The following is a 57671-nucleotide window of genomic DNA, read 5'->3' on the forward strand; positions in this document are numbered from 1 at the left end:
CTTGAGCAAGCATATGACCCAGGTAGGGGCGGGCTCATGGGAAACCTATCTCCATATCGACGGAAAAGATGAAGTTGGTCTACTATCGAAGGAATTTAACGCGCTCGTCAGTAACGTAAACCATCTGGTCCAGGAGGTTCAAGAAACGAATCGTCAGAAAAGTCTGGTGGAGCAAAGACAAAACGAGATCAAGTTCAAAATGCTGGCAAGCCAGATTAATCCGCATTTTCTCTTCAATTCTTTGGAGTCCATCAGAATGGAAGCCCACATTCGCAAACAGGACGATATCGCCAAAGCAGTATGGCAGTTGAGCGCGTTGTTACGCAGCAGTCTGGAGGCCGGTAACGACAAGATTCCGCTGCGTAAAGAGCTTGAGCGGGTGTGCTGTTATCTTGATCTTCAAAAGTTCCGGTATGAAGAGCGTTTGGAGTATCGCTTAACGGTTGATCCGGATTTGGAGGAAATGTTGGTTCCACCTCTGATTATCCAACCATTGGTGGAAAATTCTATTGTACATGGTCTGGATAATCAAGCAGAAGGAGCTGTCATTGAAGTGAAAGTAAAGGAAATCCCAGAAGGGGTCCGAGTTATGGTATGTGACAACGGCGCCGGTTTCACAGGTGATCGTCTCGCCCTTGTACGAGAAGAGCTTGCTGCATCCGTACATGAGCAGGAGGTCCAGCGAATTGGATTGCGAAATGTAAACGATCGTCTTGTCTTATTGTATGGGACCTCTAGTGCCTTAAGCATTGAGAGCGAGCCGGGGAAAGGCACTTGTATTCAGTTTTTCATACCTGGGGGTGAATCCAAATGATTAAGGTAGTTATCGTTGACGATGAGCCGAAGCTTCGTCAAGGCCTTCAAACTCTGATTCCATGGGAGAGTCTTGGGTTTACCGTTACAGCTACGGCAGCCAATGGAAAAGAAGCATTGGAAGTCATCCAGGAAAAGTCCCCCGATGTCGTAATCGTCGATATCCGCATGCCGGTTATGGATGGCTTACAGTTGATTGAGCACTTGAGATCTGACGGTCATCATTTACATTTTATGATCCTCAGTGGATATGCCGACTTCGAGTATGCCAAACAAGCGATCAAATACGGGGTGTGCGGCTATCTCCTTAAACCGGTGGACATTGTTGAAATGTCGGCCAGTTTAAAGCAGGTACGCGAGCGGATCGAAGAGGAGCGCCTTCAACGGGAGTGGCGTAAGAAGGAGGTTATAAATCGGGATTTATACCTGCACAGCCTGCTCGTCTCTCAAGAGAAGACGGAAGATCCCACCAAGTTGAGAAGTAAGGCAGTAGAAGCAGACTTGTTGTGGACCCACTACGAAGTTGTGGTCGTGTATCCGCGCGTTTCCGAAGTGGACCGTTCCGATGTCGCATACCAGCTTTCGAATGGATTGAAGGCAACGATCGAGGGGCAGATGATGGGGCTTGTCACAGTAATCCCGCCGTATACGGTCCTTTTGCTCAACGAGCCGCTGCGTGGAAGACAACGACGCGAAACTCTGTACAACGAGATTCGTAACGCTGCGGATAAGGTCCGGTTCGCCGCTGCAACCGGAGGGAGAGTAACTGCTCCCGAAGATATTTGCAAATCTTTTTTAAAGGCCCAGGAAGCGGTAAAACGATCCTTTTTCAGCGAGAAGAACCGACTGCTAGATCCGTATCCTTTCTTTTCTCCTTCGCTGGCTTCCCCCGGATTGTCTGTCGATAAAGCTGAAGAAACGATGGAGGAATTCATCTTCCGCCTGTATTACAGTCTGGAAGTAGGAAACCAGAATGTCATACTACCATTGTTGAACGAGGTGGCAGCATTTTTTCTCCAACAGGGGCAAGATGAAAAGTCGATCAAAGAGTCGTTCTTCTTTCTATCCAATGCGATCATTCACAAGCTGACTGCGGGGTTCTGTATCGAGTTGAAAGAGACGGAGGAAGTTTCCCGTTTTTTGAATGGGATATACCAGCATGATCACCTAGATGACCTTTTGGAAGAGACCTACCGTTTCCTGCTAGCTTTGGCGAAAGACTCCGAACCTCGTGGAAAGGAGCAGGAATTCAAAAAAATGATCGACTTTATTCACAAGCATTATGCAGACAACCTGAGGCTGGAAGCGTTAGCCGGACTACTAAACTATAGTACCGCCTATTTGGGCCAGCTCTTTAAGAACAAGACAGGGGAGTACTTTAACACCTATCTGGACAGAGTCCGTATCCACAAGGCAAAGGAGTTGCTGGATCAGGGAATGAAAGTTTACGAAGTCGCTGAAAGCGTTGGCTACACAAGCGTCAACTACTTTTATAGCAAATTCAAAAGGTACGAAGGCTGTTCACCGTCGGAATATAGAAATCCATAATTTGTGGATGATTTTTCCCGAAATCCGTTATCTGGGCTCTGACTCTCCTCTGTTTTATGATGGATTTTAAGAGAGGGGATGAGAAAATGAAAGCGGTAACAGCGAATTCGGAAAACGTATACAAAAAACCGAAGAGGAATGCTTGGAAGGTATTTAAAAGCCAAAGGTATCTTTACTACATGTCTATTCCGTTTGTTATTTGGGTCTTCGTCTTTCAGTATTTGCCGCTATGGGGCTGGACAATGGCATTTCAGAAATACAGACCCGGTTTGAGTTTTTTTGAGCAGAAGTGGGTGGGCTTGGAGCATTTTCGTACTTTGTTCCAAGATGATCATTTCTACCAAGTACTGCGGAACACGTTGGCTATGAGTCTTATGGGACTGGTCGCTGGTTTTATTGTACCGGTTGTCTTTGCTCTATTGCTCAACGAGGTCCGCATACAAGTGATAAAACGATTTGTTCAGACCGTATCTTATCTGCCACACTTTGTTTCATGGGTGGTTGCTGCAGGCATCGTCACCAAAATGCTTTCAGCGGATGGCGGTGTCGTAAACGATATGCTCATGGGTCTAGGCATCATCGATCAGCCAGTCCAGTTTATGGCCCAAGGTAAATTATTTTGGTGGGTTGTAACTTTCGGAGACATCTGGAAGGAAACCGGTTGGAACGCCATTATTTATCTGGCTGCCATCGCCGGTATTGGTCCTGAATTATACGAGGCTGCGCGGGTGGACGGCGCTAGCCGATTCCAGCAAATGTGGCACATTACGCTGCCGGGAATCCGGCCGACCATTATCATTCTCCTGATTATGTCTATTGGCCATCTGCTCGGTACGGGATTCGAGAAACAATTTCTGCTGGGCAATCACCTGGTCATCGATTACTCTGAAGTACTTGATTTGTATGCGCTTAATTATGGTCTGGCGATGGGACGTTACTCTTTCGGAACGGCCATTAATATTTTCAATTCGGTGATCAGCCTAGTCCTATTGTTTGCGGCTAACGGAATCTTTAAGCGCTATACCAACGAGAGCATTATGTAAGGAGGAGAATGGACATGGAGGCTGTCAAAAGCACTACGCCGGTCGGCGGATTAAACAACAAGCTTCAGGCGAAATCACCACAAGACCGAATCCTGGGGGTAGTTGTTTATCTTTTCATGATTGTGGTCACCGTTCTGACGATCTACCCGTTCTTAAATGTGCTGGCTATCTCTTTTAACGATTCGGTAGACACCATTAGAGGGGGAATCACCATCTGGCCAAGGCAATTTACGTTGAAGAATTACGATTTGATTTTCACCTATGAGGGGTTAATCACTGGATTCAAGATCTCCTTTCTGCGGACCATCATTGGCACCGTAGCGGGTTTGGTCAGCGGCTCGATGCTTGCCTATACACTTGCCCGAAGTGATTTTCAAGCTAGAAGGTTCATCTCCATCTTTCTTGCTGTCACTATGTATGTTTCCGGGGGGTTAATTCCAGGTTTTATCCTGATGAAGGAACTGCATCTAATTGATACATTTGCCGTCTATATTTTACCAGGTCTTGTAAGTGCGTTTAACGTCTTCATTATTCGTTCCTTCATTGACGGTCTGCCTTATGCGTTACAGGAATCAGCCAAGCTGGATGGTGCCAACGATTTCACAATCTACTGGCGCGTTATACTTCCTCTTTGCAAACCGGCATTAGCGACCGTAGCACTCTTCTTGGCCGTTGGGCAATGGAACTCTTGGTTCGATACTTATCTGTTTAATGGGTCCAATGAATCGTTGACGACCCTGCAATATGAATTGATGAAAATTTTGCAAAGTACGACAACAAGCGCAACCAATTCCCAGGACGCTGCCAATATGGCGGAGCGTATGGCACAGGTATCCCCGGAATCGGTTAAAATGGCAATTACCATCATTGTTACCGTGCCGATTCTTATCGTCTATCCTTTTTTACAAAAATATTTTGTTAAAGGTATGACGCTTGGAGCGGTAAAAAGCTAAAACGAAGCAGCAAACATTCATTATACAGGGAGGTTTCGCTCCATGAAGTCAAGAAAAAACAGAATGATCGTATCTTTCGTAATGTCACTGACTTTAGTGGCTACCCTAGCAGGGTGCAGCGGTAATAATCCGTCTGAGGCTACCAAGGCCGTAACTACAGGTGACATCACGCTTACTTATTTTTCGGAAGACTCCAGCACGAATTGGAATAATATGAAGGATGAAGTCGGCAAGGTCATCGCGGAAAAAACCGGAGTAACTCTAGATGCTGAATTCGCTGTCGGCGACCCGGTCCAAAAGATTTCATTGATTGCAGCCACAGGAAACTATCCTGATTTAATCGCTGCTAAGGCGGATGTCGGCAAACTTGTCGATGCTGGCGCAATCATTGATTTGACGGATTTGATCGACAAACATGCACCAAACATCAAAAAAATGCTAGGAGACAAGCTTGTTCGGGCGAAGTACAGTTTAGATGACCAATCCATCTATGTTATTCCGACCTGGTCCGCTGTCGAAGAAGAAAAAATCAAACCCGACGTAGGATTTAAACTCCAGCACCGTGTCGTCAAGGAAGCGGGATTCCCGGACATTCGTACAGTACAGGATTTCGAAAAAGTCATTAAGGACTATATAACCAAGCATCCGACGGACGAAAATGGCAACAAAAATATCGGACTGTCCCTAAATGCCGACGATTGGCATATGTACCAGGTAACCAACTCAGGCTTCCAAACGACCGGGGGACCAGACGACGGCGAATACTACATTGATCAAAAAACACACCAAGCGACTTATCATTTCCGCCGACCGGAAGAAAAGGAATATTTCCGTTGGTTAAATCACATGAATGCCATTGGATTGCTTGATTCGGAAAGCTTCGTGCAGAAGACCGATCAGTTTAAGGCAAAAGTGGCTTCTGGCCGCGTACTGGGTCTAGCCGATCCAGAATGGGACTATGGCGATGGACAAAATGCACTGAAGGCGGAAGGCAAATTCGACCAGACTTACGGTCATTACCCAGTCACCATGAGCAAGGAGTACAAGGATACCAACTTCTGGCTGCCTGGTTTTGATGGGGGATACGGAATTTCGATCTCAAGCAAGTGCAAGGACCCGGTACGCGCTATTAAATTCCTCGATTTTCTGGCATCGGAAGAGGGTCAAGTCCTGAATAACTGGGGAATTGAAGGCAAGCATTACACGGTTAAAGACGGCAAACGGACGATTATTCCGGCTGTACTTGAACGGATGAACAATGACAATGCGGCTTTCCAAAAAGAGTCCGGAATCGGTCTATATTGGAACTTGATGGTCCATTATGGTGATGGCATCAAGGACTCAACTGGCAACTATTTTACTCGTAGTTATCCGGAACTGCTGACGGTGACTTATAACAAGTCGGAGAAGGAAGTTCTGAAGGGCTATAAGATTGAGCACTGGAAGGATCTATTCCCGAAGGAAGATGAATTCCAACCGAGAGCATACGGAGCAGCTTACACGATGTCTCTTCCCAATGACGATCCGGCTGTTATTCTCGGAGCCAAGATGAAGGATATTACATGGAAACGAATTCCGGAAGCTGTCATGACCAAGCCGGAAAACTTCGACAAGGTTTGGGATGCCTATATGGCAGAACTGGAGAAAGCCGGAGTACAAGAAATGGAAGAATCTTTTACCAGGCATATCCAAGACCGAATTAAGCTGTGGTCCACTAACTAACTTGATTCACATAAAAGAACGGGACCGTTCCCACTTTCCTGCCGGAAAGGAGACGGTCCTTTTTTCATAATGGTTTGCCATAGACGACTTTTGCTCAAGGCACAAACAAACAGCGGCTACCCCGGTTATTTTTAGAGGTGGCCGCTGTTTGTTTAAAGTAGACTACTTCGTTACTTCATGACGCTGACGGGACGGTATAGTTACGGATACGGTAATTCTCATAAAAGCGCCTTACTCCGCTTTATTTTTGGATAAAGTAAGCAGGTCTTGAGGAAGCTCATCCCTCGTGATCACGTAATCGCTGTTGAACACTTTTATGAGATGATCCAGGGAGTTATATTGTCCATTGCGGATGAAGTCGCCCGTCCACGTAGTGAAAAAGAGCCAATGCGCTGAATATGTTTGAAGCAATTCGGGATCGCTAATCGGGCCGTTTTCAGACAGACCAACCAGCTTCTTACCCTGCACGAGATTTACCAAACTGTCGTACTTGCCAATACTTGGGCTATAATTAGCCGCCTGGTTGTAGATATCCACACTTACAATATCGACGACATCATCCCCTGGATACCAGTCGGGACTCTCGGAGTTCCATACCCAGATCAGGTTGTTCAGGTGATGGTAGTGTGTTAGGCGGTCGTACATGATACGGTACAGCTGCTTGGCGGAGTCTGGACCTTGGGCGCCCCACCAGAACCATTTGCCCTCCGCCTCGTGCAGCGGTCTCCACAGCACCGGAACGTGAGCGTCTTGGAGGCGTTTCAACTGAGCAGCAATGGCATCGATATCCCTTAGGATAAGCTGATACTCTTCCGACTCGGGATGACTAAGTGCATATTGAACGTCGAATGTAGTAGCGTCCGTGTAAAACCCGCGCCACCATTCTTTACCGGGAATATCATACAGTCCCTTAGGAGCATTCCAGTGCCATGCGAATGTGACAAGTCCACCTTCTTGGGCCCATTGAATTGCCTTTTCCACCTCAGTTGAGGTGGCGCCATGCTCGATGCGAGAGGGGGAATAATCCATCATGTCCATTGATAACATGGCAGGATACTTTCCAGTTTGGTCTTTAATCCACTGTGCATCCTCCAAAGTGTGCTGACCGGAAAGAATGTGGCTGCCGTAACTATCCACGAGATAACCCATGAGTGCCGTGGTTTCCGCATTCGCATTCGGGTTTACTGGCTTTTTCTCAATTTGATGCAGTTTCGGGGGGGACACTGCTGATAGCTTGACGTAGTCGATATGATATTGGTCCGAGTCGACATTGAACTGTAAGATATTGTTTCCCGAATTCAGCATCAGTTTACCGCCGGATACCTCTGTGTAGCTTGCTGTTGTCGGCAGTGATATTTCGCTGGTCTGGCCGTTGACCACCAATTGGGTCTTTTTGTCTCCATTGGGGTTACTGTAGCCGATTGCAAGTTTGTAAAGCCCGCTTGAAGGTGCATTATAGGCAAAGGTTAACGAACCTGTGCTTTTGAAGGCTGCGTAACCGCTACCTGAATAGCCTGTATCAGCAGCTTCGATGTTGACCTCACCAGTAATGACTCCGTCTTCGGCTTCAATTTTACTAATTGCAGCAGGCAGATTGGCGAATTCAACCTTCACGTATTCGATCCCGTAATATCCCCAGCCTCTTGCAAAAGTAAGCTCGTTTGTGCCGGCATTCAGCATGATCTTGGTTAATATTTTCTCGTTCACTGCCGCACCTTTCGGAGGAGCAGCCAGCGTTATGTTCTCAGACATTGTGCCATTGACCTCGATGCTGGTATCCTTGGAGCCAGTGCCCGCCGGAATGTAGTAGCCGAGGCTCAGTCTATAAAGACCTGCTGTAGGCACGTTCACTTTAAACGTGGCCGTCCCGTCGGACTTGCCGGAATTTGGGTCGTAGTCATAAAAGAAGGATACATAGCCATCGCCTTTATAAAGCGTATCGCCGGTATAGGGTGTATCCCGTTTTTCTACACCGTAACCTTGAAGAATTGCATCTTTGGAGCTGACGACGATAGAAGAGGAATTGTCGTTAGTGGATGAATCTTGACTTGCATTCATCAACGTTCGGTCTTCAACATCGGTGACCAAGTGAGTTGATTCTGCTTTAGCTAAGCTTGGAATTAAACCGAGAGATACCAACAAAAAGGATAAGAGAACAAAACTGAGAATACTGAAAAACCTTTTTTTCCATGGATCTGGCATATGACTCACTCCTTGAATTAGTAGTTGTTACCGCCTTAATTGACCTGCAAAACATATTTCGGAAAACGCTTTCATTAGTGCGTACATATGAAGTACACTTTGAAGTAATCGATGACAGGTGATTAAGGACTAGCTTGCACTTGTAAGCATTTTTTCTTCATTTGTATACGTTTTCAATATTTGGTATTCGTTTTTTGGCACCTCACCTCTCTTTAATTTCATCATAAATTAGAGGTGAGGCAGGAACCATACAATGAATTTCGGAGAAAATCATCCTTAAATTATGGATTTTTATACTCCGGTGGCAAGCAATCTTCATATATTCTTTGAGATGTATAACACAAGATTATTAAGGCTATATGGGGTAAGCGGGAAGGATAGTTTCAATTTGTGGTATCATGCCAATAAGAAGATTACCCACATGGAAATGAAAGGGACTAATACATGATTTCTCATCGACTGCTTACCTACGAAACTATTTATCAATTAACGGACCAGATTCATAGGGATCAACACTTGTTATTCTATAGCTATTTAACTCAACGTAAGGAGCAGGCTAAATTTGTTGGTCAATATGTAGATGACAAGCTGACAGGGGTCTTAGCATACTTTTGTGGGCTCTCCTTCCCTGCGTTTTCTTTCCACTGCATCAACCGAGAGCAGCTTAACTTCCTAGCTCTTATTGCTTTTACAGAGGAACTCATTCAACTTAAGAAAAATACCGTTTGTGGTACAATCCTGTGTGATTGTGACCTACAACTTTTTCAGTCTCATGGGCTCATAACGGGTAACCCACAACGTTTCTTAACAATGAAGCATAGGGATCAATCGAAACTGCTCGATTCAAACGTGGCTGAGCTAGTTAAGGAAAATGACATTTCAGATATAGTGGATTTATTGCGAAATGGGGGCATGAAATTTTTTACGAGCAGCGAACTTGAACAATATCCTTTCCTTGGGATCAAGGAATGTGGCCATTTTATTGCCGCAGGCGGCTTCCACTTTTATGATTCTAAGCTCGTGGAGATCGGAAACATATATACAAGCCCTGCTCACAGGGGGAAAGGACTAGCAAAGCACTTGACGAGCCAACTTACAAAACTGGGTAGAACACTATCATCAGATGTCTATCTGGGAGTACTGGAGGAGAACCAGGCTGCTGTACAACTTTACAAAGGATTAGGATATGAGGTTACGGCTGAGCAAACGATTGTTGATTTTAAACTATCTATTGATTGACGAACGAGGAGGGAGAAGGCCCTGGAACAGAATGATATTAATGTTCATCGACTGGCTGGCGAGATCCGTCAAATTTTACACAAGAGAATGGATAAACTAGGTATAGCATACGGCATCGTTAGCGAATTTAGTTATAATCCTGAGGAACTACCATCTTGGATTATTAGTATCAAGGATTCTGAAATCGTACTCACCTCGGCCATCTTGTTCCAATATCTGAAACGGCATCAAAATTTGAAGGATGCGTTAACTCATTTTATGCGCGATCACTTTTCATACTTTAATTAAACAGTATCCACTGGATTATATAAAACTTACTTAAAGGTACATATCATATAGTCAACAGGAGGGTACAAAATATGTGGTTTAGGAAGAAAGAAACGCAACTGGATCGAATACAAAACAAACTGAATCAGGCTATGAGCAAAGACAAGGATTTCTTGGTGTTTGGAGCATCCTCACATCAATATAAGGTTAATGAGAAGCTTACAGCAAAAGCGCTGGCGGACTGGCAAGCCCACAATCAGGTCACACTTCCTGAGCCTTACGCGCTGTTTTTAACGAACGTCGGCAACGGAGGCGCCGGACCCTATTATGGAATTTATCCGATTGAAAAGACAACTTCCTATACCGAGCACCAGGCACTCCTTGCAAAATCCGTTCTGCATCCCGGGATGACCAAAGAGGAATGGAACCATCTGATTGAGCCCCTGACCAAGGATGAGGACATCCCCGACGAGGAATACGATGACGCCCGTAATAAGGTGCTGGGCGGCATGTTGTGCATAGGCACCCAAGGCTGCGAATACGACATGTATCTCGTACTTGAAGGGAAATACAGGGGGAGAATTGTGTACACCTCCGATTTTCATCCCGATCATCCCTTTTTCTTTGTCTATGAAGACAGCTTTCTGGACTGGTACGAACGCTGGCTGGATGAAATTATTCTGGATTATGATATTGGGTGGTTTGGCAGTCGAATGCCGGGTGATGAGAATGCGCTGATCCAGATTTATCAGAGCGCTCCAAACGAAGAAATCCAAGCCAAAGCGCTTGATGGAATGTTCAAATTTAAAGTAGTTTCTCAGCCAACCCTTGTTTTTATGAAAAAAATTGCGGAGCAAAGCCCAAAAAATCGAGCTACAGCCATTAGGCTAATTTGCAAAACTTCTTTTGATACGGGGAGAAAATATCTTCTGGAGTTGTTGCGATCGGATGAATATGAGGATTTTCTGCAAGCTTTAATGATTCTGCACGCTTCCAGTAAAACAGTAAATTTAAAGGAATTTATTCCAGTGATTTTGCACAGTCTTGACAGGATTCACGACCCGGAAACGTTGCGTTATGCAGGATATATCCTGGAGGATTACGGTGCGATTACGCTCCAGAACTTTGCGCCTTTCTTGTGTGACGCCGATCCGAAAATGCAAACCACTGCCATCTATGCCGCACGCAGTTGCGAAAACAAGCTGGGAAGCTGGCAGATCATTGAACAGATGTTGGTGGGGGGCGACCCGCATGTTCTGAAAAACTCAATTTTATATTGGGGCGTTATTCCACATGAGAAGTTGCTGCCTTACTATCAGGCGGTATGGCCTGAATATAAAAGGAATCCGAATTTCAAAGAAAAATTTATCGGTTGTTTGCGAGAACTGCATTTGCCAGATGATTATTTTGACAAGGGCGAATCGTGAGAAATGAGATCTGGAAATGACGATGATAACGTGCTAGTCAATCTACAAGGTAAATCAATAAAAAGCGAATTGAAAAAAGGGCAATCCCGCAAAAGGACAGCCCCATAAGCGAGCTATTTTATTGAATTTTTCGTTGCCTTATACATATTTTCTACGTGTTCGTCTACTTCGTCTCGTGACATGCGTAAGCGAGGCACAGAGGTACCAAATCCGATTTCTATTTTCCCCTCTTCTAATCCTTTGAAAATTCCATCTGCGAAGGCATCTAATGGCTCTCCATGCGTATGCAACCCCGCTCCACCTAAATCTGTATTTACTGCTGGCGGGACAACTTCAATTACCTCTACAGACGTATCAGAAAGCTGGTGTCTTAGGCTGATTGTAAAGGAATGAAGTGCCGCTTTCGTTGCTGAATAAATCGGAGCAATCACAAACGGCGTAAAGGCTAACCCAGAAGTGACGTTAATGATAGTCGCCTCTTCTTTTTTTGCAAAATAGGGAGCGAACAACATGGATAGATGGAAAGGTGCTTCAATGTTAGTGGTGATTTCTTTACTGAAATAATCCCAATTGCTTTTTACATCCGTTTTTAGAACGTTAAAGCGTTGTTGGATACCGGCGTTGTTAACTAACACATTTACTTCTGGATAGTTGGCTGTTACCCAATCCGATAAAGCTATACGCTCGGATTCCATATTCAAATCACTTACATGAGTAATAAGGCTAGGCAATTTCTCTTTCGCTTTTTGAAGTACATGTTCACGCCGTCCAGAAACAATGACTTTATTTCCAGCTTTTAAAAATCGTTCTGCAAAGGCTAATCCTATTCCAGTACTTCCACCGGTAATTAGTATTGTATTTCCTGAAAGTTTCATTATATGTTCTCTCCTTTTATTAGTTTTCGTTCTTGTTTCCTGAATGCGTTGTGCCTAAACTGTAACTTTAACTTAGATAAAATTATATATAAAAAAACGGCAGACTAGGATTTTATTCTCACATCCTAGTCTGCCGTTATTTATTTTATTTAGTCTGTCCAAAACTTATTTTCGCAAAAGACAGTTCCATCCGGCTATGTGCGCCTCACATTTATCTGGCCGGGATGTTGCGCGTTCCCTCCGTCATCGGGGAGGAGCAAAGCGGACACACCGGCGGCATGCCTGCACTGGCCCCCGTTGTGCGGCGTCCACCTACTGTGTCGCGCCGCATCCATGCCTTGCAGGCGGCGTCCGTGCATTTCCACACAGGCACATTGACGCGTGGCTCTGTCTGCGACTTAGCCGCCGCCGAAGCCGTACGTGCTGTAGGGGTTGCTGGGGCTGGTCCCGGCCTGCTGCTCACACGGGTTGCCGTGCCAGACATTGGCGAACCACCGCCAGCCCGGCTGCCATACCCCGAAGTACCCTTCGGTTGGCCGAAGCTACTGCGGCGCGTTTCTGGTTTGGAGACTTCAGGGGTGACCCCATAGGCTTCCAGCAGAAAACGCGACACGGCGGCAGGTTTGCCGTGATTGGAGGCAGGGGAGGTGATATACAGCAGCTCCTTCGCCCGGGTAACGGCTACGTAAGCGAGGCGACGCTCTTCCTCCAGCGCAGCATCGTTATCCACGGCTGTTGCGGGGGCGGCGCCTGCCCGACGATCCTCTGGCAGCTCGCTGTGTAGAGCTGAGCTGTGCGGCAGGATGCCTTCGCTGGCCCCGATCCAATATACGCAAGGGAACTCTAGTCCCTTGGCTCGGTGGATCGTCATGAGCCGAACAGCATCGCTGTCTTCCTCTCTGCGCAGAGATTCCATCTGGCGGTGGCGCTCGGAAAGCTCGTCCGCAAAGTTGACGAATGCCTCTACCGTGTCAAAGCGCTTGGCTGCCGTTTCGAGCTCCTCCAGACTTTCTTGCATCGTTTCCTTATAATGTGTCCATGCGCCTGTATCTCCGCTTTCCAAATATTTGTCATAAAAGACGCGCCGCATTTCTTGAATGGCATAGGCAGGCTTCATGGTAGTGAGACTGCGAATCAATCGAATGCGTTCTTTCACCTGTTCACGCTGAAAATCACGTAGTCGATCCCAACGGCTGAGGTGGATTAGCGGGTATTTTTTAGCCTGCTGCTTCTCTTCACGCATAATCCATTCCATTCCGGCCTCACGAGAGACATACAGCGGTCCAAGGGTGCTTGGAATAGATTCCATTCGCCGGGGATTCAGCGACAGACGCAAGTGGTCCATTAAGGGACGAATCAGAGATTGATCGTAAAATACGGCTCCCGCTCCGTACTGAATAAATGGGACATCCCGCATAATCAATTGCTCAAAAATAGATCGGCTTCCGCTGGCTGTCCGGTGCAAAATAGCGATATCCCGGTAGCGAAGCCGACCTTCCTCTACCTGTCCGAGTAGATGAGTAACAATATGTCCCGCCTCTTCCTCAGGCCCGGATGGGGTGGCAAACTGTGGCGGCAAGCCCTCACGCCCAGCAGCCGCAAGACGTTTGGAACGTCGATGAACATTTTTAGCAACGATGTTGGAACCCAGCCCCAAAATGCGCGCATCACTACGGTAATTAATATCAAGGGTGATGACCTTTGCATCTTTATAGACCTTGTCAAATTCCAGAATGGATTCCTGGCGGGCTCCGTTAAAGGTATAGATCGTCTGGTCATCATCTCCGACGACCATCAGATTGCGATGCCTCGCAGCCAATCGCTGCACCATTTCGTATTGTAGGGCATTCGTATCCTGGAATTCATCGACCATGATATAGGAAAAACGCCGTTGAAGCGGCTGAAGCACATCCGGGTCACGCAGGAGAACAGAGGCACGTAGCAGAATATCGTCAAAATCCATCTTATTGCGTTCCTGTTTCCACGCTTCATAGGCGAGCATGGCACGCTTGGCATCCGCTTCCTCGCGCATGGTTTCCGGCAACTCGTCTGCGCTACGGCCTTCCGCTTTCCAGGCGGAGAGTGCGGACAGCAGGCTTTCCGGCTGGAAAGCCTCACTCAGTCCAAGCTGGCGTAGCATCATTTTCATAACGGTATGTTGGGCCTGCGTTTCGCCGAACACTTCGTCTTGCACGCCGCGATGCCGCAGCATCGCCAAAGCGAATGAGTGGAAGGTACGCGCCTGTACTGCGCGTGCAGCGGCAGGTCGCACACCGGGTAATCCCGCGATGCGCAGCTTCATTTCGGCAGCTGCTTTGCTGGTGAAGGTCACCAGCAGGATGGAAGATGCAGGGACATCCCGCATCGCCATAAGGTAGCCTGCACGGGCTGCCAGCACCGTGGTTTTGCCGCAGCCAGCCCCTGCCAGGGTGAGAAGGGGGCCTTTACCATGGCGTACAGCCTGAATCTGCGGGCGGTTCAGATGAATGCCGGCGTTCTCTATAGCACGAAAATAGGCTGCGTCTTGGTCGCTGTCGGGTACCAGCGTTATACTGGTATCCATAGAAGCTCGACGTGCCTGAGGGCTCGTCGTTGAATAAGGAACCCCGATGGGTCGGGGGTAAAATGCAGGATTTGGGTTCATGATCCTGAAACCCCTTTCGTTCTTAAAATCTTCCATTTTCACAAATGGGGGTAGTTTTTGGTATGATAGAGTTCTAGTCAGCTTTAGATGATGATAAGAACAAGGCGATGGACTAAAATGATGCTGAATTCATGCGGATCTAGAGCTGGAGCGTCAGAACGTTAATAGGTTGACGCCAATGCCTATAGCCTTCAAACAGGCAATATGACCGCATTCCATTATACAGGAGTTCGAGGCTTGCCAACAGAAAAAAACTTTGGGATATACGGACGGTACAGTGAAATCCGGCTGGATATGGGGAGGAAATAACGATGAAGCTGATTCAACGTATAAAGGAAGGCGCTAATCGCGCAACAGAAAAGGCGCAGCATGCTGTCGAGATTAGTAAGATCAATTCGCAAATTACAACAATTCAGCAGGAAATGGATGTACACTTTTTACGAATGGGTCAAATTTTTTACGAAGGCTACCGGGCGGCCGATATGTCAATGGCTGAAACCGAGATGACACAGCTATCTACTGCTTGTGATGAGCTTCAGGATGAAATTGATGAGCTGCGTAGTAGAATTGCAGAATTGAAAAATGCCCATTTATGTACCTGTGGTGCAGTTGTGCCGCTGGATGCGAACTTTTGCCCCAAATGCGGGCGCAAGCTGAATGAAGGGCAGGCTGCCTCCAAGCAAGTAGCGGCCGTGCGGGAAGAGGTGCCGACAGACGCCTATTCGTTTGATCTGCGCAAGTCAGAGGCAGTGAAGGATGCTGCGCCTGCTTACACGGAGTATGCAGTAGATGAAGTCATCGATCGGCATGAACAGGATGAGCGGTATGAAACGCATGATCCAACGGAATTAGACCGCAATTACACAGTGTCTGATTTTACTCCGGAAGAAAAAGCTGCATTTGATGAAGAGTGGGAGCGTCGTCGTCAGGAAGAACTGGAGAAAGAACACCAGCGTCTTGAAGAACTGGAACGTGAGCGGGAGCGTCAAGAGGAGCTGGATGAGCGCATTCGATATTGGAAGGCCAACAATTCCGGGACCGAGAAGCCGGCAACACCGTCTACGCAAATACGCGAAAATGTAAAATGTCAAATCTGCACAGCGGAACTACCCAAAGGCTCCAAATGGTGCCCGCGCTGTGGAGCTGAACAGATTTGACGCAGCCGAACAGGCTGCCGCAGGACACAGACATAACGCCGGGCAGCATAGGGGGAACAGAACATATGGAGCGTTTGCTGCAACATCTGCGGAATCTGGGTTTTACGGAGATGGAAGCCAAGGTGATGGTCGAGCTTTCGAGACAAAATGCGGCGTCCGGCTATGAAGTGGCTAAGCGTTTGGGGGCATCGCGCTCCAACGTGTACGCAGCTTTGCAGCGTTTGGCCGGACAGGGATATCTCAGAGCGAGTGCAGGAGAACCTGTACGCTACAGCATGCTGCCGCCGGGTGAGCTGACCCGGATGATTGAAGGGCAGATGCGGGAATCCCTGCTGGCGGTGGAGAAGGAGATGCCACGAACAGAACCAGCCAAGCCGACCTTTTATAATGTGGAAGGTGACCGGAAGGTGCTGGAAAGCCTGACACGCGAGCTGGAACGGGCCAAGCATGAGATTGTGCTGGATTTGTGGCGTGAGGAAGCCGAACTGCTGCGGGAAGAGTTGAAAAAAGCCGAGAGTCGGGGTGTGCGACTCCTATGGTCCTGCGACAACGGAGAAAGCATGTTGGGGCCGTGGCTACCGCGTGCATCTGGTACAAACAGCCAGGAACCGTCAGGGCGCAAGTTTTCCTTTGTTATTGACCGGCGTTGGTGCATGCTGGGAATGCGGGGAGAGAATTGCCCGACACAGGCGCTTATTACCGAGCATCCGGTGATGACAGGTTTGCTGCTTGATCATTTTGCTCAGGATCTTATTTTGTATGAGCTGGAGCATGATATGGGCAGCGAGCTGTCGACCCGATATGGCTGGCGGTATGAAGGCATTGTCGGCAAATATATGTCAGCCGGAGAATAGGTTAAGGACTACTGGGAGGGAAGTTCCATCAGAGCCCGGCATACAGATGTAATATAGCCCGCTTGATGAGGCACAAATTGATCCGGTGTAATCAGGCGGCGAGTTTTTTCCGGGTTCGGCCCCGACGTAATACCTTGGGCTTCGATAAATGGAATATGGCCTTCAAACAGGGCCAGTGCTTGCTCAAGGTCTGCTTCGTACAGTCCGGCTACTTCTTCCTGCTGAAGACGATAGGCTTCCAGGGGCTGGTTGGACAGCAGTCCAAACACCGAGCTGATCTCCCGATCCCAAAAAGAGGTGCCCTGTGCGGTACCTTTACTTTCATACCGAACGGTCATCAGCGGTGTTAAGGAGGTAAAGGGAACATGAATGCCCAGTTCTTCCTCCAGCTCGCGAGCTGCCTGGGACATATCTTCGCCTGAGGTCAAATGCCCTGCTGCTGTAATATCGTAGCATCCGGGGAAGGTGTCCTTTGTATCCTGACGCTGTTGGAATAGCAAGCGGCGGCCTGTCGAAGTGTCTCGTGCCAGCCAGCAGTGAAAGGTATGGTGCCAGTATCCCTTGGCATGTGCTTCCTGTCGAGAGGCTGTGCCAAGGGGGTTGTCTTCATCGTCATAGATATCCAGAAGCTCGCTAGTCATCGTGGTTCCTCCTATAATCAGCAGAAAATCAAAGTCTTACTTTACAGTATAACGTGTTTTCCACCCTGACGATATGATGGTCGATGTGGAATGTGGAGTAGCTTTTGGGGTATGCTGGGAACATGGAGATTTGCGCCATAACATAGGTTTATGATTGAAAGGAGCGATTTTACATGGAATGTATTGTACATTTCCGAGTGATGCATCCAGAGGAGCCCAAAGAACTGCGCGGGCTGATTATGCTGGAAAGCGGAGGCAAGCCGGGGATTGACCAAATAACAGATATGTTCAAAAATATGGGCTATGACGTGCGTCCAGACAACCCGGAGGAATTGATTTTTAAACCAGTCGATGCCAGAGCGAACTATACATATATCCGGGTTATTGAGCTGGATACGGGTGAGGAAGTTTACCAAGAAGACAGAGATTTGCGCGCGATTTTGGAAAATTTGCTCAATAAACATTAATTAAAGATCAGGAGAGCAAACCAATGGAATGAGATTAAGCGATCCTGTCGCCATTCTTAGGAACGGAGAACCAATGATGAGATTGTATATTATCCGACATGCAGACCCTGATTACCCCAACAACACCATCACGCCGGAGGGACATTTGGAAGCCAAGGCACTGGCCAAACGACTGTCCAGTCACGGATTGGACCGTATTTACGTCTCTCCGTTAGGGCGGGCTTTGGACACAATGCGCTACACCACCGACTCTCTCGGTATGACTTATGAAGTGGAGGACTGGACGCAGGAGCTGGCTCTAAAGCTGGAGGATACTCCATACGGTCGTCTTTCCCATTGGGATTTGCCTGGTGAAGTGATTCGTTCCGGGTCGCCTCTGCCGACTCATGACTCTTGGAAGGAAATTTCCTATTATCAGGGGACGCAAAGTCCCGAAACCTTCGAGCGACTGAAGGTTCATTCTGATGAATTCCTGAAGCGGCAAGGCTTTGAGCGGGTGGAGGGCAGGTACCGAATTTTGAAGCATACCGAAGACAGGGTAGCCGTATTTTGTCATGGCGGCTTCGGGCTGACCTGGCTTGCACATCTGTTGGAACTACCTTTGGCTTTGGTCTGGTCCGGTTTTTGGATGCCGCCTAGCTCTGTAACCACCATCTTGTTTGATGAACGCTCCAAGGAATGGGCAGTTCCCCGTTGCATTGGCTTCGGTGATGTCTCCCATTTGTACGCAGAAGGTTTGCCAGTCAGACCTCGGGGTATTATTACCAACTTCAGTTAATGGGATTTCTATACGATGCCAAAACGGCTTAAGACGAACCACCGTCTTAAGCCGTTTGTTGTATTTATAGGAGTATAGGTTGAGTCAGCGTGATTCAACGAATCCCTCTAGCTTGGATGTGCAATGTGCACAGCGGGTAGCAGCTATAGGAATTTCGGACAGGCAATGTGGGCATTCCTTGATCGTTTTTTCCTGAGGAGGTTTTTCTTCCTCTTTGCGCTTCAGCATGTTAATCCCTTTGACCAGCATGAACACACAGAAGGCCACGATGAGAAAGTCCAGTAGGACATTAATAAACTGACCATAGGCGAGGACCGCAATTCCTGCTTCTTTGGCTTGTGCTAGGGTTTTGCGTGTACCGTCAGAATTTAGAGGATCGGCAGCTTGTAAAGCTACATATAAGTCTGGAAAATTCATGCCGCCCAGAAGTTTACCAATCGGAGGCATAATAATATCGTTCACCACAGAAGTGACAATCTTGCCAAACGCTCCACCAATGATAACGCCGACCGCGAGGTCAATCACGTTCCCCCGTACAGCGAATTCTTTAAATTCTTGAATAAAACCTTTTCCGCTCATGTGATGTACACCTTCTTTACATAAAATCATTTATTTATAATACATGCTATGCCTACTGAGGGCAATTCCAAATTGATGTATTGCACTTTGTCACAAAACCACATGTTCATTTGTCTTCTATATGTAAACCAATAATGGAGGCGATATATCGTGAGTTTAAGATTTAATCACAGAGCAGTGAGTCCTAGTACATTCAAGGCAATGATGGAGATGGAAAAATATATTTCCGGCCGTTTTACAGACAAAGTTTTGTACGAACTATTGAAAATTAGAGTATCCCAAATCAATGGCTGTTCCTATTGTCTTGATATGCATGCAAAGGATTTGCTAAAACTAGGCGATTATGCTGACCATATTTTGCAGCTTGCTTTATGGCGGGAGGTTCCTTTGTTCACGGAAAAAGAACGTGCTATGCTTGAATTAGCCGAAGCGGTCACTCATATCTCAGAGCAAGGGGTACCTACAGACTTGTATAATCGGGTCAGAGAACATTTTACAGAGGAAGAGTACGTAGATTTGATTACCGCAATTAATGTGATCAACAGCTGGAACCGGATTGCCATAGCGACCGGAATGTATCCAGGCAGTCTTTAATGAATGGGGGCTATGTTTTGTCTGGCAAAGAATACGGAATTGAACAAGAATCGGTGGATGTAAGTCTGGAGGAGCTGTATCAGAAATATCGCAAATATTCTTTTGCCATTGCTTATCGCATGCTTGGAACGGTGACGGATGCCGAGGATGTCGTTCAAGACTGCTTTGTCGAGCTGGAGCATAAGCCCCTGAATGACATAAAGAACCCCAGAGCCTATGTAGCCAAAATGACGATGAATCGGTGCTTGAATCTGCTGAATTCTGCGCGCAAGCAAAGAGAGACGTATGTAGGACAGTGGCTGCCGGAGCCGCTGGGTGAGAGCGCGGATCTCCCTGCCGATTGGTTAGAACGCAAAGATATGATATCTTACGCATTTCTGGTTCTGCTGGAGCAACTAAAGCCGATAGAGCGGGCTGTTTTCGTGCTGAGAGAAGCTTTTCAATATGATTATAAAGATATTGCGGAATTACTGGGCAAGTCCGAGAGCAACTGTCGTCAGTTGTTCAGTCGCTCCCGTCGTATTCTATCTTCCGGAGACTCTGCTCCTGAAGCTCCAATCAGTCCTAATATAAATAACTCTTCCCGGGTAAAACTGCTGGAACGTTTTACAACTGCTTTTCTCGCCTACGATGTGACTGCTATGCTGGAACTACTGGCTGAACAACCTGTATTCGTGTCAGATGGTGGAGGTAATGTGCATACGGTGATGAGACCGATGGTTGTACGCAAAGGCGTTCTCGCACTGTTGACCTCTCGTCGGGTATTAACTGTTTTACGAGAAAGAGATGTGGTCCACACGGTCATCAATGGTGAGGTTCAGCTGGCATTTCTGAAAGACGGTGAAGTGAGAGAGACCTTGTGTCTCAGACTGGCACCGGACGGGGAGCATATTCAGAATTTTTATTTAATGGTTAATCCAGATAAGCTAGGACACATTCATATAAGGACAGAAGAAGCAAGTGTAAAAGAATGAGCTGCCCAAACGGAAAAACCTTGAATCCTTGTTTAGGATCAAGGTTTTTTGCTGTTTTATAACTGCCGGGCTTGATGAAGAGCTAGATCGCCTATCCAGGGAAGCTTGAGCCACTTTCCTTGTCCCGCACGAATTAACAAGATAATCCACAAGGCAAGGCTTGTCAGCGTTAGCAGGGAAGCGAGCAAAGGACCGAGTAGCGGAATGAATCCGACTAGCACATGCCCGATCATGAGGGCTACAAAAAGAAGTATGGATTGCAGTGCGTGAAATAATACGAACCGGCTTTTCTTTTCCAGCATGACAAAGGCCAGCGCTCCAATAAATGCGAACAAATAGCACAGGACAGCTGCTATATTTTCATCCAGTCCTGTGGAAGACTTATAGACTGACATGTCAGGCATATCCTCCTTTATAAATGATTCAAGCTAAGTCTCCGTACTATACAAGCTATGAGGACAGGATTGAAGGATATGCCCGATCTCGGTAAAAAAGTTAACTCTACATATTGAACCACTTTCACCTTACGAATTGCCTGATAGTCTTTCCCGAGAATCCGTTTCTGTTCCCGCCAAACGTTTTAGAAACGTATTTCTCCAGTTTACGGACAATTCTTCCACTTCGAGAATTTGTTTAATACCCTCGATATGATCCTTCTCTTGATGCATAATTCGATTGGCAAATGAAACCGTAATTGCTTTCGGATGGCGATGAAGGAGGGATAGTCCGTCGGCTTTAGAGGCAACTCCTTCTTCCAGAACGCGGAAGTAGAATCCCGTGTAGCCTGTTTGCTGTACCTTCAGGGGCATGTCCGGTACGCCGTACTTGAGGGACAACTTGTAGCAAGGCTGTCTCGGCTGGCTAACTTGAACGATAGCTTTGCCAAGCTTAAAGACGTCTCCAATGCAAACGTCGGATTCTAGCAAACCCTTTATCGTTAAATTTTCACCGAATGCGCCGTAATCGAGCGGCCTCCGCAATTCATTTTCCCAGAAGGGGTAGTGCTCGTAGGGATAGACGCATACAGCTTTCTCGTGCCCTCCGTGATGAACTAGATCGCCCTGCCCATCCCCCTCGAAGTTTAGATAAGATAAATACAGATATTCATCTGTGGCCGATTTGAATATCCCCGTAGAAACATCCTTCTGATTAAACCGGATCTGCTTGGGCATGCCGACATTAAGAGAAAGGATTTTAATAGATGCCATTCGGATCACCTCTACTCCAAATTTTGGTCAACGAGTTTCGCTAGATGCTTCTATATTCACGTGCCTGCATTCCTGTTCCGCTTTCATCACGTCCATGATGACACCGCCTTTTTACATTTCGGTAATTTCTCTTGTGACTCTGTTCGTCCCCGTTTCCATTTTACACTTCTCCATGCGCTATTTGCGAATTAGAGAATGTGTATAAAAATACGAAAAAGGCTGAACGAAAAAGATTCGTTCAGCCTTTTAAACGGTTATACACATGTTTTGCACATGTTGTACGCACTTTATCCACCGCATAATAGTGTTTATCCACAAAAACAACGTGGTTTATACACAACTTGTGCACAAACTGTAGACAATATTACAATAATTCATAGTTTGCACACAGTTTGTCCACAAACTATCAACATATTGGTAGTAATTGTGGATATACTTCCGTGATTATCGGTCGCCAGTTTTTAAATGACGGCGCGGGTGTGTGATTTTACCCATTTTATTCTTGTCATCCTCTTTGGGGATAAGTCGTTCATCGGTACGTCCTTCGTGATGGTTATCAAAGGCATATTCGGTCATTTTCCACTCGGAAGTACCCAAAACAACATCAGCGGGAAAGTGCTGGCCTCTGTGCAAATGCTGCTCATGTCCATCCTCATCCACATAAATACCATCCACTTCTACCTTTTCACCCGTTAGTGGGAGTAAATCCTTTCCTTTGTGTTCCATTGGTATCCCCTCCGTCTGGCTTATTCTTCGTTAATTTGTCCGGACGGAGGTTCTTTTATCCACAAGCTGCTGTAAAATATCCTCGGCAATCTGGTCTGCGGGATGAGGCTTGCGAAGTAACTCAATCGCCTGCTTCATTTCCTTAGCAAGAGAGGGAGTGGAGATCAGATCCAGACAATGTTGAATCAGTTCCTCCGTTGTGCGAGCAATGCGGGCAGCTCCTTTTTGCTGCAGATACAGAGCATTATTTAGTTCCTGACCGGGTACGGGTTTGAACACCAGGATAGGCAAACCCGATGCGATGCTTTCCGAGAGTGTGATACCGCCGGGCTTTGTAATCACCAGGCTGCTTGCTCGCATAAGTGCTGGAACGTAGTCCACAAATCCATAGGTGTAGATGTCGGGGTGGTCTGCATACAGCGCATCCAGTTCTGCTTTTAGCTGCTGGTTGCGTCCACAGACGATTAGCAGTCGCAGCTGCGGCAGCTGGCTTAAATGATGACAGATATCCAGTATGCCGGATAACACACCATATGCACCTGCCATAATCAGCAGCGTGGTTGTCTCAGCCCGTAACGGTGGGATTACCTGTTGCTGATCAGGGGGTTCGTTGACAGATAGGTTATAAAAAGAAGCGTGAATCGGAATCCCAGTCGCGGCAATACGTTCGATAGGTATTCCCCGCTGTGCGGCCTCCTGCTGCAGATCCTCAGTAGCTACATAGTAGCGGTCAATATCGGGATGTAGCCAGCGCCCATGCAGGTCAAAGTCTGTAACCACGTTGACAATAGGCAAATTCATCCTCATTTTGCGGCGTAACGCTGGAAGAGCGAGCTGCGGGAACGTATGGATCACGAGGTCCGGCAACTCCTTTTTCAGTGTAAGAGCAAGTTGACGCATTCCGAATGAATGCAACACATGGCCAAAGGCTGATTTAGCCTGCATACCGCGCGTGATGTTATAGACCCAGCCGTAAAGCTGTGGAATGGTTTTGAAACTTTGCATATATACAAATTTGGTCAGCCCATTCAACCATGGATGAGATTCAGCCATCAGGTCGAGTAGTTGTACCTCGCAGTGTCCGAGTCTTCGCAGACTATCCATGATTGCCCGAGCGGCCTGCACATGGCCTTCCCCGTAGCTGGCGTATAAAATTAGAATTTTCGGTGCTGAGACTTTCATGATTGTTTAGCCCCCTATATTCAATAAGCACATGTAGCTCATTTTAGGAACGTTCCAAGTTGAGGGAGGATACGGCTGGCAAGACGAAACGCTCTAGCAGTGTTCGTGGGTTTTTCCAACGGCTCACCTTGCTGTCTGCTGTAAATACCACGACTGCATTCGCTTCCGGTAGCAGATAAATTTGCTGTCCTCCATGTCCGTGTGCACACGCATAGTCAATGCCGTGGAGTCGTCCAGTCCACCATTGGAATCCGTAATCTCCGAATTCTGGATAGCCTTCAATTTGTCGCTGCGTCGCCTGATGGAGCCAATCGGCTGGAATCAATTCTCTTCCATTCCAGATGCCTTGATGAAGGCAGCAATCGCCGAATTTAGCCATGTCTCGCGACGTCAGATACAGTCCGATATGGCCCATGGTGTAACCCTCTGGATCTTGTGCCCAACCACTTCTCCCGAAACCTAGCGGTTCGAATAAATGCTGGAGCGCGTACGTATATGCGTCAATCCCACTGCAACGGGTCAGGAGCACGGACAGCAGATGTGAATCAACACTGCGATATTGGAATACCCCGATTTGATCCTCCTGTACAGGTAAGCGTAGGGTAAAGGACGGCCAGCTTTTGCTGCGATGAAGACGGTGGATAAAGGCTTCGCCGAGCTTTTTGCCCGTCTGCCAATACAAGCCGGATGTCATGGTTAACAGATGACGAATCGTAATCCGTTCTAGCAGTGTTTCCTTCCGCCGGGGCAAATACTCAGGCAAAAGCTTATGCACAGCCGTATCTGGTCCGGGCATATCCCCGCGTGCCATAGCCATACCGACGAGTGTGGAAGTGAAGCTTTTGGTCGCAGAACGCAAATCGTTCAGAGCGCTTGCTTCATGACCGTTGTAATAGCGCTCCCAGATCAGCTTGCCGTGGCGAAGCAGGAGAAAGCTGTGCATTTTCGGAAATTTAGCTCGGATTTCATGATCTGCCTGATCAAGTAGGGAGGCATCGATGCCTTCCTCTTCACAAGTTCCGAGGTTCAGCGCAGACAGACGGGCAACAGGTGCAGTGAACAGTGGAGCATAACGGCTCATCCCTTTCCCCCCTTTTTATGTTTATTTATTTTACCCCAAACACATACGCTCCAAAAGCCGATAAATAAGGTATACCTCTATGCAGCAGCTAATTGAGAACTCCAAATGCTATGAAGCGTAAAAGATAGGTAAAATCAATGTAAATTTACTGGAAAGCTGAAAGCTGTATCTGAATATGGTATAATGGGGTAGTGATTCAGCCAATAGAAAATCGGTTAATAATAGTGTCAGGTACATGCCTCGCGTAAGGCATTCCCGACCTAAGCTGCACTAGACATACTACTTCACTGCATAAGGACATCAATACTTTTCGGCATTCTCTTCAACGGAGCACTTATTTTCAACGTTTTGGGAGGGAGTTACATGGCAACGAAAGGTCACAATGAAGTTAAGGAAAGTCTGCGGGAAATGACTCGAATTTTCCGGCCTAAGGATCCCAAAAAATTTGTAAAGGAATATGTGCGAAAATACCGGATAACAGGAGGGTATGAGGAAGAGTTGACCATGGTGGTGGAAAACGAACTCGGCCGCATCAATTCTTCAGTATCTTAAAGGGTTCGCTTACCCGAACAACTAGAAACACGACTTTTATAAACCGTCTTTCCCTAGAGGAGACGGTTTTTTTGTGTCCGTCCTGCATACAATGGGATAGGTTTAGTGAATTTGTATGCTCAAAGGAGGCGGATTCCAATAGAAATAGCGATACGAACACCGGAGGAAATCGGCTACATCAGGGAGGCCGGGCGTATTTTGGCAGATTGCCATCGTGCGCTGGAAAGTCGTATTCTTCCGGGAATCACAACGCTTGAAATCGATGCTTGGGTGGAGCAATTTCTATGCAAGCGTGGAGCTACGCCTGAACAAAAGGGCTACAAGGGGTTCCCTTATGCGACCTGCGCTTCGGTCAATGAGGTGGTATGTCACGGCTTTCCCTCGGAGCGGGTGCTTCATGATGGGGATATTGTAACCATCGACATGGTGGTTAACAAGGACGGATGGCTAGCTGACCGGGGATGGACCTACGCAGTGGGTGACATCAGTCGTCCGGTAGCAAGGCTGTTGCGGCAGACCCATAAGGCGCTGATGCGCGGCATCGAGGTTGCCCGCCCCGGCCGGACATTAGGGGATATTGGGCATGCGGTCGAAAAAGCGGCAGGCTGGCGACGGTACGGTAACGTCAAATCTCTGATCGGGCATGGGATTGGCCGCCAAATACATGAACCGCCGGACGTTCTCCACTACGGTCGTGCTAGAACGGGATTGCCACTGCGCGAAGGGATGGTGATTACCATTGAGCCGGTATTTACCCTCGGACCCGAAGGCGCGGTGCTCTGGGGGGATGATGGTTGGACCATCAGCACAGCAGACGGCAGTTGGGGCGCTCAATATGAGCACACCATTGCGATTACAAAGAACGGTCCTTATATTTTGACCTCATAAAAGAGTATTGTGCCATAGGGAGTCCAATGTGCGGGTTGTGTGCATAAGACTCTCTTGGTAAGTTTTTTTAGGATGGCATATCCGCTTCACCAAACAATGAGCTACTTGTTATAGATCATAGATCGCGATTCGGATCGTCGGTATAATAGGAGGCATAATATTGGAAACTAGGAGTGGAACCCACATGATGATTAGGGAAGCGATGATATCAGATGCCGAAGACATCGCCAAGGTGCACGTAGACTGCTGGAGAACGACATACAAAGATATCATGCCTGCCGAGGTTCTGGAACGGCTCTCCTATGAGCAAAGAACAGAATTGTGGAATGCGAATCTATCTACTGAAGACGGTCATCTCGTATATGTGGCTGAAAATGAGAAGGGGGAAATGATCGGATTTGTGAGTGGAGGTCCAGAAAAGTCAGGGGAATATCCCCCGTACGGGGGAGAGATAACGGCTCTTTATGTTTTGAGTGAATACCATAGTTTAGGGCTCGGCAAGAGACTATTTCTGCGGTTGCTTCAACACTTTAATAGTATGGATATTCACTCTGTCATGGTGTGGGTGCTGGCAGATAATCCAGCGTGTACTTTTTACGAAAAGCTAGGGGCCAAGCCTGTAGTTGAACAGCATATTATTAATATGGGCGGCAAAAACCTGAACATGGTGGCTTATGGCTGGCTGCTATTCTGATAGAATACGCTTTTGTCCTTCCAAGGCGCGAATAGGCGCGATATTTTGCGTGAATTCCAGTGTTCCCAAATAGCGTCCTTCGGAATCACGAACGGCAAAATAACGGATGTAGACAAATTTGTCCTTGATTGGAATCCAAAAATCTTCAACATCCTTGCGTCCGGCCTTAAAATCTTCCAGCAGTTTCTCAACGACATGCACGCTTTGCGGCGGATGGCAATTTTGCACGGTACGACCAATGACGGCCTTAGTACGGGCAAAGATACGTTCTTTACCGTGAGAGAAATAGCGAACAACATCATTTTCATCGATAAAGGTCAGATCCACAGGCAGGTGATTCAACAGTAGCTCCAATTGTTGTACGGATACAATCCCTGTCTCGAATCGTATGAACCCTTGCGGAGTACCAGAAGTGGAAGTGTCTTCCGTTTGCTCAAGGGCTTCTACAGGTTCCTCTGCCCGTTCAGGTATCCATTCACGCTCAGGAGCGGTCAGGCAGAACCCGATTTCCTCGCTTTCCCGGGCTATTTTCAGCCATTCATCCTCGGTCAGCTTACTGAGTGCCATCGGCAGCAAAATATTCTCTTCCTTGAATATCATTTCATTCACTTCACTCATGATATGAGCAAGCGCCTTCCCAATCTGATCACGATCTCCGTTATATTCGGTAAGCAGCTTCTTCGCATCCTTGATTGCGGCGCGAATGCCGTCGTCCACCCCCCACATCACTTTGGTTGGACCAAAGATTCCATAGCGTTCTAGATAAGGAAATACTAGATTTTCTTTGCGGCTATAGTGTTTGTCGACATCCATCAGCAGACTTAAATCTTCAAGCAGCTTGTAAATAACCTTGGGGCTGTCGTCCTTTTGAAACTGCTCTGCATGGAGGGCCAGCTTAAAGTTGACCAGACGTTCGATCTCACGATTTTCCAGCTTGAAGGTGTGAACAGGATGTCCTGGTTGTTCCTCCGGTCCCGAAGGACGATGAATATCCTCAATAGAGCCCTTGAATATCGATGTATGAACGGAACAGAGACGTTGGACTTCCGACACCGGAATTCCCTCTTCGGTCATCAAGGCATGCTCCATCGCTGAAATTTCCGCCACGCTTACCCCACCAACAGCCTCTGCAAAACGCGCTTTAACTTCCTCCACGCTTTTCCCGGCATGTAGTTCTTTAATAATTTCCTTCAATGTTCGCTGACGCTCCGTTAATTCCTGTGCTGTATGTTCACGGTTGTTAATTAGCTCGCTCATGATCGTTAACCCCTTTATTTTTGAATGGTAAAACCATGTTGCATAAATGTCTGCTGCACAGTTTCCATACTTATTTTCTTCAACGCAATTCCTTTGGACAGTGTCATAAAACGTCCTGCGGTTTGGAGCATGCCGGGCTTGGCAATATCGTGAAAACCCAGTTCTACCATAATGTCCTTCACTTCAGGATAACGATTAACAAGGTTAAATATGGACTCATCCCAATGCAGTATTTTATCCATTTGTTCATCCCCTCAATTGAGAACGTTTTTCATTTACAGAGTAGCATAGGTCCAAACGAGCTATTGTGATTGTACGCACAATATTGTTCAGGTAGTTGACAACGGTAAATCTTGGTTTATATACTGTGTATAAAGATATATACAGTAATAACACTGAATACTGTGGTAACACCTTTGAAATGAAGAGCGAACGAAGTTGTTATTACACAAGCAGTGCAGAAGGGATCAGGATAAGAAAATGACAATCATGAAGCAGGCATGGATGATTACCCGTCAGGATTTTCGCAAGAATCCATATGCAGGACTATGGACGTTGCTGTTTATTGCGTATTTGGGATTTACCATGAGTTTTGCGGTAAGTGTGCAATGGGGTGAGCATGCAGCCTTGAGTCCAGTAGCTGATTTCATCATGCTGACGTTGATTCCGTTTTTAGGGTTCATTTATAACCGTCGAGCGTTCAAATATTTACAGGAAGATTCTTATACGCACATGCTAGCCTTTTTCCGCACCTTGCCTATACCGATGAAAGCGGTAATTATGAGTCGAATTCAACAGGCGGTGTTGGCGTTTGTTGCGAATAGTGTGATATTTTTTGCTCTTTTGTTTACATTGTCAGGTACGCTTCGGATATATGCCAGCACAGGATTCTTTGTATCGTTTGCTCTGACCTGGATAGGCTACGGAATGCTCATTCAAGCCATTTATATTCACTTGGAATTTTTGAAAAGAGGAAAAGAGTACTTCTGGCTATCTATTGTGATCATGCTAATGTGTGGGATGGTTACGATTATAGCTCGAGTATGCGGGGCCAACCTGGTATCGATAACGGCTTCTTATAGTAAGGAATGGTTGCTGTTGTCCCCGGTGATGTGGGGAGCATTGTTAGCAGGAGTTCTGGCTATGTCAGTGTCCTATCGGGTGACACAGCGTAAGCTCATGAAACGGAACTTAACTTAGTAGTATGTGTACAAAAATAACTAAAAAGGGGGGGAAAGCAGGTGAATATTCCAGTGCAAATTGATGAGAATAGCGCGGAACCGCTGTATGCGCAGATTGAAAAGCAGCTTCGTTCACTCATTGTAACCGGACAGATTGCAGCGGGAACGCTGCTTCCCTCCATTCGTGAGTTTGCGGGGACGCTTCGTTGCAGTGTAATCACCGTCCGGCGAGTCTATCAGGATTTGGAGAACGAAGGCTTGCTTCGTACCCGGCAAGGAACGGGCACCTTCGTAGCTCTGGTCGAGGATGATATGCGCTCAGGTTACCGTCTTAAAGCGGTGACTGAGGCATTGGAAACGGCGATTGCTACAGGCATCGCTGTACAGATGAAAGAGCGGGAATTATTGGATCTTTTTGCAGAAATGGTGAAAAGAAGGTATGAAGTCCAGGTGAGGGAGTGACAGCCGTGAATAATCATGTGGGAGTTCCTACGGAAATACAGATGAAAGCACCAATTATTGAGATGAGCCAGGTCTATAAAACCCGAGGTGACCGGAAAATTGGACCGATTAATTTAACGGTTGAACCAGGATATGTGGTCGCTTTGGCTGGACATAACGGATCAGGGAAAAGCACATTGATTCATTTGCTGACTCAGCTTGTTCATCCGGATTCCGGTGAGATTCGTTGGTTCGGTCAAGCATACCCCGACGGCATGCCGGCAGATACACGACAATGGGTTGGGTATATACCGGAGCAGCCGGTTCGCGAGGAGGATCGACTAACTGCAGAAGCAGCAGCAGCTTTTCGAGCATTGTGGTATCCCGGCTGGGATGAAACACGTTTTCAGCGTCTAATGGACCGCTTTCAGGTTCCAGCACATACGAAATTATCGAGTATGTCCAAGGGACAGCGCCGGAAATTCGAACTGGCTGCTGCCTTGGCGCCGCACCCCCGTGTGTTGCTACTGGATGAGCCTTCATCGGGTCTAGACCCCTTTGCCTGGAAGATCATGCTGGAGGAACTGCGGGATTGTATGAAGAACGGTAAAACGACGATCATTATTGCTACCCATATCATGGACGAGATCAAGCGTTTGGCGGATTATATTGTCTTGATGCACGATGGCAGGCTGCTTGGCAAGCTGGAAAAAGACCATCTGCTCGAAAATGGCAAGGAAATGTGGTTTGAAGGTACACCAGAGGAGGCATCGGAGCTTCCGGGAGTTGTAGAGACGGAGAGTGATGGGAATTTACAGCGAATTATAACGCTGGCAGCTGGAGAGACCAGTGCCATATTGGAACAAGCGGGTATTCGCCCCATCCGTGTGCGCCGTCTGGAGCTGGATGATATTTTAGTACATTGGTCTGCGGGACAACTATCGACGGATACAGAGACATTCATGAAGAAGGAAGGGGTAAAACAATCATGAGCATGCTGCAATTGGAAAAGGTCGTGAAGCAATATGGGAATCATACGGCGGTAAACGGAATATCCCTGAATGTGAACGGCGGGGAGATTTATGGACTGCTGGGAGGCAATGGAGCAGGCAAAACGACAACGATGCGCATGGTGCTCGGCCTGATTTACCCTGACGGGGGAAGCATTCAATATGAAGGCAAGCCCTACAGCAAGGAGCTTCAGCGGACAATGGGCTATTTGCCCGAGGAGCGTGGACTGTACCCCAAGGTGAAGGTGAGCGAGCAGATTAATTACTTGGGCAGGCTGCGGGGAATGTCGGCCAAGGAGGCAGACAAAAGTCTACGCTACTGGCTAGAGCGCTTTGGAGTGCCGGAATATTACGACAAGCGGATTGAGGAGCTATCCAAGGGAAATCAGCAAAAAATGGGCTTTATTGCGGCTGTTGTGCATCGTCCGACGCTGCTCATTTTGGATGAGGCCTTCAGTGGGCTGGACCCGGTGAACGTCGAATTGCTCAAGGATACGGTGAAGGAACTACGGGATGAGGGTGCTGCGATTTTATTTTCAACCCACCGTATGGAGCATGTAGAGGAACTGTGCCGACATATTACGATTTTGCACCGCTCGAATACCGTAGTGCAGGGAAGTGTGCAAGAGATTAAGGGCCGTTACCCACGTGAAAAAGTTCGCCTCATCACTACAGGTGAAGTGAACGGACTGGAACAGCTGCCGGGCGTACGCCGTGTAGAGCATATGGATCGTGGCTGGATGCTGCATATTGAGCAGCCGGATGCGGCGAAGTTAATTTTGCAAACAGCGTTGGGACAAACGGATGTGGAGCATTTTGAGATCAAGGAACCTACGCTCAACGAAATTTTCATAAGAGAGGTGGGGGATTCCCATGAATAGACTGGGTACGGTGATCGGGTTTACGTTTCGTCAGAAGGCGAGGACCAAATCCTTTATCATTACGACACTGGTATTGGCCTTGCTCATTACGCTGGGCATGAATCTGCCGTATTTGATTTCTTTGTTTAAAGGAGAAGGGGCCGGAGGTTCCGGCACAACTGCAGCCGCACATCAACGCTTGGGTCTGATTGCCGGGAATCAGACAGAAGTGGCAAATCAGCTGGAGCGATTTACTAAGGAGCAGTCCAATCCGGCAGCCATCTGGGTACGTTATGACAGCGTACAAGCGCCGGCAATGCAGCAAGCCTTGAACAACGGAAAGCTGCAAGGTTACGTGCAGTTCACGGAGCCTGCCGCCAAGGGAGACACGTTTCCTAAAGTGGAATACGTCTCTGTAGAAAAAGAGCCATCTCCGGCTGTCATTACATTGGTGCAAACGGGACTTCAGGAAGCAAAGGTCAAGGCTATTATGGGTGACAAGTCGCTGACCAGCGACCAAATACGTGAAATTAGTACACCTGTATTGGTGGATAGCAGGAAAGTAGACAGTCCGTCTGAGGCAGGGGGAGCTGCGGGGAAAGAGGAAAAAGCGACCTCCATGATTAACTATGGTTTGGTCTATGTATTGATGATATTATTCTTCACTTCTTCCATGATGACGGGGAATATGATCGCTGCAGAGGTAACATCGGAAAAAAGCTCACGGATCATGGAGATTCTCATCACAAGCGTGTCGCCGTTGACCCAAATGTTTGGGAAGATTATTGGCATCTTCCTGGTAGGTCTGCTGCAAATTGCCGTTTTCGCAGCTGTTATGTGCGCCAACCTCATGCTGCCGCATAATAATGTCATTCTTAGCTCGGTCGGACTGAATTTGTCTCAACTGAATATTGCGGTGCTCGGCTATGGTCTCATATTTTACATTCTCGGCTACTTTCTGTACGCGGTATTGTTCGCCGCGGTGGGCTCCATTGTTAGCCGTACTGAAGAGTTGGGGCAGGCAATCATGCCGATTACCGTGCTGTCACTCGCAGCCTTTTACATCGGGATCTTCAATATTGCCGCACCTGATACGATTTTCATTAAGGTGGCCGGATACATTCCGTTCTTTTCTCCGACCGTCATGCTGCTACGCATCGGACTGGAACGGGCGAGTCTGCTGGAAATTTGGCTGTCACTAGCCATTCTAGTTGCTTCCATCCTATTATTTGGCTGGCTGGCCGCCAAGATCTACCGTACGGGTGTCTTAATGTATGGCAAACGACCTTCGTTCAAAGAGCTAAGAAAAGCGATGAAGGCTTACAAGATTTAATAAATGTAGGAGAACATTGTGAGTAACCATTATAGTTGAGACAAATGTATTAATAAATGAGATTTTTTCAATATATGTTTGAGACAAAGTGAGAGCCTTGATTCATCAGAAGTACCGATGGATCAAGGCTTTTCTGCTTTATATTGTGATGATTAATAATTGTTGATGTTTTGAGAGGAGAAGTTAGACTTATCATTAAATAAATCAATAAAGCTTATGACTGAGACAAGATTCCTTTAACAAACAATGAGACACTGTGCTTGTAGAACTCTTCCTCGGTGACGAGTTGGGACTGATATTGCCGGTGAATCAGCTCGCTCATCTGAAATCCGTAGCACATCGAGAGGAAAGTCATGGCGGCAAGACGCTCATCCTGTCTGGCTATAACTTTTTTCTTCTGCAGGCGTTCAAAATATTCAACTAGCAAGGAGTGCAGCTTCACCGGCGGATCGGCCAGCACTCTGTCCAATTCGGGAAGCATTCCTTTGTCACGGATGCCAATCAAAATGATGTCCGCATTTTTATGGAAAAACAAGCGGTACTGCTGACTTACATTCAGCAGATCTACTTCCGGATTATCGGTCGCATCCTCTTTTAACAGCTTCTCAAATTGCGGGATATCCGAATGTCTTTCAATAATGGCTTCCAATATGCCTTGCTTGCTTCCAAATTGCCGGAAAATCGTAGATTCATTGACTTTAGCTTCCGTTGCAATGGCTTTGGTGCTTACTCCCCGATAGCCCTTCTTTTTGATGAGCCGTGTCGCGGCTTCAATGATTCTGTCTGAAGTTTGCATTGCATTTCTCCTTTTACATATGTTAAACCTATTCTACTACAAGATTTTGCATATGCAGCAGGGGCGGGGTTCATCATTTTCATAAACGTTTATTTAAGGCAAATCGCTTCTTTTTTCCCAGCGGCTTGGTTCAGTAATTTTGACATGATCAGGCACCAATTGCGTGAGCGAGCCTAATTTATCAAATGTAATCTGGATTCGGTCAGAGGGCAACAGCCATTGTTCGGTCTCGATTGCGCAGCAATCCGGTATCGTCCCCATTCCTATAATCGTGCCCGGGAGCGGCGTGAAAACTTTGAGAATCTCCTCCATCACTTTTGCAGGGTGTACAGAATACTCGGATGTGCTTCCCTTCCAGTGCAGTCTCTCCCCGATCCGTACATCCACATCCAGTGCCAGCGGGTTGCCGATTTCATCCGGCGTAGCCAGAAATGGTCCTATTCCTTTGCTGCGATCAAAATCTTTGCAGCGCGTCGGTCCAGTCAGCGCCAGGAAATCAGGCCACTGCACATCGCGAACAGTACTGTCGTTAAAAATAACATAACCTGCAATGCAGTTCCCCTTCCCTGTAACAAAGGCCAGCTCCGGCTCGATATCCAGGTAGGAAGAGTACGAAGGCCAATGTATCGTATCCCCATCGCCAATTAATGCATTATGGTTACACTTGTAATAACTGAAAATTACTTTATTCGGATCTTGCTGGAATTTTTCAGCGATTTTTCGTTTAAGTTCTACTCTTTCCGGTCCTGTGTATTCTCTTTGCAGCAGATTTACGCCAGCATTTCTCAGATGTCTTGGCGTCAGCCCGAAATCGATAAGCGCAGCCGGATGTGGAACCGGCGGCAGCAATTTTACCGCTGCAATCGGGCAGACTTCATTTTCATTGAATTGATGCGACAGTTCGACAGCATATTGCATCAATTCCTTAGCGGCATCATAACTTGCCGGCAAATAATGAAGATAGCTGTCCATACTTTCAAGACTGTCAACGAATGTTCCCTGCTTTTTCATGATTGCGGCAAAAGACACGACAAATTTCTCGTTAATTACAAGCCCAAATAAAGGTTCCTGAGATGTCTTGGTTTGAAAGGTTACTAGCTTCATGTTGCAGCGCCACCATCCATGTTGTTTGATGTTGTTCTGTTACTATCATATTGCATAACATAAATGCATGCAAGTGCTTGCTTGCATTTATGTTTTCGATTCTCTATATTAAAGACATAATCAGTGTGCTTTACCCCAAAAACATATACGCAAAGGAGAATTTCCATGAAGTATGGACGTATTATCCAAAAACCTCGCGTTAAATTTTTTGAAGTCGCAAATGGCGTCTTTGCCGGTATTTCGCCGTATCGCGGCATCAGTTGGGCCAATGCCGGGTTCATCAACAAGGGCGGAGGGCTGGTGTATGACACGTTCTTCGATTTGTTCCATGCGCGGGAAATGCGGGAGGCTTTTAAGGAAGTAAGCAACGGCGGCTCTCCCGCATATGTGGTGAATTCGCACTATAACAGTGACCATGCCTGGGGAAACAAAGTGTTTGAAGATGCTTGCATTATTATGCACAAGGAAGCGTCCAGAGAGCGTCTCACCGAAAATATCGCCTGGATGGATAGCGTCATCAGAAGAGGAAAGAATTCTCCGGAATCGACTTCGGGCGAGCGGTTTTTTGCAGCGGAATTTGAAGGATTCGACCTAGAAGGCGTAGAATGGGTGCTCCCGAATATTGAGATAAAGGACGATATCAACATCCGTCTTGGCAATATGGAAGTTATGATTTACAACGTAGCTCCGGCCCACTCTGACAGTGACTTGCTGCTGTGGATGCCAAAAGAAAAGGTGCTGTTCGCCGGCGATGTCGTGTTTAACGGTTGTACGGCATACAGCGAAGAGGGAACCCTCAATTGGGTTAAAGTGCTTGATCGCATTATTGATGAAATTAAACCCGAAATCGTTGTTCCAGGACATGGCGCCATCTGCGGCCTGGACTTCGTGAAGGAGCAAAGAGACTACCTCCTGAACCTGATTAGCGAGTTTAACAAGCATTACAATGACGAAATTGATACCTTGTCCCTGACCAAGCAAATTGATATTTCCCGCTTCCTTCATTGGATTCAGCCAGAACGGTTGTATGTTACAGTGGATATCCTATTGAAAAGCAAACGAGGGTTACCACCCCTTCCAATTTGGAACGAGGTGCCTGCTAAGCTGGAAGACATGAAAGCTTTTTTGGCCGGAAAATATGGCGATCAGATCAAGCCATGGGACCCTATGAGTGTTTGGCAAGAATAGCAAGTTGAAGCTAGCGTACGAAAAACAAAAAACGGCCTTGTCGCAAACGATGCGAACAGCGGCCGTTTTTTTTATTGTTCCACGGAATTTAAATCGGCGTTTAGAACCGATTATAAAGAAATGGAGATGGACTTATGACTAACTTAACTTTCGCAGCTCAATCATGGGAGAAAAAACAGAGAGTGGTAAGTCAAGGCAGTGTCTGAGCTTGGAAGTTTTCCACCCATTCGGATACGGGTCCCGGATTCGCCGCAGTACACACCGCAGCAGCCGAAGAGTAAGGAGCAGTTTATAGAAGGACTTCGTGGTGTAGTGGAACGGATGAAACGTACTGAAATCACCTTGCGTCAGGCACCCGGATTTGAATAAAATCCTTCATCCCGGTTTCGATGCATTTAATGTTACAGAGTGGCTTTTACTAGTTAAAATGCAATACAGCATCATCTATTGCAGCTAGGGCGTTTGTAACATTTTTTAGAAAATAACGATGTATAAATTGCCAAGTAGAAGTGATGTAACAATGTTAAATGTAAATAAACAGCACCAAAGTCGCGGCTGGAATGGCGTTGTATCTGCTTTGAATGTTCTATATGTTGGGTTCGCGCAGCTCTGTCATGGCCAAGCCCCGCCCGAAGTGATTCTTCTAAATTCATATTTTTTAAAAGAAAGCAATTCTAAAACCACGATAACATTGTCCCGCTGAAAGTCGCTATTTTAAGTTGAAATTAAACATTGAAAAAGCTTGTCGCTGGCAAGCTTTTTTTGATGTCTTTGAGCTAATAAAGATAATATGAAACCTATACAAGGTAGATGTATACTTATCCATTACAGTAATGAGGATATTCTCATTAATTATGATTTTTATGGCTTACATGAGTTGGATAGCGATAATTTTCTCACCAATTATGACACCGCACATTGTGAGTAACCATTATAGTTGAGACAAAGTAGGGACCTTGATTCGTCAGAAGCACTGATGAATCAAGGTCTTCCTACTTTATATGGTGATGAATAATAAAACAGCAATTTAGTTTAACCCCGGAAACAATTATGGCGAACAAGTGTTCTTTACATATATTATGTATGAGTATATAATCAAAACGAAACGGAAACGGAGATCTGGTGTGCTAGATAAAGCAATGTAGATTTTTCTTTAGTATAAGCACATTATAAATATATCAATTGGAGGAGTCTGTATGCCATATTGTAAAGTCAAGAATGCCAATATATATTACGAGGAAATTGGTACAGGCAAACCGATTATAATGATCCATGGTTTTACACCAGACCATCGGTTAATGAGTGGGTGTATGGAACCGATATTTGAAGATATCCCCGGTTGGCGTCGTATCTATCTTGATTTGCCTGGAATGGGACAAACAATGGATTACGATCAAATATGTAATTCAAATGATATGCTAGAAGCAGTTATAAATTTTATTGAAACTCTTGTCCCAAACCAAGATTATCTCATAGCAGGCGAATCATACGGTGGTTATATTACAAGAGGAATAATTAATAGACATAAAGATCGTATTGGTGGAGCTGCACTGATTTGTCCATTAATTGTTCCTGAACACAAAAGAAGAATACTTCCCGAGCATTTTGTTGTTCATCGTGATCGCGAGTTTATGGGCACCTTAAGTGAAGAGCAAATAAGTGATTTTAGCGCAAATCAAGTCGTTCTCGATGAATATAATTGGAAGAGGTATTCAGAAGAGATCGTGGCAGGTTGTAAGATCGCTGACTACGATTTTCTTAGCAAGATTCAAAGAAACTATGGATTATCCACCAATATAGATGAATTAGTATTCGATAAACCAACAGTATTTACTCTTGGACGACAAGATGCAGTCGTTGGTTACATAGACGCTTTTAAAATTTTAGACAATTACCCTAGAGCAACCTTTGCCGTTCTAGATCGAGCAGGCCATAATCTTCAAATTGAACAGGCTCTATTATTTGAGTCACTTATTCGTGAGTGGCTTGAAAGAGTAACAGAGTTTGGATTTTAGTTGTATATGAATCCATTGAACTAACGGGCAGGGAATTAATCTGTACTTTATTCAGAAAGCTCTGAAGCGTAAGCTACTGATCTTGGAGCTGGAATCGTTCGAATCTCAACTGGACATCTACTGAAGAATAAAGGCTATGCCGTCGTACGTAAATAAATAGTCACTTCAAAAAGATGAGTCGCTTGGCTCATCTTTTTTTGTTTTGAATGATTCAAGTTCTCATCTCAGGTGTGGATAAGAACTTGAATCGATGACTAAATGCTAAACAGGTACCTCTTCAGTGAAATAATCCAGCACCATACAACCAGCTCCTTGAGCTACAATATTGTAGGCTTCAGTGGATTTAATGATTTGAACATGACTATCAGGATAAAATTTTAGTCGATCTTGTGCTGTTTTAGCTGCTACCTCAAAAAAACGCGGTTTTGGTACTAGAGTTCCTCCGAAAATCACGATCTCAGGACGTAACAGAAAAATCAGATTACTGAGACCCACACCAAAATAATAAGCTGCATCCTCAACAACTTCTAAACAGAGTGCATCGTTTTGCTCTAAAGCATATAAAATGTGGTGTAAATTGATCTCTTCGAAATCGTTAACTTCGGTCGTAAGCATTGAAGGCTTGCCACGCTTCATGAGCCTAACCATTTCGTCACGAATAGCAGGCAAACTACTGTATGCTTGGAGACACCCATATGAGCCACAAGAACAACGTCGACCATGAATATCAATGATGATGTGCCCAAAGGTATCATCCATATCTCTTTTTCTGCTAACCAATCTGCCTTGAAAAATAGTACCGCATCGAATTCCAATATCACTGGATACAAAGACTAAATTATCTGTTTCTTTCCAAAAGTTCATACGATATTCAGCTAGCGCAGCCAAGTTGGTCCCATTCTCCAGAAATACAGGAGTGTTGGTTTTATGTTTTAAATATTCAATTATATTTATATCCCATCCACCTGCAGGAAAAAGTTGGGGATGTGAAATGACTCCCATTGCCGGATCAAACGAATCGAGAACCCCAATGCCGATGCCCAACAATTTCTCCTTAGGAACGTTATGTTCAGCCAGTAAATCCTCAACGCACTTTGCTACATAATTTAATGTGTACTCTCCAGTACATTCGGTGGTCATCTTTAATTTTTTGACGCCTATAATATTTAGCTTTAAATCAAGCAGCAAGACAGTTGTGTATAAGCTTGTAATCTCAACCCCAATCAAGTTGTAAGCATCCGGTTTGATGACATAGGCCAGAGGTTTACGTCCACCACTTGATTTTCCAATCCCACTATCATAGATAAGATCTTCTGCAACAAGTTCGTCAAGTAAACGCCCACATGTTACATGCTTAAAACCAGTGTGTTCAGCTAACGTGTTAATGGTTACAGGACCTAATTTACGAACTAAGCTATATAACAGTTTTAAGTTTTTCGCTTTGGGTGATGATAACTCTTCAAATTTATTTAACATATAACTTCCCCTTGATCTTTAATACAAGATGTTGTTTTCAGACATAAATATATAGTTACAATTATTATCGGGCTTTTTTGATGATATATCTACTCTGATTATTAAATCTGTACAATTTTGGATGTTTTAGATACACGTTGAGCTAATGAAGAAAACATGAATTAACTTTTGATAATTAGTATAAAAAGAACTGGAGATAATGACGAATTATTTAACATCTAATTAGTCTTTTTATATAAATGATAAATAGTTATTTACAAAAGGTAGTTAAGCTATTACACTAATCAATGAAAGCTGTTGGAGCAGCAATTTGAAGTGATTGATACAGATAGCTTACAGCAAACTATTTTAGGAGGAATTAAATATGCATAAAATGCAAGATATTTTGGAAACCAGAGACTTTATCATGAGTAAAACATCATATCGTCCGACGATCGGAATGATTTTGGGGTCCGGATTAGGGACACTGGCTGATGAAATTGAAAACCCTTTCACAATACCTTACAGCGAAATTCCTCACTTTGCAAAATCTGAAGCGGTAGGTCATGCCAACGAATTGGTCATTGGCGAATTAAAGGGGAAAACTGTAGTCGCAATGAAAGGACGTTTTCATTACTATGAAGGCTTTTCTTTGGATGAAGTGACTTTTCCGGTGCGTTTGATGAAGGCCCTGGGTGTAGAAAACTTGCTCATCACCAATGCTTGTGGCGCCGTTAATAAAGACTTTAAACCGGGTGAGTTAATGTTGATTACGGATCACCTCAATTTGGTAGGTACAAATCCATTGATTGGACCGAATAATAACGATCTGGGTACTCGTTTTCCTGATCTTTCTCAAGTGTACAATGCTGAATTGCGACAAATTGCTACGGAAGTTGCAAAAGCACAAAATACAACTTTACGCGAAGGCGTATATTCCTGGTGGAGTGGTCCAGCTTATGAAACCCCAGCTGAAATTCGCATGATTCGTACATTAGGCGCAGATGCTGTTGGAATGTCAACCGTACCAGAAGCCATCGTAGCTGTTCACGCGAATATGAAGGTTCTTGGAATCTCCTGTTTAACCAACATGGCTTGTGGAATTCTAGATCAGCCTCTAAGTCATGACGAAGTAATTGAGGTAGCTGCCTTGGTAAGAGAGAATTTCATTGCTTTAGTTAAGGGAATTGTAGAGAAGGTCTAGTAATTATATAAAATCCGATGAAGAAAAAGGCGAGGTTATGAAAGGGTATATATATGTCATATTAGGTGCAATTTGTTATGGTTTATTATCGACTTTTGTGAAATTAGCCTATAAAGATGGTTATATCGTGAATGATGTTGTTGGAATACAGCTCCTCTTAGGATCGATATTATTATGGGGCGGAGTGCTGGTTACTAAAGGCACGAAGAGTACAAAACAGAAGAAGTTTGTAACGCCAGGTAAAAGGGAAATAATATTATTAGTTACCGTAGGGGCTACAACGGGGCTTACAGGAATGTTTTATTATCTTTCACTTCAATATATTTCAGCTTCTTTGGCAATTGTACTCCTTTTTCAGTTTACATGGATCGGTGTGTTGCTAGAGGCAATTTTCAATAGAAGAATTCCTGAAAAAGGAAAGGTACTATCCATCATTCCTTTACTTATCGGAACGATAAGCGCAACTAATATTTATTCAACTGGAATTTCAGCCGTTCATTGGCTTGGCTTTTTGTATGGTCTGCTTGCAGCATTATCTTATTCTATTTTTATGATCGTTAGTGGTAGGGTCGCCGTTCAAGCAAATCCGATGATGAAGACAGCTTTCATGACTACCGGAGGCCTCATCGTTTGTTCGATCATTTTACCTCCAACATTTTTAACAGACGGAAAGCTTTTATTACAACTGGCTGTACAATACGGGTTTGTTTTAGCTTTTGTCGGTCCCTTCCTCTCCACACTGCTTTTCTCTAAAGGTGTTCCGTTAGTGGGATCAGGAATAGCATCAATATTAGGTGCAATGGAGCTTCCAACAGCCTTATTAATGTCTGTCTTTGTCCTGAATGAGCACATTGGTGTTCCGCAATATGTAGGGATCGTTCTTATCTTAATTGGAATATCATTACCAAAATTACTGAAAAAAAGTAAAAAGGACATCTTAACCATTTGAAACGTCCTTAGATGGATAATAATCATAGATTAGGGAGGAATATGGAATGACAAACAAAGATGAACTCTTTATGAAAAAGGCAATTGAGGTTGCTCTACAATCCCGAAATGAAGGAAATGAGCCCTTTGGTGCAATTTTGGTCAAAGGGGAAGAAGTCGTAATGGTTGGGGAAAATAAAATTAATACGTTTTGTGATCCAACACATCATGCAGAAATTGGTTTAATCCGGAAATTTTGTTCTGAAAACAATGTATTTGATTTGAGCGAATACACTTTGTATACAAGTTGTGAACCTTGCGTTATGTGTTCGGGCGCCATGGTGTGGTCTAATCTGGGCAAAATAGTATACAGCGTATCACATGATCAGTTAGCTGAAATCGCTGGGAGCAACATCATGATCGCATGTAATGAAGTATTTGAGAAAAGCCCTCAAAGACCTGAACTGGTTGAACAAATACTCAACGAAGAAGGTTTAAAAGTCTTTGATGGATACAAATTTTCTCATTAAATAACTTTTTAAAAATATGAGAATCTATGAATTCATTGGGCAACTTCACTGGATAGTGAAGCTGTCCTCTTTTATGTATCGTTTTACTGCTTGAAATCTAAAAAATAATGCTTCAGATAAAACAAAGGTGCGTGTTGAGAGGAGAGATTGATATATGAATAAACGATTTCAACGAATTCATTTAATTGTCCTAGATTCAGTTGGTATTGGAGAAGCACCGGATGCTGCGGCTTTTGGAGATGAGGGGTCTGATACGTTGGGGCATATCGCAGAAAAAATGAATGGACTGTATATGCCTAACATGGCTGCACTTGGATTGTCCAACATTAAAGAAATTCAAGGAATACCGAAAGCTAATCACCCAGCGGCTTTTTGGACCAAAATGCAGGAAGCCTCTAACGGGAAGGATACGATGACAGGGCATTGGGAGATCATGGGGTTACGTATAGACGTCCCCTTTCAGGTGTTTCCGTATGGTTTCCCTGCCGCTTTGATTGAAGAACTTGAAATCAAATCAGGGAGAAAAATCATCGGAAATAAACCTGCCAGCGGCACTGAAATATTAGATGAGCTTGGGGAGGAGCATATGAAAACGGGGGCTTTGATCGTTTACACATCAGCTGATTCCGTTCTGCAAATTGCTGCTCACGAAGAGATTGTACCGCTGGATGAGTTATACAATGTCTGTGAAATGGCACGTGAAATGACCAAAAACAGTGATTATATGGTTGGCCGAGTCATAGCTAGGCCGTTTGTAGGGGGGCCGGGACAGTTTAAACGAACGGCTAACCGGCATGACTATGCACTGAAACCTTTTTCCCGGACGGTCATGAATGAATTAAAGGATGCTGATCTGGATGTGATTGCTGTAGGGAAAATTTCAGATATTTATGATGGGGAAGGCGTTACTGAGGCGATCCGAACGGTATCCAACATGGATGGAATGGACAAGTTTATTCAAGTTGCACAAAAGGATTTTACGGGCTTGTCTTTTTTAAACCTGGTTGACTTTGATGCCCTTTTTGGTCACCGCCGAGATCCGCAAGGGTATGGCAATGCACTGGAGGAATTTGATGCCCGGTTGCCAGAACTGCTAGAAAAGCTTACCGAGAAGGATCTGCTTATATTGACTGCGGACCACGGAAATGACCCGGTTCATCACGGAACCGATCATACACGTGAATATGTGCCGCTACTCATCTACTCCAAAGCGTTTATGGAAGGCCGAGAGCTGCCTCTTCGCAAAACGTTTGCAGACATTGGAGCATCCGTTGCTGACAACTTTGGGGTCAAACTGCCAGACCAAGGTACCAGTTTTATGCATGAATTAATGATAAAAAGATAAACGTTGTAGCGTGCTAATCCAGCACTTGGATTAAACGAATTAAACCAAATAACTTCCGCTTCTACGGAGGTCATTTGGTTTGGAAAAAAACAAACTTTTATTATTTTATGTAAAAAGTATAAAATTAATATGTATATTATAAGTCATTTATTATGAATAATTCATTACTTTTTATAAAATATATATTTAGTTCTTTACTTTAATGACTTTACCTATTACACTATGAATAACAAAATGTAAGCCTTTCCAAGTGTGTCCGATAGAAGAATCGACGGAAGAGTAGTAACACAACAACTTGAATATTCAAGCTCAAAAGGGGACAGGAAAAATGGCAATGAAAACACGGCTTAGAATAATGAATTTCTTTCAGTTTTTCATTTGGGGATCATGGCTTGTTACGCTAGGCTCGTATATGATCAATACATTACATTTTACGGGCGCACAAGTTGGAATTGTTTATAGCTCAAAAGGATTAGCCGCGATCATCATGCCTAGTCTTGCAGGCATTATTGCGGATCGTTGGATTAAAGCCAATAGATTATATGGAATATTCCATGTTCTAGGTGCGATTTCTTTATTTATAGCAGCACACATTTCAGATCCAATGACTATGTTTTGGGTGATATTTTTCAATTCGTTGGTTTACATGCCAACAAGTGCTTTGACAAATGTTATATCATACGTTGCGCTTGAGAAAGCGGGATTGGATACAGTAAAGGATTTCCCACCAATTCGCGTTTTTGGAACAATCGGGTTCATTATTGCCATGTGGGTAGTTAGTCTTAGCGGATTTGAGTTAAGCAACATCCAGTTATATATAGCCGCGAGTATCTCGCTCTTGCTAGCCCTATACTCACTTACGCTACCTGATTGCCCAACCTCTAACGAGAAGAGAGAAAAGTCATGGATTAGTCTTTTAGGCTTGGATGCGTTTGTACTGTTCAAACAGAAAAGAATGGTTATATTCTTTCTTTTCTCAACACTTCTAGGTGTTGCCTTGCAAATAACCAATACATTTGGTAATCCGTTTTTGCATGATTTTGGACTGAATCCTGAATTTAAAGATAGCCTGGTCGTACAGTATCCATCTATTTTATTATCGGTATCACAGATTGCTGAGGTGTGTTTTATCCTTGCCATCCCATTCTTTTTACGTAACTTTGGAATTAAAAAGGTTATGCTCATTAGTATGGTGGCTTGGACATTACGTTTTTTATTTTTCGCATATGGTAACCCATCTGGTATGGGATTCACTTTCCTTCTGTTATCCATGATTGTGTACGGCTGTGCATTTGATTTCTTTAACGTCTCTGGAGCCATTTTTGTAGAAAAAGAAGTCGATCCTCGTATTCGCGCAAGTGCGCAAGGCTTATTTTTAGCCATGGTTGATGGAATCGGAGCGTATGTAGGCGCCATCGCAAGTGGAAAGGTTGTAGATTATTTCACAGTGGATGGTGTGAAAGATTGGCAAAGTATCTGGTTGACCTTTGGAGCATATACACTCGTACTTGCAGTTGTTTTTGCTATAAGCTTCAAATATAAACATGATCGAAATGCTATAAAAGATGTAACTACAGGCCATTGAAATCAATAATGAAAGAAGGTTAATGTTTTTCTGCATTGCTGTTTATGATTTTAGCTCTTTATTTCATATTTAAAGGAAGCAAAAGATCGAATGAAGTGAAATTGGCTTCAGATCAGGGCAAGATATTTATACAACAATAAAAGAAAAGCTTGGTGAGATGGCGAGCCTTTATCTGTTATGAACAGTGAGGGGCTCGCCATCTGTATAAAAGCACACCGTATGTTCAAACATATTAAGCCGTTGGGTTGCATCATGCCATTGTATACATATAAGTCCTGCTGACAAAAATTTTAAAGAAACTGACTCAAACGTATTGACTTCGAGTTACACGAAGATGGTAGGCTACTACTTATAAACAACATACTGCACTCATTAACACACCATTTTATTGTAAAGTGAGGTCAATTCAATGGAATTTGTGAAGCTTGGAAATACCGGTTTGGATGTGTCACGGCTTTGTCTCGGCTGTATGGGGTTTGGCGATGCGAAACGTTGGATTCATCAATGGGTACTTGATGAAGAGAGTAGTCGCCCGGTTATTAAAAAAGCGCTTGAGCTTGGCATCAATTTTTTTGATACGGCTAATGTATACTCTCTTGGAGCAAGCGAAGAAATTTTGGGACGCGCGCTTAAGGATTATGCCAGCCGGGATGAAATTGTAATCGCAACGAAAGTTCATGGACGTATGCATCAAGGACCTAATGGTGCCGGTCTTTCTCGCAAGGCTATCATGAGCGAGATCGATAAAAGTCTGAAACGGCTAGGTACTGATTATGTAGACCTGTATCAAATTCACCGTTGGGATCACAATACGCCTATTGAGGAAACGATGGAAGCCTTGCACGATGTAGTGAAGGCAGGAAAGGCCAGATACATTGGGGCATCCGCTATGTATGCTTGGCAATTTCAGAAGGCTTTGCATGTTGCCGAGAAAAATGGATGGACTCGGTTTGTATCCATGCAGAATCACTTGAATCTCATTTACCGTGAAGAGGAGAGAGAAATGCTTCCATTGTGCAGGGAAGAAAAAATCGGTGTAATTCCATACAGCCCGCTTGCATCGGGAAGATTGACCCGTGAGCCGGAGGAAACAACCTATCGATCTGAAACCGATGATATTCAAAAATCAAAATATGATGCAACAGCAAATGCCGACCGATGGATTGTGGAGAGGGTTGCGAACATTGCAGAAAAACATGGTGTTCCCTGCGTACATATTGCACTTGCCTGGTTGTTGCAAAAAGCACCGGTAACTGCTCCTATTATCGGTGCTACAAAAATATCTCATCTTAAAGAGGCTGTAGCTGCACTTACTGTGAAATTAACAACGGAAGAAGTAGCATTCCTGGAAGAGCCGTATGTGCCGCACTCTATTGTTGGTTTTAATTAACTGACATAGACTGAAAATTGCTGTTTCGGATAGCAAAATTTAAATACCTGATAGAAATGATGAAAAACTACTTTCCGGGAGGTTTATATGCAAAAAGTAATACTGAACAATGGTGTTGAAATGCCTATCATTGGTTTTGGGGTATATCAGATTAAAGATGTGAATGAATGCGAACAAAGCGTTTATGCGCTCTTATGGCAGGCTATCGTCTAATCGATACCGCTGCGGCTTATCAAAACGAAGAAGCAGTTGGCAGAGCTATCTAAAGGTGCCACACTTATGAAGGAATACAATGTACAGATTGAGTCTAATATGTTCCATAATGGAGTGTTGGTGTCACTGGCTGAAAAGTATCAAAAATCCGTGGCTCAGGTGATTTTACGCTGGTTAACACAAAGAGAAGTCGTCGTAGTTCCAAAGTCCGTCCATAAAGAATTATTGAAAACTTCAATATCTTTGACTTTGATTTAAGCATAGAGGATATGGAGACAATTGCTGCATTAGATATGAAACAAAGCAGCTTCTTCTCACACAATGATCCGGAAATCGTAAAAGCGCTTGGTACGACCCGATTTGAGATTTGATGCTATCATTCTATTACAAAAAGTCGACGCAAAAACCTCCTAACAAGTCTTCAATGGGCAGGATGTGATCGGCGTTTCTTTTGACCAATAGGCAGGATTGGTATCATCCGAGATCACTTGATTTATAATGTCACGGTAGTGCTCTTCTTTGTTGGTAATAAATTCTGCCATAAATTTTACTTCTTCTAATTGAGCTAGAACCGCTTCTTTTTGCTTGCGTATTATTTCATAGCGTTCCTCAATGGTTGCATCGCCTTCCAAACATAGGTCTACATATTTTTTGATGTCTTCGACGGACATACCACACTTTTTTAAGTTTTTTGCACCTGTAAGCCAGTGTATGGAATCGTCATTAAAAATACGGTTATTGTTTTTATCACGCTGTAAACCTGGAACTAATCCTTTATCTGTATAGAAGCGAATGGTGTGTACAGTTAAGTCAAGTAGTTCTGCAACTTCTTTCACAGTATACATGCTACCCCTCCCCAATTTCATGTTGAATGAAGCTATTTAAATTATTATTTCCTTCGTGTTACTCGAAGGTGATGGTTTAAATAATACTTTAAGCTTCGACAATTGTAAATTCCGAATACAGAACAAAACTTTTTAACATTGTTGACTTCGTGTTACTCGAAGGTTGTATGATTTTAATTGTTTGGGGCTAAGATGATTTGATATTTAAAAACGAATGACAAAAGCCGAGGGTAAAAGGGATGAGTAAAATTATATGAAAGCAATGATGTTAAGAGAATTTGGCGGACTCAACCAACTGAAGCTGGAAGATGTAGAAACGCCTATACCTGGTTCGAAAGAGGTTGTCGTGCGATTAAAAGCAGCAGCTCTTAATCGCCGGGATTTGCTAGTCATACAAGGCCGATATCCGGGGACCAAGGTACCTGCTATTCCCGGCTCTGACGGCGCAGGGGAAATTGTTGCGGTTGGAGATGAGGTTTACGATGTCTCAATTGGTGATGAAGTGATCATCAATCCAGGTTTGAACTGGGGCAACGATATGAACAAAAAAAGGGCTGAATTCACAATTCTCGGCGTTCCTACTAACGGAACGTATGCCCAATATGTAAAGGTACCAGCGGAAAGTGTCTATTCAAAGCCGTCCCATTTATCTTGGGAAGCAGCAGCAGCGCTCCCACTCGCCGGTTTGACCGCCTACCGTGCTCTCGTGACGAAAGGCAAGGTAAAGAAAGGCGAAACCGTTCTGATCCCCGGCGTTGGTGGAGGTGTAGCTACCTATCTCGTTCAGTTTGCAGCCGCAATCGGAGCTGAGGTTTACGTGACATCCAGCAAAGAAGAAAAGATCGAAAAAGCAAAAACATTGGGTGCAACCGGAGGTGTCAACTACACAGCAGATGATTGGGTGGAGAAATTGGAGAAACTAACTGGCGGCATTGATCTATCCGTCGACAGTATTGGCGGCGAGGTGTTCAATAAACTGCTGTCACTTGGCAAAATCGGAAGTCGAATCGTCAGCTTCGGGGCGACGAGAGGTCCGATTCCGAATCTGCTTCTACCCAATATGTATGTGAAAGAAATCTCGGTGTTAGGCTCAACGATGGGAAGCCAGCAAGATTTTGCTGATATGGTCAAACTCATAGAAGAACACAAGATTGATCCTGTTTTGGACGAGATTTATCCGCTGGAGGAAGTGACCGAGGCACTGTTCAGAATGGAAAAGGGAGAAAATTTCGGGAAAATCGTTTTGACCATTCCACAAGATTAACGAGAGCATGGAGTCACCAATTTCTGAAGAATAAGGGCTATGACGTCGTACGTAAATAAGCAGTCACTTCCAAAGATGAGTCGATAGGCTCGTCTTTTTTGTTTGATGATTCAAGTTCTCATCTCAGGCGTTGACAAGAAATAATCCAACACCATACAACCGGCTCCTTGAGCCACAATATTGTAAGCTTCAGTGGACTTAATGATTTGAACATGACTATCAGGATAACATTGTAATCGATCCCGTGCTGTTTTAGCTGCTACCTCAAAAAAACGCGGTTTTGGTACTATAATAAGCCGCGTCCTCAACGACTTCTAAACAAAGCACATGTTTTGCTCTAAAAAAGAGTATGAACCGTATAGGGAAAGTCCCTTTCTTTTATGAAAGACCTGGATGAGACTAAGCGGAATTGTGTTCAATGAAATAAAAAAACTCTGCCAATGAGAGTGTAGAAGCGACATGGGGGAAAATACGTAACTTTCCTAATCTAGTAGTGGAAACAATCGAGTCTGTAGACGCTTTTGTTAAGGGGGATGCAGTTGTTTTAGTTAATCGACAAACAAACGAGATATTGACTTTCTTAAATAAAAAAGGAGATCGTTTATCAAGTAAGTTAAAATCAGAATTAGATTTGACTAGAGAGTGAGGACGACTATGAATAACTATATAATATCGTTTACAAAAAAGTTTGATTATTTTTTCGAGCAAAAAGAAATCTCAAATATTATTTATTTACATGATGAAGATGATAATGAGAGATTAGACCATGTCCTTTTCCTTGAGAAAGGTGATGGTAATGTTATAGGCTTATATATAAGAGGCATGAATCCGTTGATCTCAGTGAATAGAATTTACGATTTGGATGATTTTAATTTATTTGCAAGTTATGAAGGATTGATTGAATCTAAAGAGAATATTAAACTCAGAGTAGAATATATAGGTTTGTTTTTTAGTACTCAATACAACGAATTATTGGGTTTCTATTTGGCGAATAACGATGTATCTAGTTCTATATTTATATTATTTTCACAAGATGAAATTTATGTGGAAAAGGATTGTAGTAAATATGAGGCTAGTAGGGCGCTTGAGAAAAGGTTTTCGACTGAAGGTTTTATAACATACGAAAAAAAATGTGAGACTGACTGGAAAAAAACAAACTTCTAATCGGAAAAAATTAAGTATATAAGGCTAAGCTTCGCTCTACTCAGAAATAATATTTTAGATTCCTAATATTGGACAGTGTTTTAAAATCGAAATAATATAATTGAAAAGATCACTGAACACAAGAATATAAACACATAAAAAAAGCTGTCGAGAAAGTTTCTCGATACTCTGAGCACCGGAGAAATCTCCGGTGCTTTTTATTATTCGAGAGCGATAATATTACTTCTTTCTACATAGCAACTAACCATATGGCTGGGATAAAGCAGCAGTTGTATGTTGAGTATAAAAGGAATATAATTTAGACATCTAATATTTAGATATCTAAATAAGATGTCTAAATATATAAATTTTGAGTAAATTGATAATGATAAAAGGAGATATCAACATGAATAGACTGGTAGGTAAAATTGCTATAATCACAGGCGGAGGATCAGGGATAGGAGAACGGATGGTCGACCTCTTCAGTGAGGAGGGAGCTGTAGTTATTGCTGCAGACATCAATGTTCAAGCTCTTGAACGGGCTAGTAAGAAAACGAATGTGTACGGAATGAAACTGGATGTTTCTTCTGACGAGGATTGGAAGGCTCTTTCCGCAGAAGTGAACAATAAATTCGGTAAAATTGACATTTTGGTTAACAATGCAGGAATAACTTCTGAGAAAGGATATCAGGATATCGACCTAAATGACTGGTATAAATTAATGTCGATTAACGGGTATGGACCGTTTGCAGGTATTAAGCATGTAGCCCCGTATATGGCTGCCCAAAAGAGCGGCGCTATTATTAATATTTCTTCTTACACCGCTCAAATCGGTCAGGGATTTAATCATTATTCCGCTTCAAAAGGTGCTGTACGTGCTTTGTCGAAGGCTGCGGCAACAACGTTCGGCCGGTTTGGGGTCCGTGTAAATACGCTTTTTCCGGGCATTATTGAGACACCAATGACTGAAGCCCTTAGCACATCTAAAGAAATGCTTACCCACTTAATTCAAGCGACTCCATTGCAGCGACTTGGTCGACCTGATGATGTAGCTAACGCTGCTTTGTTTTTGGCTTCTGACGAGTCTTCATACATTACGGGATCGGAGCTTGTTATTGATGGCGGTTTTTCTGCTCAATAAAATTAGAATTCACTTTACAGGGGAATGGGTATATGCCTGACCTTCTTTCAGTAAAGAATGACTTTTATACAAGCCCCCTATACAATATAGGGGGCTATTACTTCATTTGAGAAAGCAGGTTAAAGAGTATTAATGAAAGAACAAAATATATTTACGCTGATTCATGCTATGGACCAGGTTACCAATAACCTATTAATTAAGTGGAATAAAATGTTTAATGAGAATCTAGGGGTATCACATATCCTTATTCTTTCGTACTTAAATAGTTACGGAAAGTGCCGCCCTTCTGATCTGGCCAGGTTATTGGGGCTAACTCCTCCGACATTAACCCATCTATCTGGAAAGCTTGTAAAAAAGGAGTTGGCTGTACGAGTGGCGGATGAGGAGGACCGGCGGATTGTGTACCTGCAAATAACTGACGCTGGTGTCGGAATGCTAAATAAAGCGCAGGAAGACGGACGACAGCTTAGAAGAGAACTATTTGAAAACCTAACTGAAGAAGAAAGAGAGGCCTTGTTGTCTGTTTATGAAAAACTAAATAAGGTCATGAGTGAGGATTGATACAGGTAATCATAAAAAAAGCCGCCATGTTGGCGGCTTCTTTTTATTAATAATTGTAACCGCTCCGACTTTAGGAAGCAGAGAGCGTACTGCGCTTATTCTTAGCGTTGGCGCGGTCGCGGCGGCTCAGCAGAAATCCGACCAGAGATGCTGTGGATTGCTGAAAAATCATTCCGAGTACAACGGGCAGTGCTACGGGAGCCGGGAAGTAGGTGATAGCAAGCACGGCCCCCGCGCTAATATTGCGCATGCCGCCGTTAAAGACAAGCGCCGTACGGTCTGCATTATTCCACCGCATCAGCCATGATATGAGATACCCAATCGCATATCCAGTGGAGGCAAGGATAATGATGGAGAGGCATACTCCGACAAGCTTGAGATTAAAATCAACCAGATAAGGCGCGATGACAGATCCGTTAATCATGACGACCAGAGCCATAGCTAGCTTGGAGAACGGGCCCAGCCGAGGTCCCCATACCTGCTTAATCTTTCCTTTGGTCCATTCGTTCAGCACCATGCCAATTAATGAAGGAACGACAATCATCCAGAACAGGCTTTGCATCATTGCCCAGGTGTCGAGCTGGACATTCGCTCCGATCAGCAGGGACATAATGCCGGGCACAGCGAACGGTGCCAAAATTGTATCGATTAGAATGATCGCCAATGTAAGGGCTGTATTGCCTTTGTAGATATTAACCCAGACGAAGCTGGAAATGCCAGTAGGGATAGCTGCACCAAGAATCAGTCCAGTAATCGTATAAGGATCGTCACTGAAAGCCAGATGCCCAAGCATCATGGCGAGCAGCGGCATGGCTAGGTGAAGAATAAACAGACAGGCGATCAGCGGACCGGGATGCTTGATTACATGGATAAAATCCTTGAACCCCATGCTGATGCTGCCCGCGAAGGTCATGAAGGCAAATAGCCAGGGAGAAAACTCGGTATATTGGGACAACGGCGTACCGATCAGGACGCCGATTAGAATGCTGATGGGTGTGATTAGCGGCATAGCTGAATTGAGTCTACGATTCAACGTTAGGAGCATACAAAACTTCCTTTTTTGTACTTAAGTATAGACCTTGCCCCTTGATCCGTAAATGATCCGTGTAGGGGGAAGATCATCTATGGATCAGCCCTTTAAATTATTTCGGTACGCCAGAGGAGAGCAGCCCATTATTTTTTTGAATAGCCTGGAGAAGTAATAAGGGTCCCTAAAACCGAGTTGTATGCTAATTTCTTTAATAGAAGCATTCGTTAAATCCAAAAGCTGACTGGCTCTTTGAATTTTCATTCTTAAATAGTAATCGACAGGGGAATACCCGGTTGATTGCTTGAATATTAGGTTTAAATGCTGCTTGGATACCTGAACATGCTGGCTAAGCTCATCAAGCGAAACGGTGGATTCCAATTGTTCGCCCATATAACGTATGGCCTTATCGACATGGCTCTGGTACGTGCTGTCTTCCTTGCGAGCTGCAACGGATACAACAAAACTCAGCAGATAGCGGATGGTTTGCGACACTTGAACTAAATGTATCATGGAGTATGATTTGTTCAGTAAAAGGGCGCAACACTGATGAAATAGCTCCAGCAGTTTGATTTCATCACTGGCAGCCAGCGAAATATACATTTTAAACGGCTCAAACAAATCCATAAAATCATCCATTTGATCCCCTTTAAGATGAAACCAGTAAATTGTCCATGGATCTTCATCGTCAGCCCCATAAGCATGTGGCATGTCCCTAGGAATGTACGCAAAGCTTCGCTCTTTCAGGACAATGGTTTGGTTATCCTTGGTTCGTATCCAGCCCTTTCCACTCGCACAGTAAATGAATATATGAGAGTCGCAGCCATTTGTTCTTTCACGAAAATGATGACGGGCATGGCTAAAGCAGCCTATATCCGTAATATATAAATCTTTCGTAAGCGGATTCATTTTTAATTTTCTCAGCATATAGGGAGGGAGGACATATACCTTTTTACGTTCAAAATCATCGGCTTTCTTAGTCATAATCTATTTATCTCCCAGCCGTAGGCGGCTCTAATGATGAAATACGTATATAGTCCATCATAAACAGTGGATTGTCAATTGTCTGTGATACCGCTTACTTGTAAGCTTTGATATAAGAGCGATTATGAGGGAGTGATGAATTGAAAATGAAGGTAACCGGTCAGAGTGAACAGGCTGTAGAAGGGCTGCGGAAGGCTTGTAGATTAAGGAGCATTGAACCCTATGGACTGGAGCTGGGAGGGAAATCACATGAGTAATCTGATGAGAAATGTACCGCGTAAATTGACGATCACGATGTGGGACTTCTCTTGGTATACCATGACACAGGAGAGGGAGCCCTACAGCGACCTGGCAGCTCGTTTTCAGGAAGCGGTCGAAAGAGGATACAATACGATCCGAATATGCGCTATGCCCTTTATGTTGTTTACGGTGGATGGCAAACGCCCAGGTCCATTGGAGTTTGCGAGTCTGGGAAAAGTGGGCCAGCGTACGCGCTGGTATAACTGTCGCGGCGGTGCAGTGCTGGATGGGCATGCTCATTTGCTCGAACTGTTTAGACAGGCAAAGGCTCATAATTGTTACATTATATTATCCTCTTGGGAATATCAGCAGAGTCCGACCTTCCTGGCCCATGCTGAGCTTAGAGATGAATTAGCTGCGATCCCACCTAAGGAAAGATTCATGACGATTGCAAAATCAATGGATCAGTTGATTCGTTTTGTTACAGCAGCAGGCTATAGGGATCAGATTATCTATACAGAGTTACATAACGAAGTGGAGTTTGGGCAGTTAAACGCTGTCGGAACGTCTGAAGGCATAGCGGAAACAAACATACCAGCGCTTATTGAAGCAATGCAGCCCTACGTAGAAGAAGCGATTGAATATCTTCGCCAAAGCCATCCAGATATTATGATGACAGCCAGCTATACGTTAAATGAAGCCTACCCCAAAGCTTACGTCGCGCGCAATATGCAGGTGGCCCATTTTCATCTTTATATTAAAGGGGTGCTGAATGAGCTGATGGAAACGGCGGGGCTTGATGATGAGTTGGCGCCATTCCCCAATCCATTTGTCCAATCTCTATTGAGGGAAGATGCTCCTCCATTTGCAGAGTGGGACCTGCCCCCAGAGCAGAAATGGCGGATGGAGGGCAATCCCGTTGGGATGAGGCTTATTTATTTACACGACTGGGTAGATCCGGATCAATGGGATTTATTTTTGTACGATCGGTACGGAGATCATAAAATGGCCATGTTGCAGAAGGCCGACTCCCGATTGGAGGAGATTCATGAGTGGACCCGTCGTTCCGGTATTCCAATTGTCATAGGAGAAGGTTATGTAGGCTATACGCCCCTGCATGCCCAATTTGAAGAAGGTCCGGTCGGTAAATATATAGCTGAATATGTGTTGCGAAAAGGAATGGCACTGGGGTTCTGGGGAATGACCCTCTGCTCCAACTGTGCTCCGCATCATCCGTTCTGGAATGATATAGCCTGGCAGCGCAAGTGGAACCAATTTATCCTAAATTCAGATTAGAGGTTCCTTCCTAGACAATCTATTATCTCTGAGATAGCTGGCGTCATTCAATATGAACGATTGAGGGGAGTGAACTTTATGAGAAACTATCGAATTACAGTCCAAGATGATCATAAGCATATTGTGAAAGGCCAACTCAGACTTGGCGGCATCAATCCAAAGGGAGAACAAATCGGCTTCACCAACTATTTTATGGAGAAGGATGGAGAGCCTTTTTTCGGGATTTGTGCTGAATTCCATTATGCACGCTATGATGAACGCTATTGGGAAGACGAAATTATTAAAATAAAATGGGTGGCGTCAATATCATTGCTACTTATGTTTTTTGGAATTTACATGAAGAAGTCGAAGGTATTTTTAATTGGAGTGCGAACAAAAACCTCCGCTATTTTATTGAGTTATGTGGCAAATATCAGCTCTATGTCATTATCCGAATCGGGCCCTTCAATCATGGCGAAATCCGAAACGGCGGTATACCGGATTGGCTATTTGGCCGCCCATTTGAGGTTCGTTCTAATGATAAGGGATATTTGTTTTATATGAGAAGAATGTATAACGAAATCGGTATTCAGGTTAGAGGGCTGTTATATAAGGAGGGGGGGCCGATCATCGGCACTCAAATCGAAAACGAGCATCATCATTCCTCTGCCCAGTGGGGATTGACTGTAGGAATTAATGATATGTGGTTAAACTCTGGAAGTGACGGTAATTCACATATGTTAAAACTTAAAGAAATAGCTCTGGAAGCGGGGATTGATACTCCGATCTATACATGCACAGGATGGGGAGGAGCGACAACGCCTGTTCCTGATATGCTGCCCTTATGGGGCGGATATGCCTACTGGCCGTGGATCTATTATGAAGAGGGACGGTTGGAGGGGAAGGATGAGCATCCTGCGACACCGGAATACATTTTCCGAGACAAGCATAATAACAAGATTCCGAAAAGCTACAATTTTGAGCCCCTATACGCCCCGGAAGACTATCCGTACGCTTGCTGCGAAATGGGTGGCGGTATGGTTCAGTTTTATAAATACCGGTTTGTCTTTCCCTATCGCAGTGTTCCAGCGATGACTGTCATGAAGGTTGCAGAAGGCTGTAACCTGATCGGATACTATATGTATCATGGGGGTTCCAATCCGCGAGGTAAGGTTAACCCGTTCACAAACGATATGGCTACACCTAAAATATCCTATGATTTCAATGCCATGATTGGAGAATTCGGTCAAATAAGGGAGTCATACCGAAGAACAAAGCTACAGCATTATTTTCTTTCAACGTTTCAAAAGCAATTCTCTCTGACGAAGACTATTCTGCCAGAGGACACGTCATCAATGGACCCTTATGATGTGGATACCTTACGATATGCGATTCGCTCCAGTGCCGGGGCGGGGTACCTGTTTCTAAATAATTTTCAGGACCATGTTGAAAATTACGACCTGTGCAATTTCAATGTAAGCATTGAGCTGCCTGAGGAAACGATTGTAATCCCTAGTCAAGGTGAACTGACATTAGGACGGGATAGCTTCGCTATTTTGCCTTTTAACCTCAATTTGGATGGAATAAAGCTCAAATATGCAACAGCCCAGCTGATAACAAGGCTAGAAGAGGATGGAGAAATATATTATTTTTTCTTTGTACCGGACGGGATGAAAGGCACGTATGCATTGGAGTCAAAAGATATCATCCGTGCCACAATCGACAAAGGTTTGATAGAACAATTGGATGGGAATACGATCATTCAGGTTGCTGAAGAAGAAGAGAGTCTCATCCGTTTGGTATCTGAAAGTGGCCAAAAAGTCGCCATCTATACGATGACTGATGAACAAAGCTTGGAGTTTTGGAAGGTCAACCTGCAAGGTCGAGACAGAGTTATCCTGACAAGTGCCAATTTACTTGTATCTGGAGCAGAGATAAGACTGGAATCAACAGATCAGGAGACTGTAACACTCAGTGTATTCCCGGATTTTGACGACTCAATCACATCCATATCCGGTGGAGAGTTGCTTGCAACAACAGAAAGTGAATTATTTACAACGTATCAGTTAAGAGTTCCAAAGAAAGAAATACACTTCCATCTGAAAAGGGTGAATCATGATAAATTCGTCCTTGATTTTGAAACAAATGCCCTTGATGGGATCAAAGAGGCTCTGCTGCGTATCAATTATACGGGAGATATCGGTTATGCATTTATTGATGGCGAACTCATTCACGATAATTTCTGCAAC

The 57671-nt window shown here is 44.7% G+C and carries 53 protein-coding genes and 2 pseudogenes (2 of these 55 running past the window's edge); 37 read left to right on the top strand and 18 right to left on the bottom strand.

What is annotated here, in order from left to right; genetic code table 11:
- From MKX36_RS02855 to MKX36_RS02875, 5 genes are all read left to right on the top strand, one after another.
- Nucleotides 1-814, top strand: the end of a protein-coding gene (locus tag MKX36_RS02855) for a sensor histidine kinase (RefSeq protein ID WP_340864178.1). It extends 968 nt beyond the left edge of the window; 814 of the gene's 1782 nt are visible here — the last part of the coding sequence; its start codon lies beyond the left edge, outside the window; its stop codon occupies nucleotides 812-814.
- The gene (locus MKX36_RS02860; RefSeq protein WP_340864179.1) at nucleotides 811-2361 is read left to right on the top strand and encodes a response regulator transcription factor; all 1551 of its coding nucleotides are present in this window, start codon (nucleotides 811-813) and stop codon (nucleotides 2359-2361) included. Before MKX36_RS02855 ends, MKX36_RS02860 begins: the two co-directional genes overlap by 4 nt.
- A gap of 86 nt (nucleotides 2362-2447) precedes the next feature.
- The gene (locus MKX36_RS02865; RefSeq protein ID WP_016819520.1) at nucleotides 2448-3404 is read left to right on the top strand and encodes an ABC transporter permease; all 957 of its coding nucleotides are present in this window, start codon (nucleotides 2448-2450) and stop codon (nucleotides 3402-3404) included.
- Between the two features lie 14 nt (nucleotides 3405-3418).
- A complete protein-coding gene (locus MKX36_RS02870; RefSeq protein WP_016819521.1) occupies nucleotides 3419-4357 on the top strand; it encodes a carbohydrate ABC transporter permease in 939 nt (312 codons plus the stop codon).
- Between the two features lie 42 nt (nucleotides 4358-4399).
- Complete coding sequence (locus MKX36_RS02875; protein ID WP_340864180.1) at nucleotides 4400-6079, top strand: ABC transporter substrate-binding protein; 1680 nt, start codon at nucleotides 4400-4402, stop codon at nucleotides 6077-6079.
- A gap of 231 nt (nucleotides 6080-6310) precedes the next feature.
- On the opposite strand, the gene MKX36_RS02880 is transcribed toward MKX36_RS02875, so the two are convergent.
- On the bottom strand, nucleotides 6311-8281 hold the full coding sequence (locus tag MKX36_RS02880; protein WP_290403615.1) for a glycosyl hydrolase: 1971 nt from the start codon (nucleotides 8279-8281) through the stop codon (nucleotides 6311-6313).
- 444 nt (nucleotides 8282-8725) lie between these two features.
- Between MKX36_RS02880 and MKX36_RS02885 the strand changes: the two genes are divergently transcribed.
- Both MKX36_RS02885 and MKX36_RS02890 read left to right on the top strand, forming a co-directional pair.
- Nucleotides 8726-9520, top strand: a complete 795-nt coding sequence (locus tag MKX36_RS02885; protein WP_340864181.1) for a GNAT family N-acetyltransferase — start codon at nucleotides 8726-8728, stop codon at nucleotides 9518-9520.
- Nucleotides 9521-9879: 359 nt separating this feature from the next.
- Nucleotides 9880-11214, top strand: coding sequence for an SMI1/KNR4 family protein (locus MKX36_RS02890; RefSeq protein ID WP_340864182.1), 1335 nt, complete (start codon nucleotides 9880-9882; stop codon nucleotides 11212-11214).
- Between the two features lie 113 nt (nucleotides 11215-11327).
- Here the strand turns inward: MKX36_RS02890 and MKX36_RS02895 are convergent, their stop codons facing one another.
- Both MKX36_RS02895 and MKX36_RS02900 read right to left on the bottom strand, forming a co-directional pair.
- Entirely contained in the window at nucleotides 11328-12089 is a 762-nt protein-coding gene (locus MKX36_RS02895; RefSeq protein ID WP_340864183.1) for an SDR family oxidoreductase, read from the bottom strand.
- A 211-nt stretch (nucleotides 12090-12300) separates the two neighbouring features.
- Nucleotides 12301-14733, bottom strand: coding sequence for a UvrD-helicase domain-containing protein (locus MKX36_RS02900; RefSeq protein WP_340864184.1), 2433 nt, complete (start codon nucleotides 14731-14733; stop codon nucleotides 12301-12303).
- Between the two features lie 311 nt (nucleotides 14734-15044).
- Between MKX36_RS02900 and MKX36_RS02905 the strand changes: the two genes are divergently transcribed.
- Nucleotides 15045-15890 (top strand): zinc ribbon domain-containing protein, encoded by an 846-nt coding sequence (locus MKX36_RS02905; protein WP_340864185.1) that lies wholly within the window; start codon nucleotides 15045-15047, stop codon nucleotides 15888-15890.
- A gap of 65 nt (nucleotides 15891-15955) precedes the next feature.
- Complete coding sequence (locus MKX36_RS02910) at nucleotides 15956-16744, top strand: TrmB family transcriptional regulator (RefSeq protein WP_250249071.1); 789 nt, start codon at nucleotides 15956-15958, stop codon at nucleotides 16742-16744.
- Between the two features lie 8 nt (nucleotides 16745-16752).
- Here the strand turns inward: MKX36_RS02910 and MKX36_RS02915 are convergent, their stop codons facing one another.
- The gene (locus MKX36_RS02915; RefSeq protein WP_117290114.1) at nucleotides 16753-17385 is read right to left on the bottom strand and encodes an NUDIX hydrolase; all 633 of its coding nucleotides are present in this window, start codon (nucleotides 17383-17385) and stop codon (nucleotides 16753-16755) included.
- Between the two features lie 173 nt (nucleotides 17386-17558).
- Between MKX36_RS02915 and MKX36_RS02920 the strand changes: the two genes are divergently transcribed.
- Nucleotides 17559-17852 (top strand): hypothetical protein, encoded by a 294-nt coding sequence (locus MKX36_RS02920; protein WP_016819532.1) that lies wholly within the window; start codon nucleotides 17559-17561, stop codon nucleotides 17850-17852.
- 76 nt (nucleotides 17853-17928) lie between these two features.
- Nucleotides 17929-18630 (top strand): histidine phosphatase family protein, encoded by a 702-nt coding sequence (locus MKX36_RS02925; RefSeq protein ID WP_025363925.1) that lies wholly within the window; start codon nucleotides 17929-17931, stop codon nucleotides 18628-18630.
- 84 nt (nucleotides 18631-18714) lie between these two features.
- Here MKX36_RS02925 and mscL read toward each other — a convergent pair whose 3' ends face one another.
- Nucleotides 18715-19209 (bottom strand): large conductance mechanosensitive channel protein MscL, encoded by a 495-nt coding sequence (gene mscL, locus MKX36_RS02930; RefSeq protein ID WP_222821966.1) that lies wholly within the window; start codon nucleotides 19207-19209, stop codon nucleotides 18715-18717.
- A 150-nt stretch (nucleotides 19210-19359) separates the two neighbouring features.
- Here mscL and MKX36_RS02935 point away from each other — a divergent pair, with 150 nt between their 5' ends.
- Nucleotides 19360-19803: a carboxymuconolactone decarboxylase family protein gene (locus MKX36_RS02935; RefSeq protein ID WP_016819535.1), complete on the top strand. Its 444-nt coding sequence runs from the start codon at nucleotides 19360-19362 to the stop codon at nucleotides 19801-19803.
- A gap of 17 nt (nucleotides 19804-19820) precedes the next feature.
- Nucleotides 19821-20777, top strand: coding sequence for a sigma-70 family RNA polymerase sigma factor (locus tag MKX36_RS02940; RefSeq protein ID WP_340864186.1), 957 nt, complete (start codon nucleotides 19821-19823; stop codon nucleotides 20775-20777).
- 56 nt (nucleotides 20778-20833) lie between these two features.
- Here MKX36_RS02940 and MKX36_RS02945 read toward each other — a convergent pair whose 3' ends face one another.
- From MKX36_RS02945 to MKX36_RS02965, 5 genes are all read right to left on the bottom strand, one after another.
- Nucleotides 20834-21172: a DUF4870 domain-containing protein gene (locus MKX36_RS02945; protein ID WP_277376319.1), complete on the bottom strand. Its 339-nt coding sequence runs from the start codon at nucleotides 21170-21172 to the stop codon at nucleotides 20834-20836.
- A 129-nt stretch (nucleotides 21173-21301) separates the two neighbouring features.
- Complete coding sequence (locus MKX36_RS02950) at nucleotides 21302-21985, bottom strand: MOSC domain-containing protein (RefSeq protein ID WP_340864187.1); 684 nt, start codon at nucleotides 21983-21985, stop codon at nucleotides 21302-21304.
- Nucleotides 21986-22429: 444 nt separating this feature from the next.
- Entirely contained in the window at nucleotides 22430-22711 is a 282-nt protein-coding gene (locus tag MKX36_RS02955) for a hypothetical protein (protein ID WP_019686045.1), read from the bottom strand.
- 30 nt (nucleotides 22712-22741) lie between these two features.
- Nucleotides 22742-23893, bottom strand: coding sequence for an MGDG synthase family glycosyltransferase (locus MKX36_RS02960; protein WP_330721516.1), 1152 nt, complete (start codon nucleotides 23891-23893; stop codon nucleotides 22742-22744).
- A gap of 43 nt (nucleotides 23894-23936) precedes the next feature.
- A complete protein-coding gene (locus tag MKX36_RS02965; protein ID WP_090891020.1) occupies nucleotides 23937-24974 on the bottom strand; it encodes a serine hydrolase domain-containing protein in 1038 nt (345 codons plus the stop codon).
- Nucleotides 24975-25337: 363 nt separating this feature from the next.
- On the opposite strand from MKX36_RS02965, the gene MKX36_RS02970 reads away from it, so the two are divergent.
- The 3 genes from MKX36_RS02970 (at nucleotide 25338) to MKX36_RS02980 (ending at nucleotide 27108) form a co-directional block, all read left to right on the top strand.
- Entirely contained in the window at nucleotides 25338-25526 is a 189-nt protein-coding gene (locus MKX36_RS02970) for a hypothetical protein (RefSeq protein ID WP_007428354.1), read from the top strand.
- 105 nt (nucleotides 25527-25631) lie between these two features.
- Nucleotides 25632-26414 (top strand): type I methionyl aminopeptidase, encoded by a 783-nt coding sequence (gene map / locus MKX36_RS02975; RefSeq protein ID WP_016819542.1) that lies wholly within the window; start codon nucleotides 25632-25634, stop codon nucleotides 26412-26414.
- Between the two features lie 184 nt (nucleotides 26415-26598).
- The gene (locus MKX36_RS02980; RefSeq protein WP_017428004.1) at nucleotides 26599-27108 is read left to right on the top strand and encodes a GNAT family N-acetyltransferase; all 510 of its coding nucleotides are present in this window, start codon (nucleotides 26599-26601) and stop codon (nucleotides 27106-27108) included.
- Here MKX36_RS02980 and MKX36_RS02985 read toward each other — a convergent pair.
- Together MKX36_RS02985 and MKX36_RS02990 are read right to left on the bottom strand one after the other, a co-directional pair.
- Nucleotides 27100-28365 carry a DUF438 domain-containing protein gene (locus MKX36_RS02985; protein WP_019686048.1) on the bottom strand — a complete coding sequence of 422 codons (1266 nt, stop codon included), beginning with the start codon at nucleotides 28363-28365 and terminating at the stop codon, nucleotides 27100-27102. The two genes, MKX36_RS02980 and MKX36_RS02985, sit on opposite strands and share 9 nt — an antisense overlap.
- A 14-nt stretch (nucleotides 28366-28379) precedes the next feature.
- Nucleotides 28380-28607: a DUF1858 domain-containing protein gene (locus MKX36_RS02990; protein ID WP_017428003.1), complete on the bottom strand. Its 228-nt coding sequence runs from the start codon at nucleotides 28605-28607 to the stop codon at nucleotides 28380-28382.
- Nucleotides 28608-28845: 238 nt separating this feature from the next.
- Here MKX36_RS02990 and MKX36_RS02995 point away from each other — a divergent pair, with 238 nt between their 5' ends.
- From MKX36_RS02995 to MKX36_RS03015, 5 genes are read left to right on the top strand one after another with little or no spacing between them, the layout of a single operon-like run.
- Entirely contained in the window at nucleotides 28846-29565 is a 720-nt protein-coding gene (locus tag MKX36_RS02995; protein ID WP_016819546.1) for a hypothetical protein, read from the top strand.
- Nucleotides 29566-29606: 41 nt separating this feature from the next.
- Nucleotides 29607-30008, top strand: coding sequence for a GntR family transcriptional regulator (locus MKX36_RS03000; RefSeq protein ID WP_340864188.1), 402 nt, complete (start codon nucleotides 29607-29609; stop codon nucleotides 30006-30008).
- Between the two features lie 5 nt (nucleotides 30009-30013).
- Nucleotides 30014-30979, top strand: coding sequence for an ABC transporter ATP-binding protein (locus tag MKX36_RS03005; protein WP_019686051.1), 966 nt, complete (start codon nucleotides 30014-30016; stop codon nucleotides 30977-30979).
- Nucleotides 30976-31878: an ABC transporter ATP-binding protein gene (locus MKX36_RS03010; protein WP_017428000.1), complete on the top strand. Its 903-nt coding sequence runs from the start codon at nucleotides 30976-30978 to the stop codon at nucleotides 31876-31878. Before MKX36_RS03005 ends, MKX36_RS03010 begins: the two co-directional genes overlap by 4 nt.
- The gene (locus MKX36_RS03015) at nucleotides 31871-33190 is read left to right on the top strand and encodes an ABC transporter permease (RefSeq protein ID WP_340864189.1); all 1320 of its coding nucleotides are present in this window, start codon (nucleotides 31871-31873) and stop codon (nucleotides 33188-33190) included. Before MKX36_RS03010 ends, MKX36_RS03015 begins: the two co-directional genes overlap by 8 nt.
- Nucleotides 33191-33404: 214 nt before the next feature.
- On the opposite strand, the gene MKX36_RS03020 is transcribed toward MKX36_RS03015, so the two are convergent.
- Together MKX36_RS03020 and MKX36_RS03025 are read right to left on the bottom strand one after the other, a co-directional pair.
- Nucleotides 33405-33986 (bottom strand): TetR/AcrR family transcriptional regulator, encoded by a 582-nt coding sequence (locus tag MKX36_RS03020; RefSeq protein WP_013369248.1) that lies wholly within the window; start codon nucleotides 33984-33986, stop codon nucleotides 33405-33407.
- Between the two features lie 93 nt (nucleotides 33987-34079).
- The gene (locus tag MKX36_RS03025; protein ID WP_340864190.1) at nucleotides 34080-35090 is read right to left on the bottom strand and encodes a fumarylacetoacetate hydrolase family protein; all 1011 of its coding nucleotides are present in this window, start codon (nucleotides 35088-35090) and stop codon (nucleotides 34080-34082) included.
- 165 nt (nucleotides 35091-35255) lie between these two features.
- On the opposite strand from MKX36_RS03025, the gene MKX36_RS03030 reads away from it, so the two are divergent.
- From MKX36_RS03030 to MKX36_RS03040, 3 genes are all read left to right on the top strand, one after another.
- The gene (locus tag MKX36_RS03030; RefSeq protein ID WP_340864191.1) at nucleotides 35256-36278 is read left to right on the top strand and encodes an MBL fold metallo-hydrolase; all 1023 of its coding nucleotides are present in this window, start codon (nucleotides 35256-35258) and stop codon (nucleotides 36276-36278) included.
- 198 nt (nucleotides 36279-36476) lie between these two features.
- Nucleotides 36477-36647, top strand: a complete 171-nt coding sequence (locus MKX36_RS03035; protein ID WP_155399775.1) for a hypothetical protein — start codon at nucleotides 36477-36479, stop codon at nucleotides 36645-36647.
- Between the two features lie 827 nt (nucleotides 36648-37474).
- A complete protein-coding gene (locus MKX36_RS03040; protein ID WP_340864192.1) occupies nucleotides 37475-38293 on the top strand; it encodes an alpha/beta fold hydrolase in 819 nt (272 codons plus the stop codon).
- A gap of 261 nt (nucleotides 38294-38554) precedes the next feature.
- On the opposite strand, the gene MKX36_RS03045 is transcribed toward MKX36_RS03040, so the two are convergent.
- Entirely contained in the window at nucleotides 38555-39769 is a 1215-nt protein-coding gene (locus MKX36_RS03045; protein ID WP_090891005.1) for an ROK family protein, read from the bottom strand.
- 364 nt (nucleotides 39770-40133) lie between these two features.
- Between MKX36_RS03045 and MKX36_RS03050 the strand changes: the two genes are divergently transcribed.
- The 7 genes and pseudogenes from MKX36_RS03050 to MKX36_RS03080 all read left to right on the top strand — a co-directional run bounded on the left by MKX36_RS03050 (nucleotide 40134) and on the right by MKX36_RS03080 (nucleotide 47313).
- Nucleotides 40134-40952, top strand: a complete 819-nt coding sequence (locus tag MKX36_RS03050) for a purine-nucleoside phosphorylase (protein WP_090891004.1) — start codon at nucleotides 40134-40136, stop codon at nucleotides 40950-40952.
- Nucleotides 40953-40989: 37 nt separating this feature from the next.
- Nucleotides 40990-41901, top strand: coding sequence for an EamA family transporter (locus MKX36_RS03055; protein WP_340864193.1), 912 nt, complete (start codon nucleotides 40990-40992; stop codon nucleotides 41899-41901).
- Nucleotides 41902-41947: 46 nt separating this feature from the next.
- Nucleotides 41948-42409, top strand: coding sequence for a nucleoside deaminase (locus MKX36_RS03060; RefSeq protein ID WP_277510617.1), 462 nt, complete (start codon nucleotides 41948-41950; stop codon nucleotides 42407-42409).
- Between the two features lie 154 nt (nucleotides 42410-42563).
- A complete protein-coding gene (deoB, locus tag MKX36_RS03065) occupies nucleotides 42564-43754 on the top strand; it encodes a phosphopentomutase (RefSeq protein WP_277510620.1) in 1191 nt (396 codons plus the stop codon).
- A gap of 328 nt (nucleotides 43755-44082) precedes the next feature.
- A complete protein-coding gene (locus MKX36_RS03070) occupies nucleotides 44083-45339 on the top strand; it encodes a nucleoside permease (RefSeq protein WP_340864194.1) in 1257 nt (418 codons plus the stop codon).
- Between the two features lie 409 nt (nucleotides 45340-45748).
- Nucleotides 45749-46729 carry an aldo/keto reductase gene (locus MKX36_RS03075; protein WP_340864195.1) on the top strand — a complete coding sequence of 327 codons (981 nt, stop codon included), beginning with the start codon at nucleotides 45749-45751 and terminating at the stop codon, nucleotides 46727-46729.
- Nucleotides 46730-46816: 87 nt separating this feature from the next.
- A pseudogene (locus tag MKX36_RS03080) lies at nucleotides 46817-47313 on the top strand (aldo/keto reductase).
- 39 nt (nucleotides 47314-47352) lie between these two features.
- Here MKX36_RS03080 and MKX36_RS03085 read toward each other — a convergent pair.
- Nucleotides 47353-47787 (bottom strand): MerR family transcriptional regulator, encoded by a 435-nt coding sequence (locus MKX36_RS03085; protein WP_113050819.1) that lies wholly within the window; start codon nucleotides 47785-47787, stop codon nucleotides 47353-47355.
- A gap of 253 nt (nucleotides 47788-48040) precedes the next feature.
- Between MKX36_RS03085 and MKX36_RS03090 the strand changes: the two genes are divergently transcribed.
- The 4 genes from MKX36_RS03090 (at nucleotide 48041) to MKX36_RS03105 (ending at nucleotide 51896) form a co-directional block, all read left to right on the top strand.
- The gene (locus tag MKX36_RS03090; protein WP_340864196.1) at nucleotides 48041-49051 is read left to right on the top strand and encodes a zinc-binding dehydrogenase; all 1011 of its coding nucleotides are present in this window, start codon (nucleotides 48041-48043) and stop codon (nucleotides 49049-49051) included.
- Between the two features lie 654 nt (nucleotides 49052-49705).
- Nucleotides 49706-50215, top strand: coding sequence for a hypothetical protein (locus tag MKX36_RS03095; protein WP_019686059.1), 510 nt, complete (start codon nucleotides 49706-49708; stop codon nucleotides 50213-50215).
- Between the two features lie 385 nt (nucleotides 50216-50600).
- Nucleotides 50601-51335, top strand: coding sequence for an SDR family NAD(P)-dependent oxidoreductase (locus MKX36_RS03100; RefSeq protein WP_107734824.1), 735 nt, complete (start codon nucleotides 50601-50603; stop codon nucleotides 51333-51335).
- 132 nt (nucleotides 51336-51467) lie between these two features.
- Nucleotides 51468-51896, top strand: coding sequence for a MarR family winged helix-turn-helix transcriptional regulator (locus MKX36_RS03105; RefSeq protein ID WP_025363945.1), 429 nt, complete (start codon nucleotides 51468-51470; stop codon nucleotides 51894-51896).
- A 70-nt stretch (nucleotides 51897-51966) separates the two neighbouring features.
- Here the strand turns inward: MKX36_RS03105 and MKX36_RS03110 are convergent, their stop codons facing one another.
- Together MKX36_RS03110 and MKX36_RS03115 are read right to left on the bottom strand one after the other, a co-directional pair.
- Complete coding sequence (locus MKX36_RS03110) at nucleotides 51967-52941, bottom strand: bile acid:sodium symporter family protein (RefSeq protein WP_017427985.1); 975 nt, start codon at nucleotides 52939-52941, stop codon at nucleotides 51967-51969.
- 84 nt (nucleotides 52942-53025) lie between these two features.
- The gene (locus MKX36_RS03115) at nucleotides 53026-53907 is read right to left on the bottom strand and encodes an AraC family transcriptional regulator (RefSeq protein WP_025363947.1); all 882 of its coding nucleotides are present in this window, start codon (nucleotides 53905-53907) and stop codon (nucleotides 53026-53028) included.
- A gap of 249 nt (nucleotides 53908-54156) precedes the next feature.
- Here MKX36_RS03115 and MKX36_RS03120 point away from each other — a divergent pair, with 249 nt between their 5' ends.
- Nucleotides 54157-55443, top strand: coding sequence for a cellulase-like family protein (locus tag MKX36_RS03120; RefSeq protein WP_107734832.1), 1287 nt, complete (start codon nucleotides 54157-54159; stop codon nucleotides 55441-55443).
- Nucleotides 55444-55521: 78 nt separating this feature from the next.
- Nucleotides 55522-57671: pseudogene (locus MKX36_RS03125) on the top strand (beta-galactosidase) (it continues 207 nt past the right edge of the window).

It is taken from the genome of Paenibacillus sp. FSL W8-0439 (assembly GCF_038008995.1).
In the GTDB taxonomy this organism is placed as follows: Bacteria; Bacillota; Bacilli; order Paenibacillales; family Paenibacillaceae; genus Paenibacillus; species Paenibacillus polymyxa.

Coding starts and splice junctions, on each gene's coding strand:
- MKX36_RS03010 (WP_017428000.1), top strand. CDS start 30,976: ATGAGCATGCTGCAATTGGAAAAGGTCGTGAAGCAATATGGGAATCAT.
- MKX36_RS02980 (WP_017428004.1), top strand. CDS start 26,599: ATGATGATTAGGGAAGCGATGATATCAGATGCCGAAGACATCGCCAAG.
- deoB (WP_277510620.1), top strand. CDS start 42,564: ATGAATAAACGATTTCAACGAATTCATTTAATTGTCCTAGATTCAGTT.
- MKX36_RS03055 (WP_340864193.1), top strand. CDS start 40,990: ATGAAAGGGTATATATATGTCATATTAGGTGCAATTTGTTATGGTTTA.
- MKX36_RS03110 (WP_017427985.1), bottom strand. CDS start 52,941: ATGCTCCTAACGTTGAATCGTAGACTCAATTCAGCTATGCCGCTAATC.
- MKX36_RS03100 (WP_107734824.1), top strand. CDS start 50,601: ATGAATAGACTGGTAGGTAAAATTGCTATAATCACAGGCGGAGGATCA.
- MKX36_RS02880 (WP_290403615.1), bottom strand. CDS start 8,281: ATGCCAGATCCATGGAAAAAAAGGTTTTTCAGTATTCTCAGTTTTGTT.
- MKX36_RS02860 (WP_340864179.1), top strand. CDS start 811: ATGATTAAGGTAGTTATCGTTGACGATGAGCCGAAGCTTCGTCAAGGC.
- MKX36_RS03025 (WP_340864190.1), bottom strand. CDS start 35,090: ATGAAGCTAGTAACCTTTCAAACCAAGACATCTCAGGAACCTTTATTT.
- MKX36_RS02945 (WP_277376319.1), bottom strand. CDS start 21,172: ATGTCAGTCTATAAGTCTTCCACAGGACTGGATGAAAATATAGCAGCT.
- MKX36_RS02885 (WP_340864181.1), top strand. CDS start 8,726: ATGATTTCTCATCGACTGCTTACCTACGAAACTATTTATCAATTAACG.
- MKX36_RS02870 (WP_016819521.1), top strand. CDS start 3,419: ATGGAGGCTGTCAAAAGCACTACGCCGGTCGGCGGATTAAACAACAAG.
- MKX36_RS02965 (WP_090891020.1), bottom strand. CDS start 24,974: ATGAGCCGTTATGCTCCACTGTTCACTGCACCTGTTGCCCGTCTGTCT.
- MKX36_RS02955 (WP_019686045.1), bottom strand. CDS start 22,711: ATGGAACACAAAGGAAAGGATTTACTCCCACTAACGGGTGAAAAGGTA.
- MKX36_RS03020 (WP_013369248.1), bottom strand. CDS start 33,986: ATGCAAACTTCAGACAGAATCATTGAAGCCGCGACACGGCTCATCAAA.
- MKX36_RS02910 (WP_250249071.1), top strand. CDS start 15,956: ATGGAGCGTTTGCTGCAACATCTGCGGAATCTGGGTTTTACGGAGATG.
- MKX36_RS02970 (WP_007428354.1), top strand. CDS start 25,338: ATGGCAACGAAAGGTCACAATGAAGTTAAGGAAAGTCTGCGGGAAATG.
- MKX36_RS03120 (WP_107734832.1), top strand. CDS start 54,157: ATGAGTAATCTGATGAGAAATGTACCGCGTAAATTGACGATCACGATG.
- mscL (WP_222821966.1), bottom strand. CDS start 19,209: ATGAGCGGAAAAGGTTTTATTCAAGAATTTAAAGAATTCGCTGTACGG.
- MKX36_RS02915 (WP_117290114.1), bottom strand. CDS start 17,385: ATGACTAGCGAGCTTCTGGATATCTATGACGATGAAGACAACCCCCTT.
- MKX36_RS03045 (WP_090891005.1), bottom strand. CDS start 39,769: ATGTTAAATAAATTTGAAGAGTTATCATCACCCAAAGCGAAAAACTTA.
- MKX36_RS02990 (WP_017428003.1), bottom strand. CDS start 28,607: ATGGATAAAATACTGCATTGGGATGAGTCCATATTTAACCTTGTTAAT.
- MKX36_RS03075 (WP_340864195.1), top strand. CDS start 45,749: ATGGAATTTGTGAAGCTTGGAAATACCGGTTTGGATGTGTCACGGCTT.
- MKX36_RS02900 (WP_340864184.1), bottom strand. CDS start 14,733: ATGAACCCAAATCCTGCATTTTACCCCCGACCCATCGGGGTTCCTTAT.
- MKX36_RS03105 (WP_025363945.1), top strand. CDS start 51,468: ATGAAAGAACAAAATATATTTACGCTGATTCATGCTATGGACCAGGTT.
- MKX36_RS02925 (WP_025363925.1), top strand. CDS start 17,929: ATGAGATTGTATATTATCCGACATGCAGACCCTGATTACCCCAACAAC.
- MKX36_RS03090 (WP_340864196.1), top strand. CDS start 48,041: ATGAAAGCAATGATGTTAAGAGAATTTGGCGGACTCAACCAACTGAAG.
- MKX36_RS03115 (WP_025363947.1), bottom strand. CDS start 53,907: ATGACTAAGAAAGCCGATGATTTTGAACGTAAAAAGGTATATGTCCTC.
- MKX36_RS03060 (WP_277510617.1), top strand. CDS start 41,948: ATGACAAACAAAGATGAACTCTTTATGAAAAAGGCAATTGAGGTTGCT.
- MKX36_RS02950 (WP_340864187.1), bottom strand. CDS start 21,985: ATGGCATCTATTAAAATCCTTTCTCTTAATGTCGGCATGCCCAAGCAG.
- MKX36_RS02905 (WP_340864185.1), top strand. CDS start 15,045: ATGAAGCTGATTCAACGTATAAAGGAAGGCGCTAATCGCGCAACAGAA.
- MKX36_RS03085 (WP_113050819.1), bottom strand. CDS start 47,787: ATGTATACTGTGAAAGAAGTTGCAGAACTACTTGACTTAACTGTACAC.
- MKX36_RS03070 (WP_340864194.1), top strand. CDS start 44,083: ATGGCAATGAAAACACGGCTTAGAATAATGAATTTCTTTCAGTTTTTC.
- MKX36_RS02985 (WP_019686048.1), bottom strand. CDS start 28,365: ATGAGCGAGCTAATTAACAACCGTGAACATACAGCACAGGAATTAACG.
- MKX36_RS02995 (WP_016819546.1), top strand. CDS start 28,846: ATGACAATCATGAAGCAGGCATGGATGATTACCCGTCAGGATTTTCGC.
- MKX36_RS03040 (WP_340864192.1), top strand. CDS start 37,475: ATGCCATATTGTAAAGTCAAGAATGCCAATATATATTACGAGGAAATT.
- MKX36_RS03095 (WP_019686059.1), top strand. CDS start 49,706: ATGAATAACTATATAATATCGTTTACAAAAAAGTTTGATTATTTTTTC.
- MKX36_RS03030 (WP_340864191.1), top strand. CDS start 35,256: ATGAAGTATGGACGTATTATCCAAAAACCTCGCGTTAAATTTTTTGAA.
- MKX36_RS02865 (WP_016819520.1), top strand. CDS start 2,448: ATGAAAGCGGTAACAGCGAATTCGGAAAACGTATACAAAAAACCGAAG.
- MKX36_RS02890 (WP_340864182.1), top strand. CDS start 9,880: ATGTGGTTTAGGAAGAAAGAAACGCAACTGGATCGAATACAAAACAAA.
- MKX36_RS02875 (WP_340864180.1), top strand. CDS start 4,400: ATGAAGTCAAGAAAAAACAGAATGATCGTATCTTTCGTAATGTCACTG.
- MKX36_RS02960 (WP_330721516.1), bottom strand. CDS start 23,893: ATGAAAGTCTCAGCACCGAAAATTCTAATTTTATACGCCAGCTACGGG.
- MKX36_RS02920 (WP_016819532.1), top strand. CDS start 17,559: ATGGAATGTATTGTACATTTCCGAGTGATGCATCCAGAGGAGCCCAAA.
- MKX36_RS03015 (WP_340864189.1), top strand. CDS start 31,871: ATGAATAGACTGGGTACGGTGATCGGGTTTACGTTTCGTCAGAAGGCG.
- MKX36_RS03050 (WP_090891004.1), top strand. CDS start 40,134: ATGCATAAAATGCAAGATATTTTGGAAACCAGAGACTTTATCATGAGT.
- MKX36_RS02895 (WP_340864183.1), bottom strand. CDS start 12,089: ATGAAACTTTCAGGAAATACAATACTAATTACCGGTGGAAGTACTGGA.